Annotated in this window: 49 protein-coding genes; 19 read left to right on the forward strand and 30 right to left on the reverse strand. The window is 74.3% G+C overall.

Features of this window, described 5'->3' with window-relative positions; all coding sequences use genetic code 11:
- A partial coding sequence (locus ACIQ8B_RS19825) for a type I polyketide synthase (RefSeq protein WP_403548342.1) occupies positions 1-1,634 on the reverse strand: 1,634 nt, incomplete at its 3' end.
- Between the two features lie 78 nt (positions 1,635-1,712).
- Positions 1,713-2,930: a cytochrome P450 gene (locus ACIQ8B_RS19830; protein ID WP_403548345.1), complete on the reverse strand. Its 1,218-nt coding sequence runs from the start codon at positions 2,928-2,930 to the stop codon at positions 1,713-1,715.
- Positions 2,931-3,245: 315 nt separating this feature from the next.
- Here ACIQ8B_RS19830 and ACIQ8B_RS19835 point away from each other — a divergent pair, with 315 nt between their 5' ends.
- From ACIQ8B_RS19835 to ACIQ8B_RS19880, 10 genes are all read left to right on the forward strand, one after another.
- A complete protein-coding gene (locus ACIQ8B_RS19835) occupies positions 3,246-4,481 on the forward strand; it encodes a macrolide family glycosyltransferase (RefSeq protein WP_403548347.1) in 1,236 nt (411 codons plus the stop codon).
- 66 nt (positions 4,482-4,547) lie between these two features.
- Positions 4,548-5,795 carry a cytochrome P450 gene (locus ACIQ8B_RS19840; protein ID WP_320588668.1) on the forward strand — a complete coding sequence of 416 codons (1,248 nt, stop codon included), beginning with the start codon at positions 4,548-4,550 and terminating at the stop codon, positions 5,793-5,795.
- 27 nt (positions 5,796-5,822) lie between these two features.
- Positions 5,823-6,269 carry a sugar 3,4-ketoisomerase gene (locus tag ACIQ8B_RS19845; RefSeq protein WP_403548349.1) on the forward strand — a complete coding sequence of 149 codons (447 nt, stop codon included), beginning with the start codon at positions 5,823-5,825 and terminating at the stop codon, positions 6,267-6,269.
- Positions 6,266-7,405: a DegT/DnrJ/EryC1/StrS family aminotransferase gene (locus tag ACIQ8B_RS19850; protein ID WP_403548351.1), complete on the forward strand. Its 1,140-nt coding sequence runs from the start codon at positions 6,266-6,268 to the stop codon at positions 7,403-7,405. The genes ACIQ8B_RS19845 and ACIQ8B_RS19850 overlap by 4 nt, the downstream gene beginning before the upstream one ends.
- Before the next feature lie 76 nt (positions 7,406-7,481).
- Positions 7,482-8,393 (forward strand): glucose-1-phosphate thymidylyltransferase RfbA, encoded by a 912-nt coding sequence (gene rfbA / locus ACIQ8B_RS19855; RefSeq protein WP_190005815.1) that lies wholly within the window; start codon positions 7,482-7,484, stop codon positions 8,391-8,393.
- Positions 8,394-8,440: 47 nt separating this feature from the next.
- On the forward strand, positions 8,441-9,445 hold the full coding sequence (gene rfbB / locus ACIQ8B_RS19860; protein WP_403548544.1) for a dTDP-glucose 4,6-dehydratase: 1,005 nt from the start codon (positions 8,441-8,443) through the stop codon (positions 9,443-9,445).
- The gene (locus tag ACIQ8B_RS19865; RefSeq protein ID WP_290010965.1) at positions 9,432-10,067 is read left to right on the forward strand and encodes a dTDP-4-dehydrorhamnose 3,5-epimerase family protein; all 636 of its coding nucleotides are present in this window, start codon (positions 9,432-9,434) and stop codon (positions 10,065-10,067) included. The genes rfbB and ACIQ8B_RS19865 overlap by 14 nt, the downstream gene beginning before the upstream one ends.
- 8 nt (positions 10,068-10,075) lie before the next feature.
- Positions 10,076-10,852, forward strand: coding sequence for a thioesterase II family protein (locus tag ACIQ8B_RS19870; protein WP_290010964.1), 777 nt, complete (start codon positions 10,076-10,078; stop codon positions 10,850-10,852).
- Positions 10,842-12,296, forward strand: coding sequence for an NDP-hexose 2,3-dehydratase family protein (locus ACIQ8B_RS19875; protein WP_403548354.1), 1,455 nt, complete (start codon positions 10,842-10,844; stop codon positions 12,294-12,296). The genes ACIQ8B_RS19870 and ACIQ8B_RS19875 overlap by 11 nt, the downstream gene beginning before the upstream one ends.
- Positions 12,297-12,326: 30 nt before the next feature.
- Positions 12,327-13,319: a Gfo/Idh/MocA family protein gene (locus tag ACIQ8B_RS19880; RefSeq protein WP_403548356.1), complete on the forward strand. Its 993-nt coding sequence runs from the start codon at positions 12,327-12,329 to the stop codon at positions 13,317-13,319.
- A 57-nt stretch (positions 13,320-13,376) separates the two neighbouring features.
- Here ACIQ8B_RS19880 and abc-f read toward each other — a convergent pair whose 3' ends face one another.
- Complete coding sequence (gene abc-f, locus ACIQ8B_RS19885) at positions 13,377-15,047, reverse strand: ribosomal protection-like ABC-F family protein (RefSeq protein WP_290010960.1); 1,671 nt, start codon at positions 15,045-15,047, stop codon at positions 13,377-13,379.
- Between the two features lie 250 nt (positions 15,048-15,297).
- Between abc-f and ACIQ8B_RS19890 the strand changes: the two genes are divergently transcribed.
- A complete protein-coding gene (locus tag ACIQ8B_RS19890; protein WP_403548358.1) occupies positions 15,298-15,669 on the forward strand; it encodes an MFS transporter in 372 nt (123 codons plus the stop codon).
- A gap of 102 nt (positions 15,670-15,771) precedes the next feature.
- Here ACIQ8B_RS19890 and metK read toward each other — a convergent pair whose 3' ends face one another.
- From metK to ACIQ8B_RS19935, 9 genes are all read right to left on the reverse strand, one after another.
- Entirely contained in the window at positions 15,772-16,980 is a 1,209-nt protein-coding gene (metK, locus tag ACIQ8B_RS19895; protein ID WP_403548360.1) for a methionine adenosyltransferase, read from the reverse strand.
- Positions 16,981-17,050: 70 nt separating this feature from the next.
- Complete coding sequence (locus tag ACIQ8B_RS19900; RefSeq protein ID WP_403548362.1) at positions 17,051-19,135, reverse strand: condensation domain-containing protein; 2,085 nt, start codon at positions 19,133-19,135, stop codon at positions 17,051-17,053.
- A 212-nt stretch (positions 19,136-19,347) separates the two neighbouring features.
- Entirely contained in the window at positions 19,348-20,241 is an 894-nt protein-coding gene (locus ACIQ8B_RS19905; protein WP_403548364.1) for a 4'-phosphopantetheinyl transferase family protein, read from the reverse strand.
- 99 nt (positions 20,242-20,340) lie between these two features.
- Positions 20,341-22,113: an acyl-CoA dehydrogenase gene (locus ACIQ8B_RS19910; protein WP_403548366.1), complete on the reverse strand. Its 1,773-nt coding sequence runs from the start codon at positions 22,111-22,113 to the stop codon at positions 20,341-20,343.
- A 154-nt stretch (positions 22,114-22,267) separates the two neighbouring features.
- Entirely contained in the window at positions 22,268-22,522 is a 255-nt protein-coding gene (locus ACIQ8B_RS19915; RefSeq protein WP_290010955.1) for an acyl carrier protein, read from the reverse strand.
- A gap of 121 nt (positions 22,523-22,643) precedes the next feature.
- Positions 22,644-23,600 carry an aromatase/cyclase gene (locus tag ACIQ8B_RS19920; RefSeq protein WP_403548368.1) on the reverse strand — a complete coding sequence of 319 codons (957 nt, stop codon included), beginning with the start codon at positions 23,598-23,600 and terminating at the stop codon, positions 22,644-22,646.
- A 38-nt stretch (positions 23,601-23,638) separates the two neighbouring features.
- On the reverse strand, positions 23,639-24,451 hold the full coding sequence (fabG, locus tag ACIQ8B_RS19925) for a 3-oxoacyl-ACP reductase FabG (RefSeq protein WP_403548370.1): 813 nt from the start codon (positions 24,449-24,451) through the stop codon (positions 23,639-23,641).
- Complete coding sequence (locus ACIQ8B_RS19930; protein ID WP_403548372.1) at positions 24,448-26,166, reverse strand: FAD-dependent oxidoreductase; 1,719 nt, start codon at positions 26,164-26,166, stop codon at positions 24,448-24,450. The genes fabG and ACIQ8B_RS19930 overlap by 4 nt, the downstream gene beginning before the upstream one ends.
- Positions 26,166-28,088: an AMP-binding protein gene (locus ACIQ8B_RS19935; RefSeq protein ID WP_403548374.1), complete on the reverse strand. Its 1,923-nt coding sequence runs from the start codon at positions 28,086-28,088 to the stop codon at positions 26,166-26,168. The genes ACIQ8B_RS19930 and ACIQ8B_RS19935 overlap by 1 nt, the downstream gene beginning before the upstream one ends.
- Positions 28,089-28,217: 129 nt before the next feature.
- On the opposite strand from ACIQ8B_RS19935, the gene ACIQ8B_RS19940 reads away from it, so the two are divergent.
- Both ACIQ8B_RS19940 and ACIQ8B_RS19945 read left to right on the forward strand, forming a co-directional pair.
- Complete coding sequence (locus tag ACIQ8B_RS19940) at positions 28,218-28,679, forward strand: nuclear transport factor 2 family protein (RefSeq protein WP_403548376.1); 462 nt, start codon at positions 28,218-28,220, stop codon at positions 28,677-28,679.
- Positions 28,680-28,693: 14 nt separating this feature from the next.
- Positions 28,694-29,152 (forward strand): nuclear transport factor 2 family protein, encoded by a 459-nt coding sequence (locus ACIQ8B_RS19945; protein WP_290010948.1) that lies wholly within the window; start codon positions 28,694-28,696, stop codon positions 29,150-29,152.
- A gap of 31 nt (positions 29,153-29,183) precedes the next feature.
- On the opposite strand, the gene ACIQ8B_RS19950 is transcribed toward ACIQ8B_RS19945, so the two are convergent.
- The 7 genes from ACIQ8B_RS19950 to ACIQ8B_RS19980 all read right to left on the reverse strand — a co-directional run bounded on the left by ACIQ8B_RS19950 (position 29,184) and on the right by ACIQ8B_RS19980 (position 35,960).
- Positions 29,184-30,095, reverse strand: a complete 912-nt coding sequence (locus ACIQ8B_RS19950) for an MBL fold metallo-hydrolase (protein ID WP_403548378.1) — start codon at positions 30,093-30,095, stop codon at positions 29,184-29,186.
- Positions 30,092-31,408: an FAD-dependent monooxygenase gene (locus ACIQ8B_RS19955; protein ID WP_403548380.1), complete on the reverse strand. Its 1,317-nt coding sequence runs from the start codon at positions 31,406-31,408 to the stop codon at positions 30,092-30,094. Before ACIQ8B_RS19955 ends, ACIQ8B_RS19950 begins: the two co-directional genes overlap by 4 nt.
- A gap of 14 nt (positions 31,409-31,422) precedes the next feature.
- Positions 31,423-31,686: an acyl carrier protein gene (locus ACIQ8B_RS19960; protein WP_403548382.1), complete on the reverse strand. Its 264-nt coding sequence runs from the start codon at positions 31,684-31,686 to the stop codon at positions 31,423-31,425.
- 71 nt (positions 31,687-31,757) lie between these two features.
- Positions 31,758-33,014 (reverse strand): ketosynthase chain-length factor, encoded by a 1,257-nt coding sequence (locus ACIQ8B_RS19965; RefSeq protein ID WP_403548384.1) that lies wholly within the window; start codon positions 33,012-33,014, stop codon positions 31,758-31,760.
- Positions 33,011-34,276: a beta-ketoacyl synthase gene (locus tag ACIQ8B_RS19970; RefSeq protein WP_290010945.1), complete on the reverse strand. Its 1,266-nt coding sequence runs from the start codon at positions 34,274-34,276 to the stop codon at positions 33,011-33,013. Before ACIQ8B_RS19970 ends, ACIQ8B_RS19965 begins: the two co-directional genes overlap by 4 nt.
- Before the next feature lie 10 nt (positions 34,277-34,286).
- The gene (locus ACIQ8B_RS19975) at positions 34,287-35,051 is read right to left on the reverse strand and encodes a thioesterase II family protein (protein ID WP_403548386.1); all 765 of its coding nucleotides are present in this window, start codon (positions 35,049-35,051) and stop codon (positions 34,287-34,289) included.
- Positions 35,052-35,138: 87 nt separating this feature from the next.
- Positions 35,139-35,960, reverse strand: coding sequence for an AfsR/SARP family transcriptional regulator (locus ACIQ8B_RS19980; RefSeq protein WP_190005782.1), 822 nt, complete (start codon positions 35,958-35,960; stop codon positions 35,139-35,141).
- A gap of 347 nt (positions 35,961-36,307) precedes the next feature.
- Here ACIQ8B_RS19980 and ACIQ8B_RS19985 point away from each other — a divergent pair, with 347 nt between their 5' ends.
- From ACIQ8B_RS19985 to ACIQ8B_RS19995, 3 genes are all read left to right on the forward strand, one after another.
- On the forward strand, positions 36,308-37,351 hold the full coding sequence (locus ACIQ8B_RS19985) for a BTAD domain-containing putative transcriptional regulator (RefSeq protein WP_403548388.1): 1,044 nt from the start codon (positions 36,308-36,310) through the stop codon (positions 37,349-37,351).
- A gap of 199 nt (positions 37,352-37,550) precedes the next feature.
- On the forward strand, positions 37,551-38,906 hold the full coding sequence (gene ccrA / locus ACIQ8B_RS19990) for a crotonyl-CoA carboxylase/reductase (RefSeq protein ID WP_403548391.1): 1,356 nt from the start codon (positions 37,551-37,553) through the stop codon (positions 38,904-38,906).
- Complete coding sequence (locus tag ACIQ8B_RS19995) at positions 38,903-40,651, forward strand: 3-hydroxyacyl-CoA dehydrogenase family protein (protein WP_403548393.1); 1,749 nt, start codon at positions 38,903-38,905, stop codon at positions 40,649-40,651. Before ccrA ends, ACIQ8B_RS19995 begins: the two co-directional genes overlap by 4 nt.
- A 12-nt stretch (positions 40,652-40,663) precedes the next feature.
- Here the strand turns inward: ACIQ8B_RS19995 and ACIQ8B_RS20000 are convergent, their stop codons facing one another.
- From ACIQ8B_RS20000 to ACIQ8B_RS20035, 8 genes are all read right to left on the reverse strand, one after another.
- Positions 40,664-42,970: an AAA family ATPase gene (locus ACIQ8B_RS20000; RefSeq protein WP_403548395.1), complete on the reverse strand. Its 2,307-nt coding sequence runs from the start codon at positions 42,968-42,970 to the stop codon at positions 40,664-40,666.
- Between the two features lie 4 nt (positions 42,971-42,974).
- Positions 42,975-43,814 (reverse strand): 4'-phosphopantetheinyl transferase family protein, encoded by an 840-nt coding sequence (locus tag ACIQ8B_RS20005; protein ID WP_403548397.1) that lies wholly within the window; start codon positions 43,812-43,814, stop codon positions 42,975-42,977.
- Positions 43,811-45,829, reverse strand: a complete 2,019-nt coding sequence (locus tag ACIQ8B_RS20010) for a beta-ketoacyl synthase N-terminal-like domain-containing protein (protein WP_403548399.1) — start codon at positions 45,827-45,829, stop codon at positions 43,811-43,813. The genes ACIQ8B_RS20005 and ACIQ8B_RS20010 overlap by 4 nt, the downstream gene beginning before the upstream one ends.
- 17 nt (positions 45,830-45,846) lie before the next feature.
- Positions 45,847-46,650 (reverse strand): acyl carrier protein, encoded by an 804-nt coding sequence (locus ACIQ8B_RS20015; protein ID WP_403548401.1) that lies wholly within the window; start codon positions 46,648-46,650, stop codon positions 45,847-45,849.
- 92 nt (positions 46,651-46,742) lie between these two features.
- The gene (locus tag ACIQ8B_RS20020) at positions 46,743-47,387 is read right to left on the reverse strand and encodes a ScbR family autoregulator-binding transcription factor (protein ID WP_403548403.1); all 645 of its coding nucleotides are present in this window, start codon (positions 47,385-47,387) and stop codon (positions 46,743-46,745) included.
- Between the two features lie 16 nt (positions 47,388-47,403).
- Complete coding sequence (locus ACIQ8B_RS20025) at positions 47,404-48,234, reverse strand: BTAD domain-containing putative transcriptional regulator (protein ID WP_403548405.1); 831 nt, start codon at positions 48,232-48,234, stop codon at positions 47,404-47,406.
- A gap of 222 nt (positions 48,235-48,456) precedes the next feature.
- On the reverse strand, positions 48,457-49,083 hold the full coding sequence (locus ACIQ8B_RS20030) for a ScbR family autoregulator-binding transcription factor (protein WP_403548407.1): 627 nt from the start codon (positions 49,081-49,083) through the stop codon (positions 48,457-48,459).
- 185 nt (positions 49,084-49,268) lie between these two features.
- Entirely contained in the window at positions 49,269-49,478 is a 210-nt protein-coding gene (locus tag ACIQ8B_RS20035; protein ID WP_403548411.1) for an acyl-CoA carboxylase subunit epsilon, read from the reverse strand.
- Positions 49,479-49,766: 288 nt separating this feature from the next.
- Between ACIQ8B_RS20035 and ACIQ8B_RS20040 the strand changes: the two genes are divergently transcribed.
- Entirely contained in the window at positions 49,767-50,759 is a 993-nt protein-coding gene (locus tag ACIQ8B_RS20040) for a ScbA/BarX family gamma-butyrolactone biosynthesis protein (RefSeq protein ID WP_403548413.1), read from the forward strand.
- A gap of 110 nt (positions 50,760-50,869) precedes the next feature.
- Here the strand turns inward: ACIQ8B_RS20040 and ACIQ8B_RS20045 are convergent, their stop codons facing one another.
- A complete protein-coding gene (locus tag ACIQ8B_RS20045; RefSeq protein WP_403548415.1) occupies positions 50,870-51,772 on the reverse strand; it encodes an NAD(P)H-binding protein in 903 nt (300 codons plus the stop codon).
- 183 nt (positions 51,773-51,955) lie between these two features.
- Here ACIQ8B_RS20045 and ACIQ8B_RS20050 point away from each other — a divergent pair, with 183 nt between their 5' ends.
- A complete protein-coding gene (locus tag ACIQ8B_RS20050) occupies positions 51,956-52,621 on the forward strand; it encodes a ScbR family autoregulator-binding transcription factor (RefSeq protein WP_403548417.1) in 666 nt (221 codons plus the stop codon).
- Here ACIQ8B_RS20050 and ACIQ8B_RS20055 read toward each other — a convergent pair.
- A complete protein-coding gene (locus ACIQ8B_RS20055) occupies positions 52,614-54,146 on the reverse strand; it encodes an FAD-dependent monooxygenase (RefSeq protein ID WP_403548419.1) in 1,533 nt (510 codons plus the stop codon). The genes ACIQ8B_RS20050 and ACIQ8B_RS20055 overlap by 8 nt on opposite strands.
- Positions 54,147-54,587: 441 nt before the next feature.
- On the opposite strand from ACIQ8B_RS20055, the gene ACIQ8B_RS20060 reads away from it, so the two are divergent.
- Complete coding sequence (locus ACIQ8B_RS20060; protein ID WP_403548421.1) at positions 54,588-56,021, forward strand: phage/plasmid primase, P4 family; 1,434 nt, start codon at positions 54,588-54,590, stop codon at positions 56,019-56,021.
- Between the two features lie 12 nt (positions 56,022-56,033).
- Here the strand turns inward: ACIQ8B_RS20060 and ACIQ8B_RS20065 are convergent, their stop codons facing one another.
- Positions 56,034-56,477, reverse strand: a complete 444-nt coding sequence (locus ACIQ8B_RS20065) for a type II 3-dehydroquinate dehydratase (protein ID WP_290010927.1) — start codon at positions 56,475-56,477, stop codon at positions 56,034-56,036.
- Positions 56,478-56,717: the final 240 nt, after the last annotated feature.

Consider the following 56,717-nt stretch of genomic DNA (forward strand, 5'->3'; position numbering starts at 1 on the left):
ATACGCGCCGCGAACACCGGACAAGCGTCCAGCAACTCCCGGCCCATCCCCGCCCACTGCGTCCCCTGACCCGGGAACACCAGCACCGACCGGCCGAGGCCGGACGGGTCGGAGGCGACGCCGTGGACGGCGGAGCGTTCCAGGCGGGTGAGGAGTTGCTGCTTGTCGCCGGCGAGGACCACGGCGCGGTGGGCGAAGACGGTGCGCGCGTCGGCGAGGGTGCGGGCGGCGTCGCGCAGGGCGAGTTCCGGGGTGTGTTCGACGTGGGCGCTCAGCTGGGCGGCCTGGTCGCGCAGGGCCTCGGCGGTGCGGCCGGAGACGACGACCGGTACCACCGGCAGGCGGTGGCCGGGTTCGTCGGCCGGGGCGGTCGTGGGGGCCTGGGACAGGACCAGGTGCGCGTTGGTGCCGCCCATGCCGAAGGCGGAGACGCCGGCGAGGCGGGGGGTCGCGGTCGCGGGGTCGGCGGTCCAGGAATCCAGTTCGGTCTGGACGCTGAGGCGGAGCCCGTCGAGGTCGATGTCCGGGTGGGGCGTGGTGTGGTGCAGGCTCGGCGGCAGCTCGCCCTCCCGTACGGCGAGGACGGCCTTGAGGAGGCCGACGATGCCGGCGGCGCCTTCGAGGTGGCCGACGTTGGTCTTGGCGGAGCCGACGGCGAGCGGGGTCGCGCGGCCCGGGGCGGTTCCGAGGACGGCGCCCAGGGCAGCTGCTTCGACGGGGTCGCCGGCGCGGGTGCCGGTGCCGTGCAGTTCGACGTAGCGCACGTGTGCGGCGGGGACGCCGGCGTGGTCGTAGGCCTCGCGGAGGACGGCCTCCTGGGCTGCCCGGTCGGGTGTGGTCAGGCTGGGGCCGCCGCCGTCGTTGTTGACGGCGCCGCCCTTGATGACGCAGTGGACGCGGTCGCCGTCGGCGAGGGCGCGGCGCAGCGGCTTGAGGACGAGGACGCCGCCGCCCTCGCCGCGCACGTAGCCGTTGGCGCGGGCGTCGAAGGTGTGGCAGCGTCCGTCGGGGGAGAGGGCGCCCATCAGCTCCATGGCGGTGGTGCTGTCGTCGGCGAGGATGAGGTTGACGCCGCCGGCCAGGCACAGGTCGCTCTCGCCGCGGCGCAGGCTCTCGCAGGCGAGATGGACGGCGACGAGCGCGGAGGACTGGGCGGTGTCGACGGCCATGCTGGGTCCGCGCAGGCCGAGCAGGTGGGAGATGCGGTTGGCGGCGAGGGCGCGGTGCCGGCCGGTGGCGGTGTAGCCGTCGGCGTGGCCGGCGGCGCGGGTGAGGGTGGCGTAGTCGTCGGAGGCGAGGCCGACGTACACGCCGCCGCGGGTGGAGCCGAGGCGGGCCGGGACGATGCCTGCGTGTTCCAGTGCTTCCCAGCCGAGTTCCAGGAGCAGGCGGTGCTGGGGGTCGGTGGCGGCGGCTTCGGCGGGGGTCATGCCGAAGAATCCGGCGTCGAAGTGGCCATGTTCGGTGAGGGCCCCGCGCCAGGTGCCGTCCGGTTGGCGGGTGACGGCGTCGCGGCCGTCGCGCAGCAGGCTCCAGAATTCCCCGACGGTGGCGGCTCCGGGAAGTCGGCAGGCCATCCCCACGACGGCTATGTCGTTGTTCTCCGTGTGCTGCTCACGGGTCTTCGGGGTCATGAATTCTCCATAGCCAGGGATGAGGTGCGTAACGGCCCACGGGCAAGAATGGGGAATGCGGCCAGAGCGCCGCTGGAATCACCAGGTGACGGGCAGTTCGACCAGGCCTCGGACGAGCATTCCGCGGTGCCAGTCGAGTTCGGCGGCGGGCCGGGCGAGGCGCAGTCCGGGGAGCCGGCCGGTGAGGGCTTCGAGGGCGCACTGGAGTTCGGCGCGGGCCAAGGGGGCGCCGAGGCAGAAGTGGGGGCCCTGGCCGAAGGCGATGTGCGGGTTGGCGGTGCGGTCGAGGAGGACGTCGTCGGGGGCGTCGAAGACGGTCTCGTCGCGGTTGGCGGAGGCCAGGGAGTAGACGACGGCCTCGCCGGCGCGGATGGTGACGCCGCCGATCTCGACGTCCTCGGTGGCGACGCGGCTCGGGCCGACGCTGGCCCACAGGGGGACGTAGCGCAGGAGTTCCTCGACGGCGGCGGGGACCAGGTCGGGCCGGGCGACGAGGTGCTCGTAGCGGCGGCGGTCGTCGAGGAGGACGAGGACCTGGCCGGCGAGCTGGTTGGCGGTGGTCTCGTGGCCGCCGACGAGCATGCCGCCGGTGAGCATGAGGAGTTCGTCCTCGCTGAGCCGGCCGTCCTCGTCGCGGGCCTCGATGAGGGCGCTGAGGAGGTCGTCCTCGGGGTGGGCGCGGCGCTGGGCGACGTAGCCGCGCAGGTAGTCGGCGTACTCCTCGGCGGCCTGGGCGACCTGTTCCTCGGTGAACCGGCTGGCGGACATGAGCGCTTCGGTGAAGGCGCGGAAGATGCGCTGGTCGGTGCGGGGGATGCCGAGCATCTCGCAGATGACGGCGGTGGGCAGGGGCAGGGCGAGCCGGGTGACGAGGTCGGCGGGGCCGCCGTCGGCGACGAGGTCGTCGACGAGGTGGTGGGTGATCTCGGCTATGCGGGGGCGCAGGGCGGCGACGCGGCGGGCGGTGAAGGCGCGGGAGACCAGGCGGCGCAGCCGGGCGTGGGACTCGGGGGGCATGCCCATGAGGCCGACGGAGTCCAGGGCGCGGGGTGCGGCGCGCGGTACGTCCCGGTCGGCGGCGGCGTGCATGCTGAGCCGGGGGTCGCTGGAGGCCTTCTTGACGTCGGCGTGCCGGGTCAGGAGCCAGGCCTCGCCGCCGTAGGGCATGCGGACGCGGGTCACGGGCGTGGTGGCGCGCAGTGCGGCGTAGGCGGGGTCCAGGCGCAGGTCGGCGTGGTCGCCGAAGGGGTAGGCGGGGACGGTTCCCAGGGCCGTGGCGGCATGGGGGCAGGTCATGGCGGAATCTCCTCTGCAGACGGACCCGGGGGGGACCTTTCACCGGAACAGCACCCGACGGCGCCGCGGTGCGGATACCGCGGTCAGGTGAGGGATTGTGTCAACCGGAAGTGCGGGGAAAAGGGAATTCGAGCGGCGCTGGAGCGGAATGCGAGCGACCAGCGACGAGCATGAGAGGGCGCTGGTGCACGGTGGTCTGGCACCACCGGCCGGCGGACGACCACGCCGGGTCACTGCCGGCGGCCGTGGTGCCTCGCTCCCTGGTCGGGGGCGTGCCGGCACGCCGTATCCGATTCGCCTCGAAGGGCTGGCCCGATGGCGCACATCGCCTTTTTCATTCTTCCCGCGGCAGGTCATGTGAATCCGACGCTGTCCGTGGCGAGGGAACTCGTCGCGCGCGGGCATCGGGTCACCTACGCCCTGTCGGAGAACTACCGCGAGCGTGTTCTCGCCACCGGCGCGGAATTCCTGCCGTACGCCCTGGACCAGGACCGTTTCTGGGACACGATGGTGCCGAAGCAGGATGCGGCCGCGTACACGGACCAGCAGGAGTTCGTGAACATGATGAACTGGATGCTGGATCTGACGCGGCAGACCATCGGCGATTTCGAGCGGCACTTCGAGGAGGCGGCGGACCGGCCGGACGTGTTCGTGTGCGATCCGTCGTCGTTCTGGAGCGGGCACATCCTGGCGGCGAAGTGGGGTGTGCCGGTGATCCGGAGCACTCCGACGTACGTGGCGAACGAGCACTGGTCGCTGCATCCGCCGGTGGACACGGCCGAGGAACAGGCCGAGGACCCCGAGACGGGCGCCCTGTTCGAGGTGGTGGCCGAGCTGCTCGCCGAGCACCGGGTGCAGAAGTCCATCGGGGACTTCGCGGCCGAGGTGCACTCGGGTCCGGCGCTGGTGTACCTGCCTCGTGCGTTCCAGTACGCGGGCGACACCTTCGGCGAGGAGGTCCGGTTCGTCGGCCCGTGCACGAGCGCGAACTCCTTCCACGGCGAGTGGGAGGCGCCGGGCACCGGGCGGCCGCTGGTGCTGATCAGTCTGGGGACGCTGTACAACAAGCAGCCGGAGTTCTTCCGGGCCTGTGTGGAGGCGTTCCGCGAGACCGACTGGGACGTCGTCATCACGCACGCGGGCGGGGTGGCCGAGGGCGAACTCGGCAAGATCCCCCCGCACGTCCAGGTGTGCGACTTCGCGCCGCAGGGCGCGGTGCTGGCGCACGCCTCCCTGATGATCAATCACGGCGGTACGAGCACCGTGCTGCAGGCCGTTTCCGAGGGTGTGCCGGTGATCGCGGTGCCGCAGATGGCGGAGCTGCACGCGACCGCCACCCGGGCCGAGCAGCTCGGTGTGGGGGCGAAGATCCTGCGCAAGGACGTCACGCCCGAGCGGCTGCGCGAGACGGCGCTGGCCCTGACCGGCAGTGCCGAGGTGCGGGCCGCGGTGGGGAGGCTGCGCGGTGAGATCGAGGCCGCGGGCGGTCCCGCCGCCGCCGCCGACGCCGTCGAGGCGCTGCTCGTTCCCGTCGGGGCCGCCGCGGCCTGAGCGCCGCGCGCCGTCACCCCCGTCACTCTCCGACTTCTCACGACCTTCAGGAAGCGACACAGCGACATGACGACACAGACCGCAGAGGTCACCGACGCAGAAGTCACCGACGCCGAGGCACCCCACCCGCTGGCGCAGCCGGTGGACGCCGACGCCGCCCAGTTGCTCGACTGGTTCGCGCGCGCCCGCCGTGAGGCGCCGGTGTTCTGGGACGCGACCCGGTTCGCGTGGCAGGTCTTCTCGTACGAGGACTACAACACCGTCTCCACCAACCCGCAGCTCTTCTCGTCGGACTTCTCGCCGGTGTTCCCGGTGCCCGAGGAGCTGGCCCTGCTGATGGGCCCGGGTACCTTCGGCGGCATCGACCCGCCCCGGCACGGCCCGCTGCGCAAGCTGGTCAGCCAGGCGTTCACGCCGCGCCGGATGGCGGCGCTGGAGCCGCGGATCGAGGAGATCACCCGGCGGCTGCTGGCCGGCCTGGACGGGCGTACCGAGATCGACGTGGTGACGGACCTGGCGTATCCGCTGCCGGTGACGGTGATCGCGGAGCTGCTGGGGGTGCCGGCCGAGGACCAGGACCTGTTCCGGGAGTGGGTCGACGTCATCCTCAACAACGAGGGGATGGAGTACCCGAACCTGCCGGACGACTTCGCCGAGACGATGGGCCCGGCGATCAAGGAGTGGGCGGCCTACCTGTACGCGAAGATCGCGGAGAAGCGGGAGCGGCCGGCCGACGACCTGATGAGCGGTCTGATCGAGTCGGAGGTCGACGGGCGCAGGCTCACCGACGAGGAGATCGTCAACATCGTCGCGCTGCTGCTGACGGCGGGTCACATCTCCAGCGCCACGCTGCTGAGCAACCTGTTCATCGTGCTGGACCGGCACCCCGGGGCGCAGGCCGAACTGCGGGCGGACCGGTCGCTGATCCCGGCGGCGGTGGAGGAGACGCTGCGTTTCCGCAGCCCGTTCAACAACATCTTCCGGCTGCTGAAGGAGGACACCGACATCCTCGGTGTGCCGATGAAGGCGGGCCAGATGGTGGTGGCGTGGAGCCAGTCCGCCAACCGTGACCCGCGCCAGTTCCCGGACCCGGACACCTTCGACGTGCACCGTTCGGCGAACAAGCACATGGCCTTCGGTCACGGCATCCACCACTGCCTGGGCGCGTTCCTGGCCCGGATGGAGGCGAAGGTGTTCCTCAACCTGGTCTTCGACGCGTTCGGGTCGTTCACCGTCCACCACGACCGGGCGGAGTTCTACGAGAGCGACCAGCTCACCGCCCGTCACCTGCCGGTCTCCGTCGCCCGCGGCTGAGCGGGCCCTTATCCAGGGAGCTCGATCGTGGCGGTGGGGATCAGTACGGAAGTGGCGGTGGGCGGGGCCAGGCCCTGCACCGTCATCGACTTGGAGCAGCACGTCGACGAGCGGGGCAGCCTTTCGGTCGTGGAGTCCGAGTGGACGGCCGGATTCCCGATCCGGCGGGTGTACTACCTGCACGACCCGGGTGTCGGTTCCTCCCGCGGCGGTCACGCGCACCGGGCGCTGGAGCAGCTCGTCATCGCCGTCCACGGCGGTTTCACGATCACGGTGGACGACGGGGCGAACGAGGCCGAGTTCCGGCTGGACGACCCGGGGCAGGGGCTGTACATCGGCCCGGGGGTCTGGCGGAACCTGAAGGACTTCACGCCGGGTGCGGTGGCCCTGGTGCTGGCCTCTCTGCACTACGACGAGGCGGACTACTACCGCGACTACGCCGAGTTCCTGGCCGCCGCGAGGAGGTCGCGGTGACCGCCGCGGCGCCGGCGCGGGCGCGGCGGGTGGCCTTCCACGACCTGCGGGACCTGCACGCGCTGGACGGGGTGCAGGAGCACATCGACGCCGCCGTGCTGCGGGTGGCGCGCTCGGGCCGCTATCTGCTGGGTCCGGAACTGGCGGCGTTCGAGGAGGAGTTCGCGCGGTACTGCGAGAACGACCACTGTGTGGGCGTCGGCAGCGGGCTGGACGCGCTGGAGCTGACGCTGCGGGCGCTGGACGTGGGTCCCGGGGACGAGGTGATCGTGCCGGGGCACACCTACATCGCCAGCTGGCTGGCGGTGTCGGCGGTCGGGGCGCGGCCGGTTCCGGTGGAGCCGGAGGCCGACTCGTACCTGATGGATCCGGAGCTGGTGGCTGCCGCGATCACGTCGCGGACGCGCGCGGTGATGCCGGTGCACCCCTACGGGCATCCGGCGGACCTCGACGCGATCGACGCCGTGGCCGCCGCCCGGGGCATCCCGGTGGTGGAGGACGCGGCGCAGGCGCACGGGGCGCGCTACCGGGGGCGGCGGGCCGGTTCCCGGTACGCGGCGGCGTTCAGTTTCTACCCGGGCAAGAACCTGGGGGCGCTGGGCGACGCGGGCGCGGTGGTGACGTCGGACGCGCGGCTCGCCGAGCGGGTCCGGCTGCTGCGCAACTACGGGTCGCGGGTGAAGTACCGGCACGAGGTGCCCGGCACGAACTCGCGGCTGGACGAGATGCAGGCGGCGGCGCTGCGGGTGAAGCTGCCGTACCTGGACCGGTGGAACGCCCGCCGGGCCCGGGTCGCGGCCCGCTACACGCAGGGTCTGGCCGGGCTGCCGGGGCTTCAGGTTCCCGAGGTGCGGCCGTGGGCCGAGCCGGTGTGGCACCAGTACGTGGTGCGTGCCGCGCGGCGTGCCCCGCTGGTGTCGGCGCTGGCGGCGGCCGGGGTGGAGACGCTGGTCCACTATCCGGTGGCCGTGCACCGCTCGCAGGCCTACGCGGGGGCGGTCACCGGGCCGCTGCCCCGCTGCGAGCGCCTGGCCGACGAGGTGCTGAGCCTGCCCATGGGGCCGCAACTGACCGCGCAGGACGTCACGGCCGTCATCGCGGCGGTCCGCGAGGCGACGGAGAACAGTCATGATTGACGTGGTACGGAACACCCCGCTGCCCCCGGCGGGGCCGCCGTGGCAGGCGGCCGGCGGCGGGCCGGGCAGGCAGCCGATGAAGGGGATCGTCCTGGCCGGCGGCAGCGGCACGCGGCTGCGCCCGCTGACGGGCACGATCTCGAAGCAACTGCTCCCGGTGTACGACAAGCCGATGATCTACTACCCGTTGTCGGTGCTGATGCTGGCCGGCGTCCGGGACATCCTGATCATCTCGGCCCGGGACCACGTCGGCATGTTCCGCTCGATGCTCGGCGACGGCTCGCGGCTCGGCCTGGAGCTGAGCTACGCCGCCCAGGACGAGCCGCGGGGCATCGCGGAGGCCTTCCTCATCGGGCAGGAGCACATCGGGGACAGCCCGGTCGCGCTGATCCTGGGGGACAACGTCTTCCACGGCCCGGGCTTCTCGTCCCTGATCCACCAGGCCGCGGGCCGCCTGGACGGCTGCGAGCTGTTCGGCTACCCGGTCAACGACCCGAAGCGCTACGGCGTCGGCGAGGTCGACGCCGAGGGGCGTCTGGTGTCGCTGGTGGAGAAGCCGGTCAAGCCGCGCTCCAACCTGGCGGTCACCGGCCTGTACCTGTACGACAACGACGTGGTGGACATCGCCCGGGGCCTCACGCCGTCCGCGCGCGGCGAACTGGAGATCACGGACGTCAACCGCGCCTACCTGGCCGCCGGCCGGGCCCGCCTGACCGCCCTGGGCCGCGGTTTCGCCTGGCTGGACATGGGCACCCACGACTCCCTGCTCCAGGCCGGCCAGTACGTGCAGCTCCTGGAGCAGCGCCAGGGCGAGCGGATCGCGTGCGTGGAGGAGATCGCCCTGCGGATGGGATTCATCGGTCCCGAGCAGTGCCACGCGCTCGGCCGGGAACTGGGCGACTCCGGCTACGGCCGCTACGTGCAGGAGACCGCCCGCCGGGCCGCGGCCCGGGCCCCGGAGCCCGCCGTCGGCTTCTCCGCCGCCTGAGTGCCGCGCCCACCCCACCCACCCCCCTTCCGGAAAGGCCCTTGCCGATGCGTGTCCTGGTGACCGGAGGTGCGGGCTTCATCGGCTCGCACTTCGTCAGAGAACTGCTGTCCGACGCCTACCCGGACCTCGCGGCGACCCGGGTGGTGGTCCTGGACGCGCTGACCTACGCCGGCAACCGGGCCAACCTCGGCCCGGTGCGCACCGACGGCCGGCTGGAGTTCGTGCACGGTGACATCTGCGACGCGCCGCTGGTCGGCCGGCTGATGCGGGGCGTCGACCTGGTGGTGCACTTCGCCGCCGAGTCGCACGTGGACCGCTCCATCCAGGACGCCTCCGCCTTCGTGCGCACCAACGTGCAGGGCACCCAGACGCTGCTGGACGCCGCCGTACGCGCGGGGGCGGGGCGGTTCGTGCACGTCTCCACGGACGAGGTGTACGGGTCGATCGAGACCGGCTCCTGGCCGGAGGACCACCCGCTGGCGCCCAACTCGCCGTACGCGGCCTCCAAGGCGGCCTCGGACCTGATGGCGCTCGCCTTCCACCGCACCCACGGACTCGAGCTGTGCGTGACCCGCTGCTCCAACAACTACGGGCCGTACCAGTTCCCGGAGAAGCTCGTCCCGCTGTTCACCACCAACCTGGTCGACGGCCTGACCGTGCCCCTGTACGGGGACGGCGGCAACAGCCGGGACTGGCTGCACGTGGACGACCACTGCCGGGGCATCGCGCTGGTCGCCGCCAAGGGCCGGCCGGGCGAGGTCTACAACATCGGCGGCGGTACGGAACTGGCCAACCGCGACCTGACCGGCAGGCTGCTGGCGCTGTGCGGGCGGGACGCCTCGGCGGTGCGCCCGGTGGCGGACCGCGCCGGACACGACCGCCGGTACTCCGTGGACATCACGAAGATCTCCACCGAGCTGGGGTACGCGCCCCGGACCGGCCTGGACCGGGGTCTTGCGGACACGGTGGCCTGGTACCGGGACAACCGCGACTGGTGGGAGCCGCTGAAGGCGGACGCCCGGCAGGGGGGTGGCCGTGCGCGTCGATGAGACCGGCATCCCCGGCACCTACCGGGTGCGGCCCGAGCGCCTGTCCGACGAACGCGGCGACTTCTACGAGGCCGCCCGGTACAGCGTGCTGACCGGGCGGACCGGGATGCCCTTCGAGGTCCGCCAGGTCAACAACTCCGTCTCCCGCAAGGGCGTACTGCGCGGCGTGCACTGCAACGACGTGCCCGACGGCGCGAGCAAGCTGGTGTCCTGCGTACGCGGGTCGATGCTGGACGTGATGGTCGACCTGCGGGTGGGTTCGCCCGCCTTCGGCCGGCACGAGGTCACCCGGATGTCGGCCGACGACGGTGTCGCCCTGTACCTGCCGGGCGGCGTCGGCCACGCCTTCCTCGCCCTGGAGGACGGCACCTGCGTCAACTACCTGCTCTCCACCGAGTACGTGCCGGGCGCGATGGTCGACGTGGACGCCCTGGACGGGGAGCTGGGGCTGCCCTGGGACCTGACCGGGCCGCCCGTGCGCTCGGCCAAGGACGCCGCGGCCCCCGGCCTCGCCGAGGTCCTGGCCTCCGGCAGGCTGCCGCGCTACTCGCCGTCCCCCGTCCCTCCGTCCCCTCCCCCGCTTCCCTCGCCTCCTTCCCGTCCCCCTCGCCCGAGGAGCTGACAACCACCGTGACTGCCCCCACCACCGCACGCGGGCCGGCCGCCACCCCCGGAGGATGGCTGCGCCGCTACCACCCCGCCGACGACGCGACCGTCCGACTGGTGTGCTTCCCGCACGCGGGCGGCTCGGCCTCCGCCTACCTGCGCTTCGCGGCCGCCCTGGCCCCGGCGGGCGTGGAGGTGCTGGCCGTGCAGTACCCGGGCCGCCAGGACCGGCGCGGCGAGCCGTTCCTGGAGAGCGTCGAGGAGCTCGTCGAGGCGGTCCTGCCGGAACTGCGGCAGTGGACGCACGGCCCGCTCGCGCTGTTCGGGCACAGCCTGGGCGCGACGCTGGCCTTCGAGACGGCCCGGCGGCTCACCGCCGTCGGCCGTACGCCGGCGCACCTGTTCCTGTCCGGGCGCCGGGCGCCGGTCGTGCCGCGCACCGACACGGCCTACCTGCTGGACGACCGGTCCCTCATCGAGCGGGTGACCCGCCTTCAGGGCACCGACCCGGCGCTGCTCCAGGACGAGGAGCTGCTGCGCATGGTGCTGCCGGCGATCCGCAACGACTACGCGATGGCCGGCGCCTACCGCTACCGGCCGGGCCCGCCGCTGACCGTGCCGACCACCGTCCTGACCGGCGACGCCGACCCGAACGTGACGCCCGACGACGCCGGGCGCTGGGCGGAGGTGGTCGGCGGGAAGTTCACCCTGCACGTCCTGCCCGGGGGCCACTTCTTCCTCAACGACCACACGGCGGGGATCTCCTCGCTGATCGAGGAGGAACTGGCCGATGCTCACTGACCTCCCGGCGCCGGCCGGACCGCTGTCCTTCGCCGCGGACCGGGCCGGTACGGCCCGCAGGGTCCTGCTGTCGGCCCGGACGCCCGAGAGCACACCGATGCCCGTCGACCGGGTGCCGGCGTGGCTGGCCGAGCAGGCCCGCCGGGGCGAGTACCGGGTGACACCGGTGCCGTTCGCGCTGCTGCGGGGCTGGCACTTCGAGGAGGACAGCGGCGACCTGCGGCACGAGTCGGGCCGGTTCTTCAGCGTGGAGGGCCTGCACGTGCTCGCCGACGGGCTGCCCGCGCGGGGCCGGCGCCAGCCGATCATCGTGCAGCCCGAGGTGGGTCTGCTGGGCATCGTGGCCCGGGAGATCGACGGGGTGCTGCACTTCCTGATGCAGGCCAAGATGGAGCCGGGCAACGTCAACTCCTTCCAGCTCTCCCCCACCGTGCAGGCCACCCGCAGCAACTTCACCGGGGTGCACCGGGGCCGGGGCATCCCGTTCCTGGACCTGTTCCTGGAGCGGGGGCGCTCCCGGGTGCTGGTGGACGTGCTCCAGTCCGAGCAGGCCGACTGGTTCCTCGCCAAGCGCAACCGCAACATGATCGTCGAGATCGACGAGGACGTGGAGACCGGCGAGGGGTTCCGCTGGCTGACGCTCGGCCAGTTGCTGCGGCTGCTGCGCCTGGACAACGTGGTCAACATGGACAGCCGCTCCGTGCTGGCCTGCCTGCCGACCGCCGGCGCCGGCCCGGCCGCCGCCGACGATCCGGCCGACGCCGCGGTGCTGCGCTCCTTCCACGATCCGGGCGCCCCCTCGGTGCACGGCACGACGGAGATCCACAGTTGGCTGACCGGCGTTCGGGCGCTGCGCGAACTGGTCCAGCGGCGGGTGCCGCTGCGCGAGGTCGCCGAGGACGGCTGGCGGTTCTCCGGCACCGAGATCGGGCACGCGAGCGGCCGGCGCTTCCGGGTGATGGGCGCGGACGTCGCGGCCAGCAACCGCGAGGTGGGCTCCTGGACGCAGCCGATGATCCAGCCACAGGTCCCCGGGCTGATGGCGCTGATCGTCAAACGCATCCACGGCACCCTGCACGCCCTGGTGCAGGCCCGGGTGGACGTGGGGCACCTGAACGTGGCGGAGCTGGCGCCGACCGTGCACTGCCGGCCCGCCGACCACACCGGGCCGGGCTCCGAGCCGTTCCCGCCGTTCCTCATGGACGTGCTCACCGCGCCCGCGGAGCGGTTCCGCTACGACACCGTGCAGTCCGAGGAAGGCGGCCGCTTCTACCACGCGGAGAACCGCTACGCCGTGGTCGAGGCCCCCGACGACTTCCCCGAGGACCTTCCCGAGGACTACGCCTGGCTGACGTTCGCCCAGCTCACCGAGTTGCTGGCGCACGGCAACTACCTCAACGTCGAGCTGCGGACCCTGGTGGTCTGCGCCCACACCCTCTACTGACGGCCGACGGCCCCTCACCCACGGACGGTCATGCCCCCTCCCCTGCGCCTCGGCCTGCTCGGCTGCTCGGACATCGCCGCCCGCCGCACCCTTCCCGCACTGCCGCGCACCCCCGAGCTGCGGCTGACGGCCGTGGCCGCCCGGGACACGGACCGGGCGGCCGGCTACGCGGAACGTTTCGGCGGCACGCCCGCCGCCTCCTACGACGCCCTGCTCGACCGGGACGACGTCGACGCCGTCTACCTGTCCCTGCCGACCCTGCTGCACGCGCGGTGGGCCGAGCGGGCGCTGCGCGCGGGCAAGCACGTACTGGTGGAGAAGCCGCTGGCGGCCACGGGGGCGGACGCGACGCGGCTGTTCGCGCTGGCCGGGGAGCGCGACCTGGTGCTGCTGGAGAACTTCATGTTCCTCCACCACGGCACCCACCGGAAGGTGACGGAGATCCTCGCCTCCGGAGCCCTGGGTGCCGTGCGCGCCGTGTCGGCGGCCTTCACCATCCCGCCCCGTCCCGAGGACGACCTGCGCCTGGACCCGGAGCTGGGCGGCGGGGCGCTGCTGGACAACGGCGTCTACCCGCTGCGCGCGGCCCTGCGCTTCCTGGGGTGCGACCTCACGGTGGCCGGGGCGAGTCTGCGGCACAGCTCGCGCTTCGGGGTCGACCTGTCGGGTGCCGTCCTGTTGACCGCGCCCGACGGCGCGAGCGCGCAGGTGCGCTTCGGCATGGAGCACCACTACCGCTCCTGGTACGAGGTGCAGGGCGCCGCGGGCACGCTGGCGGTGGAGCACGTGTACACCACGGCCGCCGGCCACGCGCCGGTGATCCGCCTCGCCACGGGCCGCGACGTGGCTCGGATCCCGGTGCCGGCCGAGGACCACTTCGAGGCGATGCTGCGGTTCTTCGCGACCGCCGTGCGGGACCGTGCGGCGGTGTCGTCCGGCCTGCGCCTGCTGAGCGCGGAGTCACGGCGGCAGGCCGCCCTGCTGGACGAGACACGGGCGCGGGCGGTCGTCGTCCGCGTGTGACACGGGGTGGGCGGGCGGTCCGCGTCCGGGTGGGGAACGGACCGCCCGCAGAGGCCGTCAGGCGGTGACCCGGCGGCCTGCGGCCAGTTCCAGGTGGGTGCCGGTGAAGGCGCGGCGCATCCGGCGGTCGTGGGTGACGACGACGACCGTGCCCTTGTAGTCGGCGAGCGCGGCCTCCAGTTCCTCCACCAGCAGCGGCGAGAGGTGGTTGGTGGGCTCGTCCAGCAGCAGCAGGTCGACCGGGCGGGTGACCAGGCGGGCCAGGTCGATACGGCGGCGCTGGCCGACCGACAGGGAACCGACCGGCAGGGCGAGTTCGGAGCGCCGGAACAGACCGAGGGACAGCAGTTCGTCCGTGTACTCGTCGGGGTGCCCCGGGCGGCCCTCGGCGAACTCGGCGAGGACCGAACGGCGGGGCTGCTTGGGCAACTCGTCCTGGCGCAGCCACCCGGTGTGCCCGGCACGGCGGACGGTGCCCCGGTCGGGTTCCAGGTCGCCGGCCAGGACCCGCAGCAGGGTGGACTTCCCGGCGCCGTTCGGTCCGGTGATGAGCAGCCGTTCGCCGGGGGCGACCGCCAGGTGGTCGAGCCGCAGCCGTCCGTCGACCTCCAGACCGCTCACCTCGGCCAGCGGCGCCGAGGGGTCGGCGGCGGGATCGCCCGCGGGGGTGAGGGAGACCGTGAACCGCAGCGGGTCAGGCGGACGCGGCACGGGGTTGTCCCGCAGCCGCTTGAGCCGCTCGTTGGCGTTACGGGCCTTGCTGGAGGTGGCGGAGCTGGAGGACCGGGCGCGGTGGTGCTCGGAGCCGCTGAACGCCCAGGGGCCCTTCTTGGCGATGGAGGCGAGCATCCGCCCGGCGTTGGCAGCCAGGGTCTCCTGCCGCTCGATCTCGGCGAGATGGTCCTGGTACTCGCGCTCCCAGCGGGCGCGGGCGGCGGCCTTGGCGGTGAGGTAACCCTGGTAGCCGTCGCCGTAGCGGTTGACGGTGCGCCGGTCGGGGTCGACCTCCAGGATGGCGGTGGTCACCGCCTCCAGGAAGGCCCGGTCGTGGGTGATGACGACGACCGTGCCGCGGTGTTCGCGCAGCCGCTTCTCCAGCCAGTCCACGGCCTGGTCGTCCAGGTCGTTGGTGGGCTCGTCCAGGAGCAGCAGTTCGGGGGCGGCGGCCAGGGTGGCGGCCAGGGCGAGCCGGGAGCGCTCACCGCCGGAGAGGGTGTCCACGGCCCGGTCCCGGTCCAGTCCGGGCAGGCCCAGTCCGTGCAGGGCGGCATCCGCCCGGGCGTCCGCCTCGTAGCCGCCGCGGTACTCGAACTCGGCCTGGAGGTCGCCCAGTTCGGACATCCGGCGAGGGCCGTCGTCGCTCGCGAGGGCCGCCTCCGCCTCGTGCAGCCGCCGCTCCAGGTCCCTGAGGTCGGCGAACGCCCGGTCCAGGACGTCCCGCACTGTGGCCCCGGCCGGAAGGTCCAGGCGCTGCGGGAGATACCCGACGCCCCCGGGGGCGGCTACGGTCACCTCGCCGTTGTCGGCGCTCTCCGCTCCGGCGATCAGCCGCAGCAGGGTCGACTTGCCCGACCCGTTGTCACCGATGACGCCGGCCTTCTCACCGGGTCCGACGGTGAGCGAGACCCGGTCCAGCACGACGTGGTCGTCATACCGCTTGGTGACCTCCTCGAGGGTGAGCTGGGAATGCGCCCGGGACGCGGTGGGTGAGGACAGTCGCACAGGCATCTCCAGGTGGTGGGGGGGGCGGTCGGCGGGCGGTGCCGTCGTCCATCATCCCGGCCGGACCGCGCGCGTGGTACCGACGGTGGCCGGGACCGCTCGAGATCCGCTCGAGATCCGCTCGGGAAGCGTGCCGGGAGGGGGCGCGCGGCGTGCGGGTGCGGCCGTTCTCGAGCGGTGCCTGAGCGGTTCTCCGGGGTTCGTCGGCAGGGTGGCCGGCGTCCGTGCGCCGTCGTACCCCCGGCAGGAGGCCGCCATGACCACGCAAGTTTCGGAGCACCCCGCCACGCGGGTGCGGGCGCGGGAGGCACCCGCACCCCGCCCGCGCATCCGGGGCCGGTCGGCCGCCGCGCTCGGGGTGATCACCGGGTGCAACGCGATGATCCAGCTCGACGACCCGATCGTGAACATCGCGCTGCCCGGCATGCGCGAGGGGCTCGGGCTGTCCGCCGTCGGCGCGTCGTGGGTGATCAACGCCTATCTGCTGGCCTTCGGCGGGCTGCTGCTGCTCGGTGGCCGGGCCGGTGACCTGCTGGGCCGCCGCCGGGTGTTCATGGCGGGTGTCGCCCTGGCGGTTCGGTCGGCCTCGCGGCCCTGGTCACGGTGTCCTCGCGGACCGGCGGGATGACGGGCGGCTTCGCCACGTCGGCGGCCTTCGCCTGCCTGGTGCTGCCGGCCGCGACCCTGGTACGGGGCCGCGGCCGGGGAAGACGGTGAGCCCGGCCTTCGCTCAGAGACCGGCCGCGTCCCGCAACTGCTGGACGCGGTCGGTGCGCTCCCACGTGAAGTCGGGCAGCTCGCGGCCGAAGTGGCCGTACGCGGCGGTCTGGGCGTAGATCGGGCGCAGCAGGTCGAGGTCGCGGACGATGGCGCCGGGGCGCAGGTCGAAGACCTCGCTGACGGCGTCCTCGATGCGCCGCTGGCCGACCCGCCCGGTGCCGAAGGTCTCCACGAAGAGGCCGACCGGCTCGGCCTTGCCGATGGCGTACGCCACCTGGACCTCGCAGCGCTCGGCGAGGCCGGCGGCGACGACGTTCTTGGCGACCCAGCGCATCGCGTACGCCGCCGAACGGTCCACCTTGGAGGGGTCCTTGCCGGAGAAGGCGCCGCCGCCGTGGCGGGCCATGCCGCCGTAGGTGTCGATGATGATCTTGCGGCCGGTCAGGCCGGCGTCGCCCATCGGGCCGCCGATCTCGAAGCGGCCGGTCGGGTTGACCAGCAGGCGGTGGTCGTCGGTCTCCAGCTTGATGCCGTCCCCGGCCAGCTCGGCGAGGACGTGCTCGACGACGTACCGGCGGATGTCCGGGGTGAGCAGCCCGTCGAGGTCGATGTCGGAGGCGTGCTGGGAGGAGACCACGACCGTGTCCAGACGGACCGGGCGGCTGCCCTCGTACTCGATGGTGACCTGGGTCTTGCCGTCGGGACGCAGGTAGGGCACGGTCCCGTCCTTGCGGACCTCGGTCAGGCGGCGGGACAGCCGGTGGGCCAGTTCGATGGGCAGCGGCATCAGGGAGGGCGTCTCGGTGGTGGCGTAGCCGAACATCAGGCCCTGGTCGCCGGCGCCCTGCCGGTCCAGTTCGTCGTCCTCGCCCTCCACGCGGGCCTCGTACGCGGTGTCGACGCCCTGCGCGATGTCCGGGGACTGCGCGCCGATCGACACCGACACGCCGCAGGAGGCGCCGTCGAAGCCCTTGCGGGAGGAGTCGTAGCCGATGGCCAGGATGGTGTCCCGGACGAGCTGGGCGATCGGGGCGTACGCCGTGGTGGTGACCTCCCCGGCGATGTGCACCTGGCCGGTGGTGATGAGCGTCTCGACGGCGACGCGGGCGCCGGGGTCCTCGCGGAGGAGGGCGTCGAGGACGGCGTCACTGATCTGGTCGGCGATCTTGTCGGGATGGCCCTCGGTCACGGACTCCGAGGTGAACAGGCGACGGGACATGGCTCTCCAGTGGTGTGGCGTCCGACGGCGGCCGGCGGCCCCGGCCGTCGCTGCGCCGCCGGTATGCCGGTCACCTGGGGCGTCCGGCTCGTGCGGCGACGGATTCGAGCGTCCTGGCGAAGGCGGCGTCGTCGGTCGTGGTACCGGTGAGCACCACGAGCGGGGGCCGTCCTCCGTCCGCGGCGACGCGCCGGGCGGCCTCGCAGGCGGCGGTGCCGCCGCCGGAGAAGGCGGCGAGGACGAGCGGCGGGTCGGTGTCCCGCGCGGGGTGCGGTGCGGCGGACCGGCCGCTTCCCGTGGTGCGCAGCAGGACGACCGCCTCGGGGCCCCGGTAGGTCTCGGCGAGCCGGGCGTAGCGCGCGCGGGGCAGGCCGTGCGTCTGGACGAGACAGACGGTGCCCGCGCCGGGGCCGGCGGCCGGCCGCAGCGGGACGAGCGCGGGTTCGGTGTCCGCCCCGGGCCCGGCGGCGGGGGGCGGACCGGCGGGGGCGGCGGGGGCCGTGGACAGCAGGCGCAGCAGGTCGGCGACAGTGGTGGAGTCGGCGGCCAGGTAGGGCACCTCGGTCAGCAGCGACGCGCTGTCGGCGAGCACCGCGGTGGCGTCGGCGTAGGGGGAGCTGTCGTGGGACGCGGTCAGGACGAGTCCACCGTCGGCGTCGTGCCGGGTGACGAGGGTGACGGGGAAGGCGGTCCGGGCGCCCAGTGGTTCGGGCCGTCCCACCCGGACGCCCAGCACGGCGAGTTCGGCCGACAGGTCGTCGAGGGGGCGGGGGCCGCCTTCGAAGACCAGGAGGCTGCCGTCCGGGAACGCGGAGGCGGGCGCCTGCGGTACGGGCGTCGGGGAGGTGGACCAGTCGCGGATCTGGCCGGGCGAGACCCATTCGTAGGCCGCCATGTCCAGCATCCGGTCGCGCACCTCGGCGAGCAGGGTCGCCACCGTGGACCGGGGGTCGACCTCGACGCTCAGGGGCAGCGGGGTGCGCAGGGGGCCGGGGAGGCGTTCGGCGCCCTCCAGCAGGATGCCGCGACCGGAGGCGGCGACGCCGAAGCGGACCTGCGCCGGGCCCTTCGCCCCGCTGGCCCGGTACAGCAGGACGGCCCACAGGGTCTGCAGGACGCCGCTCTCGGTACTGCCCCAGTGGGCGGCCCAGGCGGTGAGCCGCTCGGTGAGGGCCGCGTCGAGCCGCACCTCGGTGCGCCCGGCAGGAACGGGGGACGCGGCGGCCGGCCCCGGGGGCGCGGTGAGCGGGACGGGGGAGACGGCGTCGGCGCGGGGCGCGGACCGCGACCAGTAGTCACGGGCCGGTGCGGTGTCCTGCCGGTGCAGCCAGCGGACGTAGTCCCGGATGTCGGGGCGCCGTTCGCCGCCGGGCAGCCGGCCGCCGGCCAGGTAGGCGCGGTGGAACTCGCGCACGAGCAGGCGGGCGCTGAAGTCGTCGAGCAGCGCGTGGTGGTAGGTGAGCAGCACCCGGGAGGGCGTGTCACCGTCGCGCCCGGCGGATCCGCCGCCCAGGACGGTGACCCGCAGGGCGGGGGGCAGGCGCGGGTCGAGTCCGCGCCGGACGTCGTGCGCGACCAGGTCGGGCCAGCCGACCGTGCCCTCGGGCAGCCACAGGACCTCTGCGGTCACGTCGTCGTGGAGCAGGAGCAGCGGTTCGGGGCCGTCGCCGAAGGCGGCGCGCAGGACGCTCTCCCGGTCGACGACGGACTGCCAGGAGGCGCGGAACCGCTCCGGGTCGAGCCGGCCGTGCCAGGCCCAGGTCAGGCGCTCCACGTGCCGGCCGGGGTGGGCGTCGGCGTCGGCGAGCAGTTCGCGCTGAAGTGCGGTGGGCGGCACGGACCGGGCGGTGCGGGCGCCGTGCGCCGGGTGGGTGAGCAGGTCGGCGAGCAGGCCCCAGGGGAAGGCGGCGCCGGGCTTCCCGGGGGACAGCCGCAGGGTGTGGCGCGCGGGCCCGTGACCCTCGACCCGGTGCGGCCGGGCGGGCGCGTCGGGGTGGTGGACGGCGACCTGGTCGAGGGCGGCCTCCAGCCGGTCCCCGTCCAGCGGGCCGAGCACTTCCAGTGCCGGGTCGTCGTGGGGGGCCGGCCCGAGGTCGAGGACGACGGTCGTGTCCCGGCCGGGCGGTGGCGTCGGTGCGGTGTGGTGTGCGGTCATCGACGGTGTGGGGCGGGCACCTTCCGTGGTCGCGTACGGTGTACGTCCACGCGTACGGCGGTGTGCACGGCGGCTGTGTGCACGACCTCGGCGTGCGGCTCGAAGGCCCCCTCCCTCCCCTCTGTGCGAACGCCCGACGAGTATGCGCGGCGGCGCCGACACGGGCCCGACACGGCGCTGACACGGCGCTGGACAGGGCCGGCGCCCGCGGCTCAGGTGCCCGGACCGGGCGCGGGGCCGTCCGGCGGTCCGGGGTCGAGCAGGCCGGCGACGGCGCCCATGAAGCCCTCGTCGAGCATGCTGCCGGCGGCGGTGTCGCGGGAGGTGTCCAGGCCGGCGTCGTGGCAGGCGACGCTGAGGAGGTAGCGGCCGAGCACCCGGTGCGTGCCGAAGGCCCATTCGCCGCGGGAGGCGGACCGGCCGGCGGGGGTCAGCAGGCCCGTTTCGTCGCCGCCGCCGAACCCGAACTCGGTGAAGCCGAGGCGCAGTCCCTGGCCGATGGCCTTGGTGTACGCCTCCTTCAGGGTCCACAGCCGCAGCAGGGCCGCCGACCGCTGCTCGGGGGGCATCCGCTCCAGCTCGGCGCGTTCGGCGGGGCTGCACATGTGGCCGTGCAGCAGGTCGAACGACATGGGGCGGTCGGCGGGTTCGGCGTCCACGCCGATCCGGCCGTTGCGGCTGACGCCCACGGCGATCAGGTCGTCGGTGTGGGTGAGGCTGATGTCGACCTGGTCGAGACCGCGCAGGTAGGGCCGCCCGCCGATCTTGTACGCCAGGTTCAGGTCGGTGGCGCGCGTGTCCAGCGCGGCGGCGGCCGTGAACTTGGTGACCAGGCGCGAGGTGACGAACCGGTAGCGGATGAGCGGGTCGGCGGTGCGCCGGTAGCGCTGCCAGTCCCGGCCCAGCAGGGGGCGCAGGCCCGGGTCGGTGACGGCGGTGCCGAGCCACTCGCCCCACGTGGTGAACACCGTGGCGTTGCCGCGTGCCCGCATGCCCTCGCGGACCCGCTGCCAGGGGCCGTCGGGGCCGCCGACGTGGACGGGTTCGCTGATGCGGTCGGTGTCGACGGTGCCGGTGTCCGTCAGGGTGTCTGTCAGGCGGTTCACTTCGGTCCACCCTTTCCGTGGGTCGGGCAGGCGGGGGTGCGGGGCGGTGCCGTCCGCGTGCGGTCTCCGCCGCCGGGCCGGCCGCGGTGCCGGGGGGTGTCACTGGGCCAGGACGGTGGCGTCCAGGTCGCAGCCGAGGCCGGACCGGTAGCGGCGGATCAGTTCGTCGAGCACCTGCCGTACGCAGCCGTCGGGCAGGTCGGGCACGGGGATGCCGAGCCGGGCGCCGAGCCGGGACAGGGCCAGCACGGCCCAGGCCGGGTCGGCGAGGAACGGGTCGGTGCCGTCCTGGCCCTCCCAGACGCCGAGGACCGCGGCGGCGCCGGCGAGCAGGCTGTAGCGGTCGCTGAGGACGCACACCGCCGGGTCGGCGAGGCCCCGGCTGCCATAGGGGGGCAGGGTCCGGCAGGTCTCGCGCAGGGCGCGCAGTTCGGCGACGAACGCCTCGGCCAGTTCGGCGAGCGCGCCGATCTGGCCGCCGACCGCGCGGCCCGCGGCGAGGCGGGCGGCCGAGCCGGCCAGGGACGCTGCCATGAAGTCGCCGCCGCCCGCGATGCCCAGCGTCCGGTAGTCCAGCGCGGGCAGTTCGGCGCCCGGGCGGAACAGTTCGGGCGGCGGCTCCTCCTCGGCGAACCAGGCGGTCTCGGCCAGCGTCCGGAGCTGCGGGACGATCACGGCCTGGCAGGAGGCGGTGCCGGCGTGGCCGAGGCCGGCCACCGGCAGGTCCCGGACCAGCTTGTCGAGGGCGCCGTACTCGGGGCTGTCGAGGTCGTAGCCCCGGCCGCCCAGTACGGCGGCCAGCTCCTCCAGGTCCTCCCGCAGCAGGTCGGGGACGACGTACTTGACGGCCGCGGCGAACACGTGGGCCCGGCCGGGCAGCAGGCCGAGCGCGCGCAGCGCGACGGTGGCCATCGCGTCGCAGGCCAGCAGGTCGGCGAAGACGCCGGTGAGGGGCTTGTGCCAGCGGCGGGCGACGGTGCCGCCGCGTCCGGTGGTGGCGGCGCGGACCGCGGAGTGCAGGACGGTGTCGGCGGCGGCGGTGACGACGCCGCAGATCACGCTGCGGTTGACCTGGAAGGTGCGCAGGGCCAGGGCGACGCCGTCGCCGAGGCCGCCGACGAGCGTGTCCCTCGGCACGGCGCGGCCCTCGAACTCCAGGCCGCTGAAGAGCGCTCCGCGCATGCCGGAGGTCTCCACCCGCGGCAGGTGGCGCATCGTGCCGGGCGCGGCCCGCGCGGGGTCCAGGAGGAACACCGAGTGGCTGCGCGGTCCCCGGGCGGCGTCGGTGCGGGCGTAGACGACGTGGGCGTCGGCGCGCGAGGCGTTGATGACGACGTCCTTGCGGCCGTACAGGCGGTGGCCGCCGCCGGGGGCCGGGCGGGCGGTGAACTCGTCCCGCAGGATGGCGTTGGCGTGGGCGAGTTCGTGGTGCAGGATCGTGGCGCGTCCGCCGCCCAGCAGCAGGGCGGCCACCTCGTGACGCTGGCGTTCGTCGCCGGCCGCCCAGACGGCGCCGGCCGCGAACATCGAGGTGATGCCGTGGCCGAAGCCCAGGGCGACGTCCCGCCGGAAGACCGGGCGCAGGGCCCGGGCGAGCAGGTCGGCGCGGGTGAGCCGGCCGCCGTACGCGGCGGGCACGAACTCGGCGGCCCAGCCCGCCTCGTCGAGCAGGGCCTCGGTCTCGGGCGGTGGGGTGCGCCGGCCGTCGGCGTCGAACAGGGCGCGCAGTCCGTGCGGGTTGGCCGGCTCGTACGGGTCGCCGAGCAGGGCTTCGAGCCGTGCCGCACGCGCGCGTGCGTCCGCCTCCCAGCGGCCCGGCGGGCCGCCGGGCGCCGATGCGACTGCGGCTGCGGTCTGCGCGGTGCCGGCCATGGCGCGGTGATCAGCTCCTTCGTCCCCCGACGGGGTCTCTCGCACGCCTGGGGACCACCTTGGCGGTACCGCCTCGTGAGCGGCCGCAGCGGTGGTGGAGCGGTGCCGGAGCCGGGCCTGGACCACCGCGCGGACGCGGCCCGGGGGTGTGCCGTCAGACGCCCGCCCGCGCGGACTGCTTGCGCGTGACGAAGGCGTCGAGCGCGCGGAGGGTGCGGAAGTGCTCGAGTTCCATGTCCGCCTCCTCGACGGTGACGTCGAACTCGCGCTCGACGAAGGCCACCAGTTGGAGCGCGAACAGTGAGCTGACGTAGCCCTGCTCGAAGATGTCGTCGTCGTCCCCGAGGTCGTGGACCGGGAAGAACCTGGAGAGGTACGCCGCCGTCCTCGCCTTGGCCTCCGTGCTCATCGCCTCACCCTCCTGTCGTCGTGCGGCCCGCCGGGATCCGTGGAATGACTCCACCGTCGACTGTCCCGGGCGGCGCTGGAGGGCGCCCGGAGCCGCGACGGACCCCGGGCGCACGGGCGGTTCAGCCGGAGCGGACCGCGGACTCGGCGTGTTCCCGGGCCAGTTCGAGGGTGGCCGTGGAGTTGCGGCCGAGGGCCTCGCGGACGTGGCGGCGGGCCTGCGCGAGGTCCGCGCCGGGGCCGAGGACGCGTTCGACCGCGTCCTCGCGCAGCACCACGCTGTGCTGGGAGACGGCGGTCGTCCCGCTGCCGTCGGACACCACGGACCACTCGCCGGTGTGCGCCTCCATCAGCGCGGGGGTGGCCGTCTGCTTGTAGATGATGCGGCCGGCGTGCGGGAAGCAGATCCGCACGGACTCGGTGGTGTGCGAGGCGCCGTCCGCGGTGAGCGTGTCCATCGCCATGACCTGGACGCCGGGCGCGTCCTCCGTGAGCTCCAGCCGGGACACGTGGGGGATCAGCCGGGGCCAGTCGCCGGCCCGGTAGAGGAAGTCGTAGACCAGCTCGGCGGGGGCTTCCACGCGGACCGAGTCCTCGAAGGACAGCACCAGTGCGTCGAAGCGCCGCCAGCGCTCGGCGAGCTGCCTCAGGCCGGCCAGTTCGGCGCGGGAGTTGGTGTCGACGGCGCGCTGCACCCAGTCCACGTCCTGCGGCCGGTCGCCGTGGACGGTGAAGTCGTGCAGCAGGGTCAGCAGGGTGGTGCCGCCCGGCAGCTCCTCGACCGCCCAGGTGCCGTGCATGGTCTCCACCGGCGCCTGAGGGTGCGACTGGCGGAACTCCACCCGCCGGGTCGCCGGGTCCTGCACCCGCCGTGAGATCCAGGACCGCACCTGGCCGTTGGCCGTCGCCCACATGCGCAGGCGCTCGTTGGTCCCGTCCGTCTCCAGTTTCTCGACGTGGACGTTGGGGGGGAAGAACAGCGGCCACCGCACCGCGTCCGCGATCAGTCCGTAGACGATCCCGGCCGGTGCGTCCACCTCGGTCGAGTGCGACGTCCTGTGCACGCGCTCACCCGTCACCACACACCTCTTCTCTGACGTCGTGGTCCGACGTCGTCTCAGAAATTGCCCAGTCCGCCGCAGACGTTGATCGCCTGCGCGGTGATGGACGCGGCCGGTCCGGAGGCCAGATAGGCCACGAGCGCGGCGACCTCCTGCGGCGTGGAGTAGCGGCCGAGGGGGATCTTCGCCTCGAACTGCTCCCGCACCGCGTCCTCGGTGGTGTCCCAGGCGGCGGCGTACCCCTGCCGTACGCGGGAGGCCATCGGCGTCTCGACGTAGCCCGGGCAGACCGCGTTGACGGTGACACCCGTGGGGGCGAGTTCGCGGCCCAGGGCCTTGGTGAAGCCGACGACGCCGTGCTTGGAGGCGCTGTAGGGGGCGCCGAGCAGCACGCCCTGCTTGCCGGCGGTGGACGCGATGTTGATGATCCGTCCGTGTGCGGCGCCGGACAGGCCGCCGTTCTTCAGTACCTCGCGGGTCACCAGGAACACGCTGTTGAGGTTGGTGTCGATGACGTCGTACCAGAGGTCGTCGGTGAGGTCGGCGGTGACGCCGCCGCCGCTGCGTCCGGCGTTGTTGACCAGGACCGTGACCGGCCCGTACGTGTCCACCGCGGCGCGCACCAGGTCGGCCACCGCGGTGCGGGAGCGCACGTCGGCGGCCTGGCCGTCCGCCTGGAGGCCCTCGGCGCGCAGGTCCTCGACGGTCTGCTTGACGTCGGCGTCGGTGCGGGCGCACAGGAAGACGCGGTGGCCCGCGCGGCCCAGTTCGCGGGCCACGGCCAGTCCGATGCCGCTGGTGGCGCCGGTGACCAGGGCGACGGGGGCGGTGGGGCCGCCGGGGGTGACGGCGGGTCGGGCGGCGGTCACGGTCGGTCCTCCTTCGAGCGGGGTGCGGGGACGGGGCGTGCGACGGCCGGTTCGCGCGGGGGCTCACCGGCGAGGCGCGTGGCCGGCCGCAGCGGGGCCAGCGGCTGCTCCAGCGCCGTGCGGGTCAGGGTGCGGCCGCGTGCGGCGACGTAGCCGTCCGGGCGGACCAGCAGCCAGCAGCCGGGCGCCAGGCCGAGCGCCCGGCGCAGCGCGGAGTCCGGGTCGGTGAGGGGGGCGGGGCCCTCGGTGTGGCCGCCCCCCACGGTGCGGACGGACAGCCACTCGCCGTACTGCACGGCGGCGGTGACGGCGACGCCGGCGGGTCCGTCGCCCGGTCCGGTGCCGCCGCCGGCCAGCAGCAGCGACCAGCGGGGGTCGCGCAGTTCCTCGTGCAGGGCGCGGAAGCCGGGCACGTCGGGGTCGTGGACCGGGGCCGCGGTGGCCCGCTCGCCGGGCGCGGGTCCGGCGACGATGAGGTGCGGGTGCTGATCGGGGGTGGTCAGCGGGGACCCGGGGTAGCCGAGGCGCAGTCCGGACATGCCGCCGAGCACCTTGCGCTGGATGGCGCGCCGCAGTCTCGGCACGTTGCGCACGACGGTGAAGACGACGGGCAGCGCCACCGACGCCAGGAAGTTCTTGAGCTGGACGAGGGAGGTGGCGGTGCGGGTGGAGCCGAGCAGGGCCTCGCCGATGGGCACCCGCTCCTCGCTGTAGGTCTCCAGCAGTTCCGGTCCCGCGTGCCCCTGATCGACCTGGGCCAGTTTCCAGGCCAGGTTGTAGGCCTCCTGGATGCCGGTGTTCATGCCCTGGCCGGAGGCGGGGCTGTGCACGTGCGCGGCGTCTCCGGCGACGAAGACCCGGCCCCGCTGCATGCGCCGGACCATGCGCTGCTGGAAGGTGAAGACGGAGGTCCACTCCGGTGGGCCGACCCGGGCGGTGCGTCCGAGGCCGGCCGTCAGCTTGGCGCCGAACCGGGCGGCGGTGCCGGCGGCGTCCGCGGCGGCCCGGGACGCGGCGTCGGGGCCGGGCGCGGTGTCGAGGAGCCTCCAGTACCCGTCCCGGGCGTAGGGCACCATCATCATCGTCTGGCTGCCGGTGTGCGCCCAGTAGATGGTGTCGGGCGGCAGGTCGATGTCGACGGGCGCGTCGGCGAGCATCCAGGTCTCGCTGGTCTCCCCGAGCAGTTCCAGCCCGAGCAGCTTGCGCACGGTGCTGTGCCCGCCGTCGCAGCCCACCAGCCACGACGTCTCGACGTCCTCCTCCCGGCCGTCGCGGGCCAGTCGCAGCACCACGCGGTCGTCGTCCTGCTCGAACGCGGTCAGGCGGGTCCCCCACTCGACCTCGACGCCGTGCCGGGCCACGGCCCGGCGCAGTTCGGCCTCGGTGTCGGTCTGGGCGACGATCAGCGAGTACGGGTGGGAGGTCGGCATGGTGGAGTAGTCGGCCTCCAGGCGCACCAGGCGGCGCCCGCGGGCGTACATGGTGAAGGCCCGGTTCCGGCGGCCCCGCGCGATCACGGCGTCGGCGATGCCCATCTGCGCGAACGTCTCCAGGGTGCGCGGGTGCGCGGCCACCGCCCTGCTGGTGCGCGCGGGTCCGTCGGCGGCGTCGATCAGGCGCACCGCGACGCCCCTGCGGGCGAGTTCGTGTGCGGCGGTCAGTCCGACGGGGCCGGCGCCCACGACGACGGCCCGGGGCCGCCCGGGGCCGGTCATCAGGCGCTCACCTCCACCGTCTCGAACAGTCCGGGCTCGGGGGTGGCGAGCGGGCCGAGCTGCTTGACCAGGGACTGGAACTCGTCGCTGCGCACGGCCTTCTGGTGCGCTTCGGCGTCCTCCCAGACGGCCAGCTCCAGGTAGACGTTGGGGTGCCAGGCGTGGCGCATGACCTGGTGGCTGACGTAGCCGGGCTGGGCGGCCATGTAGGCGGTGAGCTGGTTCTTGACGCTGAGGAAGGTGTCGAGGTCGCCGTGCACGGTCAGTTTGTTGACGAAGGTCACCATGGTCTGCTCCTGGAGGTGGTCGAGGGAACGGGGCGCGGACCGGGTGCGGAACGCGGCCCGCTCGGCGAGCGCCTGCCGCACGCGGCTGCGCGCGGGTTTGCCGGTGGGGGTGCGTGGTACGGCTGACAGGACTTCGGCGGCCCGGATGTGCTCGAAGGAGGCGAGGCGTTCGTTGGCGCGCGCGACGACGGAGCGCAGGACGGCGTCCGCCCTCCGCTCGCCCGGGTCCTCGCGCAGGACGACGCCGGCCCAGGCCGTCCGGCCGTGCTCGGCGTCGCGCAGGCCCGCGACGACGCAGTCGGCGACCCGCGGGTCCCGGGCGAGGGCCCGTTCGACGCGGGCGGGCGAGACGATCTCGTTGTCGTACTTGAAGATGTCGTCGACGCGGTCCACCAGCCGCAGCACCCCGTCGTCGTCGGCCGTTCCGATGTCCCCGGTGCTGAACCAGCCGTCCGCGTCGACGCGGGAGCGGGTCTCCTCACCGAGGTACCCGGCCATCAGCTGCGGTCCCCTGACCTGCACCTCGCCCAGGGAGCCGGCGTCGACCGGGCGGCGGGTGACGAGGTCCACGAGCCGGCAGTCGGTCCCGGGCACGGGGGTGCCGACGGTGCCGGGCCGTGGCGGGCCGCCAGGGCGCAGGCAGTGGGTGAGCGGGGACAGTTCGGCCATGCCGTAGCCCTGAACGACGGGGACGCCGAGCAGGTCGCCGAGGATGTGCGCGGTCTCGGGCAGCAGCGCCGAGCCGCCGGACAGGACGGCGGTGAGGCGGGTGCCGCCGCGGGCGGCGCGGGGGGTGCGGGGCAGCCGCTCGTCGGCGGCGAGCCGGTGCAGGCGGGCGGGCAGCCCGTAGTAGTGGGTGGCGCCGGTGCCGGCGGCGACGGCCAGTGAGGTCACCGGGTCGGGGTCGGCGCACAGGACCTGGGAGGCGCCCGCGTCCAGCGCGCTGTTGAGGTGCATGACGTGGTAGAGCGGCAGGTGGTTGAGGGTGACCGAGCCGGGGCCGAGACCGTGCGCGAGGGCGGTCTGGCGGGCGTTGGCGACGAGGTTGCGGTGGGTGAGCAGGACGCCCTTGGGCATTCCGGTGGTCCCGGTGGTGAACTGCACGCAGGCGACCGCGCCGGGGTCCGTGCCGCCGGGGCGTCCCAGGGCGGCCTCGGTCAGGCCTTCGAGGGCCGCGCTCAGGGGCAGGCAGCCGGAAGGCACCGCGCCGGAGGCGTCGGCGTCGGTCACGACGATCGTGTGCAGGGCGGGCAGGGCGCCGCGCAGTCCGGCCAGGTGCCCGGCGACGGCCGGGGGCACCAGGGCCAGTTCGACGTCCGCGGCGGTGAGGACGTGCCGCAGTCCGTGCGCGCCGATCAGCGGATTGACCAGCACGACCGTGGCGCCGCCGCGCGCGACGCCGTGGTAGGCGGCGGCGAACACCGGGTCGAGGACGCAGGCGACACCCACGCGCGCGCCCGGCCGTCCCCCGGTCGCGCGCCGTACGAACGCGGCGATCCGGTCGGCCAGCGCGTCCAGCTCGCCGAAGGTCCAGGCGCGGCGCCCGGTGCGTACGGCGAGCCCCTCGGGATCACGGACGGCGGCCGTGCGCAGCAGGCCGTCCACCGTCATGTCGGGGTACGCGAGGTTCGCCACGGGCTCGTCCTCCAGCGGGTCTCGGGGGCGCTACCCACGTTCTGCCGCACCGCTTGAGGAAGGTTCGAAGAGCACTCGATCCGGGCGGCGGACAGTGGGCGCTACCGACGGAACGAAAGGCTGGTCCGCATGACCACCGAGACGCTCGAACGCTCCGTAGACCTCGCCGGGCAGACGGGGTTCGGCGACCTGTACGCACGGGTGCAGCGGTTCTACGCGCACCAGATGCAGCTTTTCGACCTGCACGACGCCGACCGCTGGGCCGCGACGTTCACCGAGGACGCCGTGTTCAGCGTGCCGACCCTGGACGCGCCGGTGCGCGGCCGGGCGGGCCTGGTCGCCAACGTGCTGCGCAACCGGCGCCGCCAGGAGGAGAGCGGCGAACAGCACCGGCACTGGATCGGCATGCTCGACGTGCGCCCCGGCCCGGACGGGACGCTGCGCACCCGCTGCTACGCCCTGGTGCACGTCACGCCCCGGGGCGGCGGTTCGCGACTGCTGCGGGTCTGCGTCATGGAGGACGAGCTGGTCCCCGCGGGCGGCGACTGGCAGACCCGGCGACGTGTGGTCACCCGGGACGACCTGGCCTGAAGGAGGCTGACGACATGACGGTGCAGACGATCGGGGAAGGGTCCGCCACCGACGGGGCCGCCCTGTACGCGCGCGTCCAGCAGTTCTACGCGGACCAGGTCGCGCTGCTGGACGAGCTGCGGGCTCAGGAGTTCGCGGAGACGTTCACCGAGGACGGCGTCTTCTCGCCCTCGCCCTCGGTGCCGGCCGTCCACGGGCGCGCGGCCATCGCGGCGGCGCTGCTGGCCGCCCACGAACGGCGGTTCCGCTCGGAAGAGGTGCGCAGGCGGCACTGGTACAACATGCTGCGGGTGTCGGTCCGTCCGGACGGGGCGCTGCACACGCGGTACTACACGCTGGTGGCCGTCACCCGGCCCTGGAACCCGGTGCCGGACATCGGGCCGAGCAGCGTGGTGGAGGACCTGCTGGTGGTCCAGGACGGCGCGTTGCTCACCCGCGAGCGGCGCGTCGTCCCGGACCACCTGTCCTTCTGAGGGCCTCCTGCGGGGCGCTCCCGGGCCGCGCTCAGGCGCGGCAGACCGGGAGCCCACCGTGGTAGCGCGCCATCTCCGCGAAGAGCGCGGGGATGTCCAGCGGGTCGCCGGGCCGGCCGCCGAGCGCCTCGTGGAAGGCGCGGTGCAGGTTGGGCACCAGCCGTTCCGCGTCGAGCAGTTCGGCGTAGGGACCGGGGCCGGCCTCGCGGGCGGTCTCCAGGGGTCCCAGTCCGGCGGCCAGGCCGTCGGCGGCCAGGCGCTGGAGGCGGCGCAGGTAGGCCTCGTTGGCGTCGAACAGCTCCGGTCCGCCCACCGGGCCGTGGCCGGGGACGACGGTGCGGGCGCCGAGGGCGCGCAGGGTGTCCAGTGCCTCGATCGACCCGGCGACCGACCCCATCGGGCAGAACGGCGTCACCCCCGACATGACGAGGTCGCCGGTGAAGAGCACCCCCTGCCCGGGCAGCCAGACGACGGTGTCGCCGGTGGTGTGCGCGGGTCCCGGGTGCAGCAGTTCGGCGCGCAGCGGGCCCGTGTGCACGGTCATCCGGTCGCGGTAGGTGAGCTGCGGCGCCACCACCTCCGGGTCGCCCCAGCCCACGTCGGGCCACAGGCCGGTCAGGTGCAGGCCGGCCGCCGTGACGTCCTCGCGGGCCCGTTCGTGGGCGACGACCAGGGCCTCGGGGAAGAGGTGGTTGCCGAAGGTGTGGTCCCCGTGGAAGTGGGTGCTGACCAGCAGGCGCGGCGGGCGCGGCACGGTCCGCAGCACCGCCTCGCGCAGCCGCAGGGTCCGCGCGCGGGTCGCCGCGGTGTCCACGAGGAGGGCGTCGTTCCCGTCGGTGACCAGTCCGGCGTTGCTGAGGCACCATCCGCCGTCCCTCTGCACGTACGCGTACACGCCGTCGGCGACCTCGACCAGCTCCCCCGCCGTGCCGGCCGCGCTCACGCCCCGCTCCGGGCACCCGACGAGACGTCGGCCTCGTGCCCCGTCGGGGGCGCGGGGGTGGTGAACAGGTCCGTGCGTACGGTGGCCGGGTCGGGTCCGTAGGCGATGCGGTGGGTGATGCGCTCGCCGATCCCGGAGCGGGTGACCACCGACGCGGCCCGGGAGCGCAGCCTGGTGGCGACCGGGCCGCTGCGGCCCAGCAGCGCCTTGGCCTGGATCCGCTGGATGCGGTGCACGGTGGCCGCCGCCGGCCTGCGCCGCCGTTCGTAGGGCAGCAGCCGCTCCCGGCTCGCGTCGCCCGTGCGGACGGCGTCGAGCAGGACGGGGTGCGCGGCGGCGGCGTCCTGGAGGGCGAGGTTGATGCCCTGGGCGCCGATCGGTCCGTGGGTGTGGGCGCTGTCGCCGATCAGCAGCAGCCCGTCGTCCACCCACCGGGCGGCCTGTGCGGCGAACACGTCGAGCAGGGTGAGGTCGGACAGCGAGCGCAGGTGCTCATGGAGGAGGTCCGCGAGGTGCGGCAGGGCGTCGGCCAGTTCGCGGCGGACGTCCTCGATGCCGCGGACCGCGACCCGGCTCCAGGTGCGGTGCGGCAGGGTCCAGCCGACGCGCAGCCGGTCCGGGTGGGTGTCGTGCACGAGCAGCGCGCCCGTCCCCGTGCGGTGGATGCGTACCGCGCCGGTGGCGTGCCCCGGCGCGGGCAGCGCGAACCAGGCGACGTCCTGGTCGAAGGCCTCCCGGCGGCCGGCGTCGACGCCGGCCAGCATCCGGGTGCGGGAGTGGCGGCCGTCGGCGCCGACCACGACCCGGGCCCGCACGCCGGTGCTGCCGCCGTCGTGCCGGTGCGCCACCACGCCCGCGATCCGCTCGCCCTCGCGCAGCAGCCCGGAGACGCGGTGCCCTTCCAGGAACGTGAACCCGGGCAGCGCCCGGCAGGCGGCGAGCAGTTCGTCCAGCAGGTGGCGCTGGGGCAGCGCGAGCAGACGGTCGTAGGGTGCGGCGAGCCGCCGGTAGTCGATGTCGAGCAGCACCCGCCCGTCCTGGAGGACCTGGAAGGCGTCCAGGTCGCGGGCGCCGCGGGCGCGGGCGGCGGACAGCACGCCGAGTTCGTCGAGGACGCGTTGTCCGCCGGGCTGGAGTATCTCGCCGTGGAAGTCGCGGCGCAGGCCGGTGGAGCGCTCCACCAGGGCGACCTCGACGCCGGAGCGCAGCAGCATCAGGGTGAGGGCCAGTCCGGCGGGCCCTGCGCCGACCACACAGACGTCGACGCGCGGCGCGTCGACGCGGCTCGTCCCGGGTACGCCCAGCGAGGCCATGTCGGTTTCCCCCTTCAGGCGGTGGCGCGCGCGGACAGGGCCCCGTTGACGAGGTCGAGGTACTGGCGCGGCGTCTCGGCCTCGTCCAGTGCCTCCTCGTCGAGCGTGACGTCGTGGTCGCGTTCGATGATGCCGGTGACCTGGAGCAGGGCGAGCGAGTCGTAGCCCAGGTCGAGGAAGGGGGTGTCCAGGACGTCGCCGTTCAGGTCGATGCCCTCGCCCTCGCCGGCGCACGCGCGCAGCAGGGCGGTGAGTTCGGTCAGCTCCAGCCGGTCCACGATGTGCCTCGTCTTCCTTGGGTCCGTGGGTGGTCCGGGCCGGGCGTGGCCGCCCGGCCCGGGGGTCGTCGTCAGCCGGCGGCCCGCAGGACCGTCGCGGCGTTGAAGCCGCCCCGGCCGCGGGCCAGGACCAGCGCGGTGCGCAGCCGGGCGGGCCGGGCCGCGCCGGTCACCAGGTCCACCGGGCAGTCGTCGGCGACGCGCCGTGTGCCGACGGTCGGGGGGATCACCTGGTCGCGCAGGGCGAGCAGGGCCGCCGCCAGGTCCACCGCCGAGCCGCCCGACAGCAGCCGCCCGGTCATCGTCTTGGGCGCGGTGACGGGCACACCGAACGGCCCGAACAGGGTGGTCAGCGCCTGTGCCTCGGCCCGGTCGGCGGCCCGTTCGCCCGCGGCGTCGGCGAAGACGACGTCCACGTCGGCCGGGGTGGCCCCGGCGTCGGCCAGGGCGAGTTCGGCGGCGGCCAGCAGCCGAGGCCGGCCGGTGCCGGGTGCGGGGTCGAAGGTGGCCGCGCAGCCGGCGACGACGCCGAGGGCGTCGGCGCCCCGGGCGCGCGCCGTGTCGCCGTCCTCGACGACGAACAGGGCACCGCCCTCCCCGACGACGTGTCCGCGTGCGGCGGCGTCGAAGGGCAGGTAGGCCCGGTCGGGGTCCTCGGCGGTGCTCAGGCCGCCCGCGGCCAGGTGGGCGGTCCAGCCCCAGGGGCACAGGGTGGAATCGGCGCCGCCGGTCACCACGGCGCCCGTGCCCCGGCGCAGCAGGCGGCGTGCCTGGGCGACGGCGTCGAGGCCGCCGGCCTGTTCGGAGACGACCACGCCGCTGGGGCCGCGCAGCCCGTGCCGGATGGAGATCTGGCCGGAGTTGGCGGCGTAGAACCAGGCGAAGGACTGGTAGGCGCCGACGTGCCGGCTGCCCCGGCTCCACAGGGCCTGGAGTTCACGCTGCCCGAACTCGAACCCGCCGGCGGCGTTGGCGGTGACGACGCCGCCGGCGTAGTCGGGCAGTCGGGCGGGATCCAGCGCGGCCGTCTCCAGGGCCTGGGCGGCGGCGGCGAGCGCGAGCCGGGTGACGCGGTCGGTCTGCGGCAGCAGCCGCCCGGACACGTGCTCCTCGTCGGTGAACCCGCTGACCTCGCCGGCGAGCCGGACGGGGTACCCGGACGCGTCGAAGCGGGTGACGGGGCCGATGGCGTTGTGGCCGCGCAGCACGGAGGCCCACCAGGCCTCGGTGCCGACCCCGCCGGGCGCCACGACGCCGAGGCCGGTGACGACGGCCGTGACGTCGCGGGCGCCGATCAGTCCGCGTTCCTGTCCGGCCAGGGCGGTCATGCCGCCACCTCCGGTCGCCCGCCGGTGAGGACCATCGCGCTCTGGAAGCCGCCGAAGCCGCTGCCGACGCTGAGCACGGTGTCGGTGCGCTGTTCGCGGGCGGTCAGCGGCGTGTAGTCGAGGTCGCAGTCGGGGTCGGGGTCGTGCAGGTTGGCGGTGGGCGGCACGGTGTCGTGCTTGATGGCCAGGGCGCAGGCGGCGATCTCCAGGGAGCCGATCGCGCCGAGTGAGTGCCCGATCATCGACTTGATGGAACTGACCGGGATGCGACGGGCGTGCTCGCCCAGGGCGCGTTTGAAGGCGGCCGTCTCGTGCTTGTCGTTCTGCTTGGTGCCGGAGCCGTGGGCGTTGACGTAGTCGACGTCCTCGGGGTTCAGCCGTGCCTCCAGCAGCGCGACGCGGATGGCTTCCGCCATCTCCGCGCCGTCCAGGCGCAGTCCGGTCATGTGGTAGGCGTTGGAGCGGCCGGCAAACCCGGCGATCTCGGCGTACACGGGCGCGCCACGCCGCAGCGCGTGTCCGTACTCCTCCAGGACGAGCACGGCGCAGCCCTCGCCGAGGACGAAGCCGTTGCGGGTGCGGTCGAAGGGGCGCGAGGCGGTCCCCGGTTCGTCGTTGCGGGCGGAGGTGGCGCGGATGGCGTCGAAGGAGGCCAGGGTGATCGGGGTGATCGGCGCCTCGGAGGCGCCCGCGACCATCACGTCGGCGCTGCCCTCGCGGATGAGTTCGACGGCGTGGCCGAGGGCGTCCAGGCCGGAGGTGCAGCCGGTGGAGACGACGGCGACGGGTCCCAGTGCCCCGGCGTCCCGGGCGACCTCGGCGGCCAGGGAGCTGGGTACCAGGTAGTCGCCGAGCCGTGCCTCGGCACGGGTGTGGTCCAGTTGCCAGCCGGCGCCGCGCTCGCTGACGTGCGCGTAGATCTCGTCGAGGCCGGTGCTGCACCCGACGGCGCTGCCCAGCACCACGCCGGTGCGTTCCGCCGTCGCGGCGGTGTCCAGTCCGCTGTCGGCGACCGCCTCGCGGGCGGCGACCAGCCCGAACTGGGCGGCCCGGTCCAGGCGCCGGGTCTCCTCGGCGGTGAAGCCGTGCCGGGCGGGGTCGAAGTCGGCCTCGGCCGCGATGCGCGACCGGAACGCCGAGGCGTCGAAGAGGGTGATCGGCCGGGTGGCGGTGCGTCCCTCGGTGAGCAGCGACCAGAAGGCGGCGGTGCCCACGCCCCCGGGCGCGACCACCCCGATCCCGGTGATGGCGACTCGTCTCATCGGCTGTCCCTCACGTTCGTCCTCCGGTGGTCGACAGTGCGGGCGGTGCCGCCAGTCTGCGTACGACGCGGCAGGCCCGCCCGAGCAGGTGGGGCAGGGGCTGCTCCCGGACGAAGAAGTGGTTACCGGGCAGGGTGCGGGTGACCGCCCGTCCCGCCGTCCAGCGCTGCCAGCCCGCCACCGCCGCGGGCGGCGCCAGCGGGTCGTGCGCGCCGGAGACGGCCAGCACCGGCACCCGGAACGGGCCGCCGGTCACCGGCCGGCGGGCGGCGGCGCGCAGGGCGTCGGCGAGGGCGAGGTCGTCGCGCAGCACCGGCAGCACCATGCGCTGCCACAGGTCGCGGGGGACCGCGTCCCCCGGGCCGGCGCCGACGGCGTCGAGCAGGTCCCGCAGCTTCCCCGGGGACTCGCGGGAGGCGTCGGAGAGCACGGAGCCGGCGTCGGGCGGCGGGCAGGCGCCCACGGCCAGCAGCGCGGGGGTGGGCAGCCCGGCCTCGTGCAGCGCCCGGGCGAGGGTGTAGGCGACCAGCGCGCCGAGGCTGTGGCCGTAGAGCGCGTACGGGCCGGCCGGCGCGCGGAAGCCGTCGAGCAGGTCGGCGAGGAGCGCCTCGCGTCCGGTCGCCCGGGCCTCGCGGCGGCGGCGTTCGCGGCCCGGCAGCAGATGGGGCACGGGCACGGCGCCGTCGCCCAGGGCGGCGGACCAGCCGTGGAAGGCGGAGATCCCGGCCCCGGCGTGCGCGAAGCAGTGCAGGGGCAGCGGCGGTGCGTCGGACATGAACCGTCCCTCCCTCGCGGTCGCCCCGGACGTCCGGGCCCGGTGTGACGCGGGCGTCCGGGCCCCGTCGTCGGACTCGGGTACGCCTCAGGCGGCGTACAGGTTGAAGGTGGAGGTGCGGCGCGGTCCGCACACGACGTCCAGGGCCGGGTCGACGGTGAGCATCGCCTGGTGCAGCCGCTGCAACTGCGGCGACGGCTCCACGCCCAGCTCCTCAATCAGGCGGCCGCGCAGCCGCCGGTAGACGTCGAGCGCGGTGGCCTGCCGGCCGGAGCGGTACAGCGCGACCATCGCCTGCGAGTGCAGTCCCTCGTGCTGCGGGTGACGGGCTATCAGATCAGTGAGTTCGGCGATGAGTTCGGCGTGCCGGCCGAGCCTGAGGTCGACGTCGATGCGCCGTTCCACGGTGCCCAGGCGGCTCTCCTCCAACCGCATGACCTCGATCTCCAGGATCGGTCCGACGCGGACGTCGACCAGGGCCGGGCCCTGCCACAGGGCCAGCGCGTCGCGGAACAGGTCGGCGGCCTGCTCGTCCCTGGCCTCCTCGAAGGCGGCCTGACCGGCCGTCACCAGTTGCTCGTAGCGGTGCACGTCGACGCTCTCCGGCGGGACCTGGAGCAGGTATCCGCCGTGCCGGGTGGCGAGCACCTCCTTGGCCCGGCCGGGTGCGTCGGGCCCCATCGCGGTGCCGAGGCGGCGGCGGAGCTGCAGTATGTACGTCTGCATGGTCGTCATGGCGCTCTGCGGCATGTTGGTGCCCCAGATCTCCTCCATGAGCGTGGGCACGGGCATGACCCGGCCCGGATAGAACGAGAGCAGGGCGAGGATCTGCCTCGGCTTGCCCGCTGTCGGAACGATCGAGACCCCGTTGACGTCGGCGCGCAACGGACCCAGAACCTGAATCTCCATGGTTTCCTCCCCGTACCGGTCCAAGTGGTCGAGGCCCCTCGGTGGCTCAAAGCCGTCGGCCGTTAGGCAAGCTAGCCCCGTTCGGGCCGTACCCCCCGGGATCTCCAGTGGCGTTCGAGCGACTCTCCACGTACGGGCTTCCGCCTTGTCGACGCCCTGCTCAAGAACGCTTGTACGACAGCTGGAGGCGGGCTCGTGGCTCCGTCGCCGGGCCCTCGCGGCGGTTACCGTCCGGAGCGTCCATCCCTCTGCCCTCCGACCGCCCCTGGACCGGATTACCGCCCTCCGCTTCCCGGGTCGCCCCGCCGACGACCACCCGCCGACCGCACCACGCCGAGGGAGCCCTCATGGAACACCCACCGGACGGTGCCCCGCCGATCGCCCGGGGCGGCACCGCCACCGGTCACCGCCCGCCGTCACCCGGAGCCGCCGGGGAGACCGAGTTCCGGCTGCTGGGACCGGTCGGGCTGCACGACGGCACGACCGGCGCGGGCATCGTGCCCTCGGGTTCCAAGCAGCGGGCCCTGCTGTCGGCGCTGGTCCTGCACGCCGACCAGCTGCTGTCCGTCGACCGGCTCACCGAGGAACTCTGGGGCGACCGGCCGCCGGCCAACTCCCAGAACGCCCTCCAGGCCCACGTGGCCCGGCTGCGCAGGCTGCTGCCCGAACCGGGCGAGCGCTCCGCCGGCCACGAGTGGATCAGCACCCTGCCGACCGGCTACCAGCTGAGCCTCGGCCCCGCCACCACCGACGTCGAGCGCTTCCAGCGGCTGTCCGCCCTCGGCCGGGCGGCGGTCTCGACCGACCCCGGGTACGCCGTCCGGCTGCTGCGGCACGCCCTGTCCCTGTGGCGCGGCCCCGCCCTCCAGGACAGCCGCCTCGGCCCGCTGTGCACGAGCGAGGCGGACCGGCTGGAGGAACACCGGCTGACGGCACTGGAGTCGCTGTACGAGGCGAGCCTGCGCTGCGCCCAGCACGGCCAGATCACCGGGGAACTGGAGAAGCTGACCATCGACCACCCGCTGCGTGAACGGTTCTACGACCTGCTGATGGTCGCCCTGTACCGCGGTGGCCGCCAGGCCGAGGCCCTCGGCGTCTACGAACGCGCCCGCCGGCGCCTGGTGGAGGTCCTCGGCATCGAGCCGGGCCCGGCGCTGCGCGCCCGGATGGAAGCCGTCCTCAACCACGCCCCCGACCTGTCCGTCCCGCCCCACCTGCTCCCCCGCGGCGGGCCCGCGACCCTCTCCGAGGCCCTGGAACTCGGCGGCGAGATCGCCCGCCTGCAACGGCGCATCGACGAACTGAGCCGCTCCCAGGACGCCCTCGTACGCCGCTACGACAGCATGGTCGCCCACCTCGCCCACACCGCCGCCGAGCCGGCCGTCCCCTGACAGCGCCCTGACGGGACCTCTGACGACGCCCCTTGACGGCACCCGGCGGGCGCGCACCCCCTGGGGCCCCCTGCCCTCCCCCTGGACCGGGGCGGGCGGAAACCGGGGGTTGTCTGGGGTGCCGCGGACCCGCCCCGGTGTTCCACGCTGCTGTCCGACGTGCCATTGCGCAGCCGTGTCGAGAGGACCGGGAACTCACGTGGACGAGATCATCCAAGCCGTTGCCTGCGGCGGTGACGCCTCGTCGGAGGACTTCGCGGGGCTTCGGCTGCCGGAGTCGTACCGGGGAGCCGTGGTGCGCCGCGAGGACGTGGCCATGTTCGAGGGCATGGCCTCCAGGGACAAGGACCCCCGCAAGTCGTTGCAGGTCCAGCGGGTTCCGGTGCCGCTGCCGGGGCCCGGCGAGGCACTGGTGGCGGTGATGGCGTCCTCGGTGAACTACAACACCGTCTGGTCGTCGATCTTCGAGCCGCTGTCGACGTTCGGGTTCCTCGAGCGCTACGCGAAGCTGTCGCCGCACACCGCCCGCCACGACCTGCCGTACCACGTGCTCGGCTCCGACCTGGCCGGGGTGGTGCTGCGCACCGGTCCGGGAGTGAGCCGGTGGAAGCCCGGCGACCGGGTGGTGGCGCACTGCCTGTCGGTGGAGCTGGAGTCGGCCGACGGCCACGACGACACGATGCTCGACCCCGAGCAGCGGATCTGGGGGTTCGAGACGAACTTCGGCGGCCTCGCGGAACTCGCCCTCGTCAAGTCCAACCAGCTCATGCCCAAACCCGCCCACCTCACGTGGGAGGAGGCCGCCGCCCCCGGCCTGGTCAACTCCACCGCCTACCGGCAGCTGGTCTCCCGCAACGGCGCCCAGATGAAGCAGGGCGACAACGTGCTCATCTGGGGTGCGAGCGGCGGACTCGGCTCGTACGCCACCCAGTTGGCGCTGGCCGGCGGCGCCCACCCGGTCTGTGTCGTCTCCAGCGAGCAGAAGGCCGCGATCTGCCGGTCGATGGGCGCGGAGGCGGTCATCGACCGGGACGCCGAGGGCTACCGGTTCTGGAAGGACGAGCACACCCAGGACCCGAAGGAGTGGAAGCGCTTCGGCAGGCGCATCCGTGAACTGACCGGCGGCGAGGACGTCGACATCGTCTTCGAGCACCCCGGCCGCGAGACCTTCGGCGCCTCGGTCTACGTCACCCGCAAGGGCGGCACCATCGTCACCTGCGCCTCCACCTCCGGCTACCGGCACGAGTACGACAACCGCTACCTGTGGATGTCGCTGAAGCGCATCGTCGGCTCGCACTTCGCCAACTACCGCGAGGCGTGGGAGGCCAACCGGCTGGTCGTCAAGGGGAGGATCCACCCGACGCTCTCCAAGGTGTACGCGCTCCAGGACACCGGCCAGGCGGCCTACGACGTCCACCGCAACCTCCACCAGGGCAAGGTCGGCGTGCTGTGCCTGGCTCCCGAGGAGGGCCTCGGCGTCACCGACCCCGATCTGCGCGCCCGGCACATCGGCGCCATCAACCGCTTCCGCGAAGGGCAGGCTCCGACCCCATGACCCAGCAGACCCCGCGCACCCCCGCCGCGCCGATCGGCGTCGTCGGCCTCGGCTCCGTCGGCGAGGCACTGACGCTCCTGCTGCACGCGGCCGGCCATCCGGTCGTCGGTGTGGACACCGACCTCGACGCACTGGCCCGCGCCGGCACCCGGGTGAAGGCGTCGCCCGCCCCCGAGGGCACACCCGACCCCGTCCTCACCGACGACCCGGCGGCTCTGCGCGGTGCCCGCCTGGTCGTCGAGGCCGTACCCGAGGACCGGGCCGTCAAGACGGAGGTGCTGCGCCGGATCTCCGGGGTCTGCCCGCCCGGCACACCGCTCGTCACCACCACGGCGGCCCTGTCCGTCGCCCGGCTGGCCATCGCCTGCGGGCGCCCCGCCGACCTCGCCGGACTGCGCCTGTTCACCCCGCCCGCCCCGGGCGGACCTGCCGAGCCGGTGCCCACGGGTCTCACCAGCACGCGGACCGCGGACGCGGTGCGCGAGCTGGTGGCCGCCGCGGGACTCACCGAGGTCGAGGTCGGCGCGGGACCCGCCGCCGACGCGAACGCCCTGGTGCTCGGGCTGCTGAACCGCGCGGTCGTCCTGTGCTCGGAGGGCTACGCCCCGCACGAGGACGTCGACACCGCGATGCGGCTGGGCTGCGGGCTGCCGGCGGGACCGCTGGAGACCATGGACCGCATCGGGCTCGACACCGCCCACGCCGCCCTGACGGACCTGTGGCGGCGTACCGGCGACACCGCCTTCGAACCGGCACCGCTGCTCAGCCGGATGGTCGCGGCCGGACGCCTGGGCCGCAAGAGCGGCGGCGGCTTCTACTCCTACGACGAGACCGGCGCCGAGGTCCGGGAGCGGGGCGCCGCGCCGGACGAGACCGGCGCCCGGCCGGTACGCCGGGTCGGTGTCCTCGGCTCGGGCGCGATGGCCCGGGGCATCGCCGAGGTCACCGCCCTCGCCGGCCACCCCACCGTGCTGGTCGCCCGTACCGCGGCGAAGGCGGACGCCGCCCTGGAGTCGGTCGCAGACTCGCTCACCCGCGGGGTGCGCCGCGGCAGGGTGACGCCGGCCGGCCGGGAGGCGACGCTGGACCGGCTGAGCGCCGCCACCGGCCTCGACGCGTTCGCCGACTGCGACCTCGTGATCGAGGCGGTCGCCGAGGACCCGGACGTCAAGCGGACGGTGTTCGCGGCCCTCGGCGAGGCGTGCGCCCCCGGCACGGTGCTGACGACCACGACCTCCAGCCTGTCCGTGGCCGCCTGCGCCGAGGCGTCCGGCCGGCCCGCCGACGTCGTCGGCCTGCACTTCTTCAACCCGGCCCCGGTGATGCGGCTGGTGGAGCTGGCGCACGCCCCCGGCACGGACCCCGGGGTGCTCGCCACCGCCCGTGCCTTCTGCCGGGGGCTGGACAAGACCGTGGTGGAGTGCCCCGACCGCACCGGTTTCATCGTCAACAGCCTGCTGTTCCCCTATCTCGGGGCGGCGCTGGCGCTGCTCGACCGGCCCGGGGCGGACGACCGTGTCGTCGAGCGCACCGACGCCGCCGTGGAGCGCGGATTCGGCTACCCCATGGGCCCGTTCGCGCTGCTGGACACCATCGGCCTGGACGTCTCCCTGGCCATCCAGCACCGCCTGTTCGACCACTTCGAGACGCCGGAGCACGAGCCCTCCGACGCCCTCGCGGAACTGGTGTCGGCCGGGCTGCTCGGCCGCAAGAACCGCCGGGGCCTGCGCACCGGCAGCCGCTGACCCGCCGCCCGGCTACCCCGCGCCGTCGGCGGACCCGGCGGCGCGGACGGCGGCCAGCTTCGCCAGGTCGCCGCGCGATCTCACGCGCAGCTTGCGGTAGACGTGGGTGAGGTGCTGCTCGACGGTGCTGGGCGTGACGTACAGCTTGGCGGCGATGGCGCGGTTGGTGCAGCCGGCCGCGGCGAGCAGCGCGACGCGCCGCTCGGCCCGGGTGAGCACGGCGACGGGGTCGCCGTCCGGGGTGTCGCCCAGGCGGCGCAGCGCCCGCTCGGCGGGCGTCCGCCAGTCCAGTCCGTCCCGGCTCCGCTCGCCCCAGTAGGCCAGCAGGTCGCGGCAGGCGTGGAAGTCGGCGAGCGCGGTCCGCGCCCGTCCGGCGGCCAGCAGATGACCGCCCCTGGCCAGCAGGTAGTGCAGCCCGGCCCGGGTGCGGAACATGGCGTCCGGCACCGGGACCCGCAGCAGCCGCGCCGCCTCCTCGTGCGCCTGCCGTGCGGTCGCCGCGCGCACGGCGGCCGCCAGCGGCATGCCCACGGCCACGCCCCAGGCCGCGGGCGACAGCAGGGCCAGCGCCCGCGCCGCGTGCCCGGCGCCGGCGTCGTACGAGCCGGTGCGGACGTGCAGTACGGCGGTGGTGGCGGCGACGACGGCCTGCCGGGCCGGTGTGGTCCCGGCCGGTTCCGCCGCGCCGGTCAGCTCGCGCCACCGCGCGGCCCGGTCGGTCTCTCCGGCGTACAGCAGGGCGACGAGCAGGGCGGGGACGGAGGGCGGTGGGGCGAGGGTGTGGACGAGCGACTCCAGGACCCGCTCCACCGCGTCGGGTCCTGGTGCCGGACCCTGCCGGCCCGGGCCCGGGTACAGGTGGGCGAGCGCGGTCCGCACCTCACGGGCCCGCGTGCCGTCGCCGGCGCCGGCGGCGCCACGGGCCACCGTGTCGTGCCGGCCGTGCCACAGCAGCAGGGCCGCCGCCTCCGCCCACCGCCCGTCGTCGGGCCGCAGTGCGGCCAGATCGCGTTCCAGGGCGGGCAGATGGCGGATGACGGACGCCGGATCGCTCTCCCACTCGGCGCGGGCGAGCGTGGTCAGCATGCCGTCCGGGCGCTGCCCGCCGTCGTGCAGGCGGTGGGCGGTGCGCAGGAACTCGGCGGCGCGGCGCGCCTGCCCGGCCGGCATCGCGTGCCGGGCCGCCTCCGCCAGTACGGGGACGGCCCACGACGGGGCGTCGCCGGTGCCGCCGTCGGCGGTCCGGGCCGCCTGGGCGGCGACGAGGTGGCCGGCCACGACGGGCGGTTCGGCTCCGGTGTCGTAGAGCACCCGGGCGGCGTGGGCGTGCAGGCGGGCGCTCTCCTCGGCGGTCAGCGACTCCAGTACGGCGGCGCTCACCCCCTGGTGGCGCAGCCGGCCCGCGTCGAGCAGTCCGGTCGCCTCCAGCGCGGCGAGGCTGGGGACCACGGCCCGTTCGGGCATGCCCAGGAACCGGGCGAGCAGCGTCAGCGTCACCTGGTCGGCGAGGACGGCCAGCGCCTTCGCGGTACGCGTCACCGCGGGCTCCGCACCGCGCAGGCAGCCGACGACGGCCCGCCGGAAGGCGGTACCGGCGACCGGCCGGGCGGGACGGACCGGCCCGCAGTCCCGGTGGTCGGCCAGCACGCCGTGCAGCAGCCGCGGGTTGCCGCCGGTGAAGCGGTGCCAGTCGGGGGCCAGCCGCCGGGCCGTCGCCGCGTCCATCGCGCCCGCCGGGCGTGCGCCGAGGAACTCGGCGACCCCGTCCTCGGACAGGGTGCGCAGGGGCACGGGGACGCAGCGCGGGTGCCGCAGCACCTCGGCCAGCGGCAGCGACGGCGTCGTCGGCGGCCGTCCGGCGAGCACCAGCAGGACGCCGGTGGCGGCCAGGCGCCCGCACAGGTAGAGCAGGCAGCGCGCGGACGGTTCGTCGGTGTGGTGGACGTCGTCCACGGTCACGACCAGGGGCCGGTGGGCACCGAGCGCGCGCAGCGCCTCGTACAGCGTCTCGGGCCGGTTCGCGTCCCGGCCGTCCCGTGCGCCGGACGGGGGGCCCGTGCCGCCGGCGGTGCCGCTGAGGAGCTGGCCCACCACGCCGTACGGCAGGCTCCGCTCGGCCTCGGTCGCGCACGCACCGAGCACCGTGGCCCCGGCCTCGGCGGCGCGTGCGGACAGGGCGCGCAGCACGGCGCTCTTGCCGGTACCGGGGCTGCCGGTGAGCGCGGCGGCACTCCCCCTGCCCTGCCCGGCGTCCGTCAGCAGCCCCTCCAGCAGTCGCAGCGGGTCCTCCCGCCGGATCAGGTCCCCCACCGTCCCCACGCGCTCACCCCGTCGTCGGCGCCGGTTCGGGCAGGGTCACCAGCCGGGGGGCGGACCGGCCCCACGGGAAGCCGTGGTGGAGCTGGAGGGCGGGCGGCGCGTCGGAGTCGGCCAGGACGGCCACCGCGACCAGCACGTCGGGCACCGGCTCCAGTTCGACGAACCGCCACCGCCGCTCGGCGTCGTTCCCGGGCGGCTGGAACCCGAGGACGCCGCGGTCCTCGGCCAGCCTGAAGGAGAACGCGTCGAAGGGCAGGCCGAGCCCCAGCCCGCGTGCCTTGGAGTACGCCTCCTTCAGCGTCCACAGCCGCAGCAGCCGCCGGTCCCGGGGGCGGCCGGGCGCGGCGCGCGCCACCCAGGCCTGTTCCGAGGCGGCGAACGTCTCCAGGACCGCGTCGAAGCCCTGGTCGCCGCGGTCGAGCCGTTCCACGTCCACGCCGATGCGGTGCCGTCTGACCACGCCGAGCAAGTTGTGCCCGCCCGCGTGCGAGAGGTTGAAGTCCAGCTCCCGGCCACCGCGCGGCAGCCCGTCCGGCGGTTTCTGCAGGAACGGCCGTCCGCGCGAGGAGCGCCAGATGACGGCCTCCGCCTCCGGCAGGCCGCACTCCAGGGCGAGTACGCGCCGAACGAGGGCGTGCGCGACGAGGTACTGGCGCCGGTCACGTTCGAAGAGGAAGCGGCCGGCGATCTCCTGCTCGTGTTCGTCCAGCCAGTGCCGGGCCAGGACGGCCGCGATGCCCGGGGCCAGTTCGTCGTTGGGACAGAACCACAGCTTCACGGGTTCGGTGCCGTCGGTACGCTCCAGGACGGCCGGGCCGCCGGCCGCGTGTGCCTCGTCGTTCATCCCGTCGGCTCCGGTTCCCGCGGGGCGCCGGCGCCGTCGGTGCTCAGCCACAGCGGCCTGCGCAGGTGGACGGAGGGCGGCGGTTCCGCGGGTGCCGTGCCCGGCGAGGCGGCCTCCAGCGCGGTCCAGTCGACGTCGACGCCGTTCAGCCAGAGCCGGGTCACCTGCGCCCGGTGTCCGGCGCGCCACAGGGCGGTGAGGTAGTCGCGGGTCTGCGGCAGGCCGCCCAGGTCCATCGGGTCGGCTCCGCCGCGCAGGTCGGCCGTACGGGCCTCCTCGCCGGCGCTTCCGGTGTCCGCGAAGCGCCGCAGCGCGGCGATGACGCCGGGCGCGTCCGAGGCGGGCAGCGCGAGCCGGCACGGCAGGGCGGCGCGTCCGGCGCGCAGGGCGCGCGCGAGGCCCGCGGGCAGCGCGCCGGCCGGGTGGCCTGCGTCGGCGGCCCCGGCCAGCCAGTCGGCGAACCGGCGGGCGGTGGCGGCCAGATGGGCGGGCGTCGGGGCCGACAGCAGGAACGGCCCGTCGTCGCCGCCGGGTTCCTCCCCGGCCGGCGCCTCGGCTGCCGGGTGCTCCTCGACCACGGCCCGTGCCGCACACCCGCCGTCGGCCGCGATCTCGACCGTGGCGGTACGCGGCAGTTCCCGTCCCGTGTCGTCGCACGTCCGCGGCCAGGGGGCCGCCGCGCCCCGGCCGTCGCGGGGTGCGAGGACCCCGTGCCGCACCTGGAGCACGGCTGCGGTCAGCGCCGCGATCCCGGTGGCCGCGCCGGCCGAGCCGATCCGCCGGGCGGTGCTCTCGCGGGTCTCGTGCGCCCCGTCCGTCCGCTGGTGGGTGCGGGTGTCGGCGGGGCGGTCGCGGTGCCGGGCGGTGCGGCCGTCGGCGGTGTCGCGGATGACGGCGTGCACCCGGTCCCCGTCGTCGAGCGCCCGGCGCAGCGGTTTGAGCACCACGGCGCCCACGCCCTCACCGGCGCCCTCCCTGATCCGGGAGGGGTGCAGCAGGAGTTCGACGCCTCCGACGACGGCTGCCGCGCACTCCTCGCGGCGCAGCGCGCCGACGGCGAGGTGGAGGGCGGTCAGGGCGGAGCACTCCGCGGTGTCGACGGCCCGCGCGGGCCCGGTCAGCTCCAGTGCCGAGGCCAGCCTGCCGGGCAGGCCCCCGTGGCCGGCCGCGGGGGCCGGGCGTCCGTCGGTCCAGGAGGCGGCGGCCAGGAGGGCGTAGTCGTGGCTGCTCGCGCCGACGAACACGCCCAGGGCGCGCGGCGGTCCGCCCGGGGTGGTCAGGGCGTCCAGCCGTGAGCCGGTGCACCCCGCGTTCTCCAGCGCTTCCCAGGCGACCTCCAGGAAGAGCCGTTCCTGCGGGTCCGTCAGGGCGCCCTCGGCGGGCGTGATGCCGAAGAACTCGGGGTCGAACTCGGCCACGTCGTCCAGGAAGTGGCCGCGCCGGCCGGGCGGCGCCGGGGCGAGGCCGGGCCGGGTGACGGGCACGGCGCGGGACGTGTCGCGGCCGGTCCGCAGGTTCTCCCAGTGGGCGTGCAGGTCGGGGGCGAGCGGATAGCGGCCGGCGATGCCCACGACGGCGTAGCGGTCCTCCACCGCCGGACGCCCAGGGGGCGGCACGGCACCCGGCTCGGCGTACCACGGGCCGGGAGGCGGCGCGTACGGCCCGGCGGACGGCCGCGCGTACGGCTCGGCGGACGGCTCCGCGTCCAGGGGGACGGGCGGGTCGGCGTCGGGCCGCACGGACGGTTGCGCGTACGGCTCGGCGGGGGTCGCGGCGGGCGGCTGTACGGGCGGCTGCGTGTACGGGTCGCCGGGTGGTGCGGCGGGGGGCCGCGCGTACGGGTCGGTGGGCCGGGGCGCCGTCTCCGGCCGGGTCCTCGTGAGCGGGGGGTCCGCGCGGGGCCGCGGGGGCGCGGTGTCCGCGCGGGCCTGCCGTGCCCCGGTCAGCAGGCGGGCGGCGTCGTCCCGGCCGAGGGTCCCGGCCTTGAACCGGGTGAGGATCTCGCGTTCGTCCATCGGGCACACCGGTCCGTTCAGGCCTGCCGGGGCAGCAGGGCGAGGGCGTCGTCCACGGAGATCCGGTCCTCGCGCACGGCGTCGAGGAGGTCCGCGAGGTCCGGGGAGCCGCCCGGGGCGGGTGCGTGGCGGGCGGTGAGGGAGGCGATGTGCGCGGCCATCGCCGCCAGGTTCGGGTGGTCGTACAGCGTGACGGCGCGCTCCCGCACGCCGTAGATCTCATTGACCGTCGCCACGAACTCCGCGCCGAGGATGGAGTCGATGCCCAGGACGTTGAAGGCGGCGGTGGTGCTGATCTCCCAGGGGTCGCAGCACAGGATGCGGGCGAGTTCCTCGCTCAGCACGTCCAGTACCGCCTCCTGCGCCGAGGTGTCGGTCCGGGTCTGCCCGGACGGCGCGCCGGTGTGCCCGCGGCCGGGGCCGGCCGCCGGGGAGGCGGCGGGCGCCTCCGGGACCGGCCGGTGAGCGGGTGCCGGGGCACCCACGGGCCGCATGCCGGAGTGGTCCGGTGCGTCGGCCCGGGTGGTGGTGCCCGGACCCGCCCCCTCGCGGGCCACGTGCCGGGCGAAGGCCTGTGGGGTGGGGTGGTCGAACAGCGCGTCGGGTTTGACGGCGAGGCCGTGGCGCGCGTTGACGGTGGCGACGAACTCGACGATCAGCAGCGAGTCGAGGCCCAGCGACCGGAACGTCCGGGCCGGGTCGATCTTCTCGGGCTTGAGGTGCAGGACGGCGGCGAGTATCCCGACGAGGTCGGTCAGCAGGCCCTCGGGGGCCGGTGCGAGGCTCGTGGGCGGGCGGGTCCGGCTGCTGTCATAGGACATGGTCTGACTCCTGGGGTTCCGTTCCGGAGGGCCGGTGACGGACGGGGCGAAGGTGCGCACGGTCCGCCGGGTGGATGGGCGGGAGGCCACGTTCAGGCCACCTCGGCGGGCCGTGCGCACAGGTTCGTGGAGTGGACGTCGTAGCGCCCCACGTGCGCGGCGGGGACGAGGGCGGGCAGCAGGAACTCCCACAACGCCGCGACCCGCCGTCCGGGTTCACCGGGACCGGTGCCGGTGCGGGACAGTGCCGCCAGTCCGTACACGGCCGCGGACAGCACGGTCTCCGGCCCTTCGGCACCGAGGTGCTCGCGCAGTTCCCCCGCCGTCCGGGCGCGGGAGACCAGCCGCAGCACTTCGGTGATCCATGCCTGCCGGACGTCGGCGACCGGGGGCTGCCGCCCGCTGCACTCGTCGGTGATGCGCAGACCCGCCCGGACCACCGGGTCCTCGCGCAGCACCCGCGTCAGCCAGTGCGAGGTGTCGATGAGGCTCTGCACGGCCGGCACGCCGGCCTCGCGCTGCCGGTGCGCGAAGTCGCGCAGCACGGCGTGCGCCTGTTCCTGCACGGCGTCGACGAGACCGTCCTTGGAGGCGAAGTGGAAGTACAGGGCGCCCTTGGTCATGCCCGCGGCGTCCGCGATCTGTTCGAGGGAGGCGCTGGCGTAGCCGTGCTGGTCGAACATCCGCGCCCCGGCGCGGACCAGCCTGCGTCGCGTCCTCTCCGACCTGGCCTGCATACCCGTCCCTCCCCGCCTACCCGACGCGGCTGAGCCGCTCACCACCGACGGCCGCGCCGACCGGCACGGACTCGGGGCCGGACATGAGGATCGAACGCTGCATCCGGCGCAGGCCCGCGGAGGGTTCCAGGCCGAGTTCCCGGACCAGGGCGTTGCGCAGCCGCTGGTAGACCTCCAGGGCCTCGCTGCGCCGGCCGGAACGGTGCAGGGCGAGCATGAGCTGGCCGTGCAGGTTCTCGTGGGTGCGGTGGCGGCTGACGAGCACGGTGAGCTCGCCCAGCAGTTCGCGGTGGCGGCCCAGCCGCAGGTCGGCCTCGATGCGCTGGTCCAGCGCGCACAGCCGGGTCTCCTCCAGCCGCCTGGTCTCGATCTCCAGTTGGGCCCCGGTCTGCACGTCGGCCAGCGCGCCGCCGGTCCACAGCCCGAGGGCGTCGCGCAGATAGCGGGCCGCGCCCGCGAAGTCGTCGGCGTCCATGGCCCGGTAGCCCAGGCCGGCCAGCCGCTCGAACTCGTGGACGTCACTGGTGCCGTCCGACGTGTTGAGCAGGTATCCGCCGGGCAGGGTGACGAGCACGTCCTTGGCGGTGCGCCCGGCGGTGTTCTCCGGGTCGCGCCGCAGGGCGGCCGAGATCAGCTCCCGGAGCTGGAGCACGTACGTCTGGAGCGTGGTGCGTGCGCTGCGGGGCGGCCGTTCGCCCCACAGTTCGTCTATGAGCGTCCGGACGGGCACCACCTGGTCCGCCTGGAGGGCGAGCAGCGCGAGCACCTGACGCGGCTTCGGTGCTGTCGGGGTGACCGAGATACCGTTTTCCCTGACGCTGAGCGCCCCCAGAACGTCGATGTCCATGCCGTCTCCCCTATCCCTGCATGAGTCGTCCTGACACAGCCGCTTCCTGGCATGCCCCCAACTAAAAAACAGGACAGTTGGTTTGTCAATACCAAACCAACCATGCTGTTTTATTTCCACGGACGCACTTGAGTGCCGCTGGAGCTGAAGATAAAGCCAACAAAACCGACATTTTTACCGACTGTACGGTCTTTTCATTGAAGGGTGAAACAGCGTCGGTCGTCAGCCTGTCGGCCACTTCCCCCGGCCGCCGACCGCCCGGACCGGCGTGGGCCGCTCCGTCAGGCGGGGCAGCAGCAGCCTCCAGAGACCCGCGACCCGCTCCTGCGACAGCCACGCCGCTTCCTCGCCGCCGAGCACCTCGAAGCCCACCGTCGCGGCCACGACGACGGTCGCGGCGTCGTCGGCCGAGACCCCCCGGGCCAGCCAGCCGTCCCGCTCAGCGCGCCGCACCGTCTCCTCGACCCAGTGCTGCCATTCCCGCCTGAGCGAGGCGCTCTCGCCGCGGCCGGGGTCGTCGCCCAGCTCGAAGCCGGCCCGGACCACGACGTCCTCGGCGATCCGGTCCACCAGTCCGTAGGTCGCGTCCACCAGGGCCGGCAGGGCGCGGCCGTCCCGCCCCAGCGACTCCTCGATGACCAGGCGCAGCCTCACCAGGGCCTCGTCCTCGACGGCCCGCGCCAGGGCCCGCTTGTTCGCGAAGTGGAAGTGCAGGGCCCCGTTGCTGACCCCCGCCTCACCGCTGATCGTGGACAGCGAGGCGGCCACGAATCCCTCCCTGGCGAAGAGTTCGGCCCCGGCGCGGATCAGCGCCTGGCGCGTACGGAGCGCCCGCTCCTGCTTGACCATCAGTCGCCTCCTGGCTGGGACCTGGGCTCATGGCACACGGGGCGGCCTGTGCCGTCTCTGCCACCTGCGGTTCGTCAGCCCCAGACTAACAAACCGCCTGTGCGGTTTTGCAGAGGGGTAGGTGCGATGCACATGAATCTGCCCGGGACGGTGCGCACGACCCTCCACCCGTGGCGCGACGGGCTTCATCGCCAACTGCGAGGAGAGCGATAGGTCACGGGGGGCCACTGCGGGCGACGCCGCGACGGGGCACCGGACGGCACCCTCCCGGCGTCCGTCCCGCCGCGCCCGGCCAGCACCGAGCACAGCACGAGGACCACGGCCGCCAGCTCGTCCTCGTCGGCGCGCCCGCGTTCTATGCGCAACGCGAGCTCAAGGGAACCAGGTTCGCCCATCTCCGCCCCTCCCCATCCCCGCCACGGTGCGGCGCCGCGCCACAGACACGCTCCAGTCCCGCTGGAGAGCGCGGCGCCGGCCGGCCCGGACGGCAGGGCGCCCGCGGTGCAGATGAGCTGGAGGAACGGTCGAGAAAAGACCAGAAATGAGAGATGTCATTCCGCTCCCGGTCCACGACGGCTCTGATCGATCGTTGGCGGAGGCTTCGATTCCTCTAGAAATCAAACCGGCTGGTCTCTATCTTTTGAACTCCGCAGTACACACTCCGATCACGTCCAGGGGGAGCGATGACCGCGAGCACCTTTCAGACAGAAGGCCCGTCGATCGAACAGAGTGCGGCACCGGCCGCCCTGTCGTCCTTCCGGGCGGCAGTCGCATACGACAGAAAGCTGACGACCACGGTCCCCAGGGAACTGGTGCACCGCGCGGCCGTCGCCGAGGTCATGCTGACCGACTGGAAGCGGCTGGACGACACCCACTTCGACGTGACCGCCCAGTGGCCGCGGGGCCACAGCTTCTTCACCGCCGTGGAAGGGGTCCACCACGACCCGCTGATCGCCGCCGAAACGATTCGACAGATCGGCTCCCTGCTCGCCCACGCCGAGTTCGGCGTCCCCTTCGGCCACCAGTTCCTGATGGAGGAACTCAGCCTCACCGTGCACCCCGAGCAGCTCGAGGTCGCCCGGACGCCCGCCGCACTGGACCTGGAGGTCCTGTGCAAGGAGGTCAAGAAGCGCGGCAACCGGCTGACCGCCCTGTGCTACGAGACGACGGTCCTGCGCGAGGGACGGCTCGCCGCGTCGGGGCGGTTCTCCTTCGGCTGCATCGCTCCGGCCGTGTACCGCCGGCTGCGCCCGGAGCGCGTGTTCGACGCCGAGTACGGCCCGATCCCGCTGACCGCTCCGGTGGCGCCGCAGAGCGTGGGGCGCACGTCGCCGGCCGACGTGGTCCTCTCCCCCACCGGGGAGCCGAACCACTGGCAGCTCCGGGTGGACACCCGGCACCCCGTGCTCTTCGACCACCAGGTCGACCATGTCCCGGGCATGGTGCTGCTGGAGGCGGCCCGCCAGGGGGCGACCGTGGCCCTGGGCGGCTCCCCCATCCTGCCGCTCGGCCTGGAGTGCGAGTTCAAGAAGTACGCGGAGCTGGACCGGCCCTGCCTGATCGACGCCCTGCGCCTGCCCAAGGCCCCCTCCGACCCGGAGACGGTCCTGGTCACGGGCCACCAGGACGGCAACATCGTGTTCACCGCGACGGTGACCGCCGCGCCCGCCGCCTGACGTCACGAGAGCCAGGGGGTCGGCCGGTGGGCCTCCCCCCTCGCTCTCACCCGGCACGACGCCCCCGGACCTGCCGGCTCACCCAGTACGAAGCCCCCGGACCTGCCGGCTCACCCGGCACGAAGGCCCCCGGACCGGCCGGGCAGCCCGCCCCCCGCGTCGTCCGCCCCGCCGCCGAACGCCGCGATGTGGTCCCGCGCCCAGGCCGAGAAGGGCCGCGCCGGACGTCCGGTCAGCCGCACAACCGTGTCCTCGGCATGGGCCTTGGCCCCCGCCCGCTGCCGCTCCGCGCCGGCCAGCAACGCCTCGGCGACGGCCTCGGGGTGACGCTGCCGCAGGGCCGCGCGCGCCTGGGCGAGGGAGAGTTCCTCGAAACGCAGGGGAACGCCCAGCAGCTCCCCGAGCCGCGCCGTCTGCTCCGCGGCGCTGATCGGTTCCGGCCCGGTCAGGGTGTAGGCGCGCCCCTCGTGCCCGTCCTCGGTCAGCGCGCACACGGCCGCCTCGGCGACGTCCCGCGGGTCGACGCAGACGTTGGCCGAGTCCCCGTACAGCGCGCGCACGACCCGCTCGGACCTGATGGACGCCGCCCAGGACAGCGTGTTGGACATGAAGGCGCGGGGGCGCAGCACCGTCCATCCCATCCCGGAATCGCGCAGCAGGTCCTCGTTGGCGCGGTGCCAGCGGGCGATCAGGTCGTCCGCCCCGCTGTCCGCGACGGCGGCCGCGGACAGCCTGACCAGATGCCGGACACCCGCCGTGCGCGCGGCCCGGACGAAACGCGCGTCGTCGTCACCGCCGATCCGGCTGGTGAGGAGGAAGGCGCGGCGCACGCCCCGCAGGGCGCGTTCCAGTGAGAGCTGGTCCGCGTAGTCGCCGGCCACCACCTCGGTCCCGTCGGGCGCTCCCACCACCTTCGACGGGTCCCTGGCCATGACGCGTACCGCGACACCGGCGGGGAGCCGCCGCAGCACTTCCCCTCCGATGGTTCCGGTGGTCCCGGTCACGAGAATCACCCGTACGTCCTCCCTCGGGACGGGCAGGCGCGGAGTGCGCCGCACGATTTTTCGGCTACCTCACGGCTACGCGAAGCTCAACAGGCTATAAGATACGTACTGGGCGGTTTTTTTGGGAGCTGGTCCGAGGCTCCCAGGCCGCCGGGCGAACTTCGTTTTCGACGAGAAGGGGAGGGCGGCAGCGTGGTGAAGCAGGACCGTGCCATCCGTACCCGCAGGAACATCCTTGAGGCGGCGGCGAAGGTCTTCGAGGAACGCGGGTACCAGGCCGCGACCATCGCCGAGATCCTCGGCACCGCCGGCGTGACCAAGGGGGCGCTGTACTTCCACTTCAGTTCGAAGGAACAGCTCGCCCTCGGGGTGCTGCACGAGCAGGACCAGCGTTTCGTGATCCCCGAACGCTCCTGCAAGTTGCAGGAGCTGGCGGACGAGGTGCTGTTGCATGCCTACCGCCTCCAGTCCGACCCCATGGTGCGCGCGGGCGTGCGCCTGAGCATGGACCAGCACGCGGAGGGACTCGACCGCAGCGGTCCCTTCATACGCTGGAGCGATGTCTGCCGGGAGCTGCTGGAGCGGGGGCAGGCCCAGGGCGAGCTGCTGCCCCACGTGGTCCCGTCGGTGACCGCCGACATCGTGGTCGGCACGTTCGCCGGCATCCAGTCCATGTCCCAGGCGGTCAGCGACTACCAGGATCTGCTCCACCGGTCCTCCGAGCTGCTGCGTCATCTGTTCCCCAGCATCGCCGTGCCCTCCGTGCTGGCCTCGCTGAACCTCTCCGAGCGGCGGGGCGAAGAGGTCTACCTGGAGATCCGGCACGGACTGCGGGAGCCGGTGGCCGCCGCTAGCTGAGCGCCCCCGCACCCGCCATGGCCGGCCGGTCGGCGACGGTGGCCGGCCGGCCACCGAAGTACAGTGCGAGCGCGTCGCCCAGGCCGTCACCCAGGCCGTCGTCCTGCCCGGAGGCCGACGCCCAGGCGACGTAGCCGTCGGGCCGTACCAGCAGGGCGTCGCAGGGGACTTCGGGGGTCGGTTCGGCGTGGACCAGCCGCAGTACTCCCGCCCATCCGCGCGGTCCGCGCGCGCACCGGAGCCCTTCCTCACCGAAGGCCAGCAGCAGGGGCCGGCCCGCCCGGAGCAGTTCGATCACGTCGGTCCGGCCCGCGCTCGTGTTCAGGGCCACGTTGCGCAGGAATCTTCCTTCCCACGCGGAGGGCCGCTTGGTGCGGCCCGGCAGGACGGTGTCCTGTCCGCTGATCATGTCGCTGAGGTACCGGCTCTCCCGGCCCGCCGTCACGAGTTCGGCGAACACACCGCGCAGCGCGTCGGCGTCGGGGCCCGGCCGCATCAGGGCGAGCTGGGCCCGCGTGTTGTCGATGACCCGCTGGGCCTCCGGACGGCGTTCCGCGTCGTAGGTGTCCAGCAGGTCGCCCCCGGCGCGGCCCAGCACGGTGAGCGCGAGCTTCCAGCCGAGGTTGAGGGCGTCCTGGACGCCGGCGCTCAGGCCCTGGGCGCCGACCGGGAAGTGCATGTGTGCCGCGTCTCCGGCCAGGAGGACGCGGCCGAAGCGGTAGGAGCGGACGAGCTGGGCGAAGTCGCTGAACCTGCTGAGCCAGCGCGGCTCCCGGATCCCGATGTCCTTCCCCGCGATCCGGGCGAGCTCGCCGCGCAACTCCTGCGGGGTCGGCGGCAGATGGCGTTCGGGGTGGGCGCCGGCGCAGTCGAGGGTCTTGACGTGGGTTCCGGCGCCGGGGAGGTCGTGCGCGACGATCCAGCCGCGCGGGGTGCGGTGCCAGCCCGGCGGCAGCGACCGCGCGTCCTCCAGCGTGACCAGCCCGGAGAGCCCCGAGGTCGTCGCCCGGTACGTCCGGGCGGGTATGCCCGCCAGTGCGCGGACGGTGCTGCGTCCCCCGTCCGCCCCCACCAGGTACCGAGCGGTGCAGAGCAGGGGGCCGTGCGGCCCCTTGGCCATGACCCGGACGCCGTTCCGGTCCTGGGCGACCTCGGTCACGTGGTGCGCCCGCAGGATCCGGACCCCGACGGCCCGCGCCCGCTTCTCGAACAGGCGCTCGAGGTCAGCCTGGGGCCGTTGCAGCACGGGACCGGGCTCCGAGGCGGGGGCGGTGATGGACAGGCCGGGTATCCCGGCGTAGCGGAACGGGGCCCGGGCCTCGGGCGCGGTGGCATCCGCCTGCGCCACGAGTTCGGGGAAGTACCCCCGCCTGGCGAGCCCTTGCAGGGCCCTGGCGTGCAGCACTCTCGCCTTGGGCCGCTCCGACACAGTGGCCTGCGCCTCCAGCAGGAGCGTACGAACCCCGTGGGCGCCCAGCTCGGCCGCCACCAGCAGGCCGACCGGCCCGCCCCCCACGATCACCACCTGCGCATGCTCACGACGCCTCACCCCAGGACCTCCCCTTGACCTCGAAGGCGCCGCGGCACGGGACCCGGACGGGAAACCACCATGTGACAACCGCACGATGCACGCCCCTTCCCCCTGCCGTGGCGTACGGAATGCCGACCTCCGGCCCCCTGTGGTGCCGGACGGCTTCGACGTCGAGAAATATACCGGATGGACGGTTCTTTTCAAGAGGGGATTCCTCTCACGTCACCGTCACAGCTTGTACCGAAGAACGTCAAGAACAAGAGGAATCCATGCTCCCGACCGAACGCCACCGGCAGGGCGGGCCGGGGACCCGGAGGTCGCAGGGTTGAAAACAAAACCGGGTGGTACGTATCTTACTCAGGGCCGGGCTCCTGTGGGGGGTTACACAGGATCAGAGTCGCTTGAGTCGCTCGGGTCGCCGTCGGGGGGAAGCACATGGGTTCTGAGCTGCTCGAAGTCACCAGCGAATCACGACACCGGAGGACACCGCCGCCAGGACCGCTCCCGGGGAGCCTGACCGACCGCGGCCTGGCCGAGCTCTTCGCCCAACGGTACGCCGACAGGTACCGTCACGTCCCGGGCCTGGGCTGGTACCGCTGGACGGGCGCCCGCTGGCAGCCCGACGGGGACGGCACGGTGCTCTGGGCGGCCGGCGACCTCGTGGAGTCCCTCGCCTCCTCCGATCCCCTCGGCCGGTACTCCGACACCGCGCTGCGGCGCCACCGTTGCCGGAGCCTGTCCACCGCGGGCATCAACGCGATGCTGGCCCAGGCGAGGTCGGCGCCCGGCATGGTGCTCAACGCGGCCCGTCTGGACGCCGACCCGTACGCGCTGTGCACCCCGGACGGCATCGTCGGCCTGCGCACCGGACTGCTCGAACCACCCGGCCCGGGCAACGGCCTGCACTCCCGCTGCACCGCCCTGACGCCGCGGCCGGCGAAGACGCCGCTCTGGGAGCGGTTCCTGACCGACACCTTCGGCGACGACGCCGAGGGCCGGGAAATGATCGACTACCTGCAGCTCCTCCTCGGCTACTCGGTCACCGGGGACGTGGGCGCCCAGGTGCTGCCGTTCCTGTTCGGTTCCGGCAAGAACGGCAAGTCCGTCCTCCTGGACGTGCTCATGAGGCTCCTCGGGGACTACGCCGACGCCGCTCCGCCGGGCTTCCTGATGACGCGTCCCCATGAGGGCCATCCGACGGACCTGGCGGAACTGCACGGGCGCCGGGTGATCGTGTGCAGCGAGGTCAGGCCCGGCGACCGGTTCGACGAGGCACGCCTGAAGCTGCTGACCGGCGGTGACCGCATCAAGGCGCGCCGGATGCGGCAGGACTTCTTCAGCTTCACGCCGACGCACAAGCTGTGGCTGCTGGGCAACCACCGTCCCGAGGTCGGCACCGGCGGCTTCGCCTTCTGGCGCCGGATGCGCCTGATCCCCTTCGAACGCGTCGTCCCCGACGACCGGCGGATCGACAACCTCGCCGACGTCCTGGTGCGCGAGGAAGGGCCGGGGATCCTCCACTGGCTGGTCCTGGGGGCCCGCCGCTACCTGGCCGGTGCGAGGGACCTCGCCGGGCCGGAGCGCGTACGGGTCGCGACCGCCGCGTACGCGCAGACCGAGGACCACATGGGGCGCTTCGTGTCGGAGGTGTGCGCCCTCGGACCCGCGCTGCGGGCCGAGCAGACCCAACTGCACGCGGCGTACCGGGAGTGGTGCCGGGCGGAGGGTGTGCACCCGGTCTCCTCGCGCGCGCTGGCGGCGAGGATCCGCGAGACCGTGGGACTGGCGTCGCCGAAGGCGATGGTCCTCTCCCGGCAGCGCAAGTACTACCCGGGCATCGGGCTGCCGGCCGCCGGGGAGGCGGCATGAACCGGGCAGGGGTCAGAGCGGGGCCGGCGCCAGATGCGTGAGCGCCCGGGCGGCCAGACGGTAGCCGTAGGCTCCGAGGCCGACGACGACACCGCTGGCCAGCGGGGCGATGACCGACTCGTGCCGGAACTGCTCCCGGGCCCACACGTTGCTGAGGTGCACCTCGATCCAGGGCGGCGCGTAGCTGGCGAGGGCGTCGCGAAGACTCCAGCCGGCGATCATCAGGGCGCCGGGGTTGACGATGGCTCCCACGGTGCTGTCGCTGTGCCGGTGCACGGCGCCGACGAGGTCGCCCTCCGAGTCGTGCTGGACGGAGAGCACCTTCCAGCCCCTGTCGCTCAGTTCGTCGGCGACCGCCGCCTCGATGTCGGCGAGCGTGTCCGTGCCGTAGATCTCCGGTTCCCGGCGGCCGAGAATTCCCAGATTCGGGCCGTTCAGGAGAAGCACGGTACTCAAGAGGCCCACCTCTGTATTCGCCGCGGCCCGCTCGTCTCGGCCGCGGAGCCGGCGGAGTCGGGATTTCCTCCATGCTGTCGCCGCACTTCGCCGCGCGCCACCCTCAGAGCTGATAGTCCCGCTCCCGGAGCCGTCCGCCGCCCAGGCCGGCCTGTGCGTGGTCCCCCGCGCGCCCGGCCGCGCCGCTCAAGGACCGCTCGTACACACGTCGAGGCCCTCTACACGCCGCGTCGGCCCGCG

The sequence above is a fragment of the Streptomyces sp. NPDC096105 genome (assembly GCF_044763335.1).
Lineage (GTDB): Bacteria > Actinomycetota > Actinomycetes > Streptomycetales > Streptomycetaceae > Streptomyces.

Coding starts and splice junctions, on each gene's coding strand:
- ACIQ8B_RS20030 (WP_403548407.1), bottom strand. CDS start 49,083: ATGGTCAAGCAGGAGCGGGCGCTCCGTACGCGCCAGGCGCTGATCCGC.
- ACIQ8B_RS19840 (WP_320588668.1), top strand. CDS start 4,548: ATGACGACACAGACCGCAGAGGTCACCGACGCAGAAGTCACCGACGCC.
- ACIQ8B_RS19915 (WP_290010955.1), bottom strand. CDS start 22,522: ATGAGCACGGAGGCCAAGGCGAGGACGGCGGCGTACCTCTCCAGGTTC.
- ACIQ8B_RS20035 (WP_403548411.1), bottom strand. CDS start 49,478: ATGGGCGAACCTGGTTCCCTTGAGCTCGCGTTGCGCATAGAACGCGGG.
- ACIQ8B_RS20025 (WP_403548405.1), bottom strand. CDS start 48,234: ATGGACATCGACGTTCTGGGGGCGCTCAGCGTCAGGGAAAACGGTATC.
- rfbA (WP_190005815.1), top strand. CDS start 7,482: ATGAAGGGGATCGTCCTGGCCGGCGGCAGCGGCACGCGGCTGCGCCCG.
- ACIQ8B_RS19975 (WP_403548386.1), bottom strand. CDS start 35,051: ATGTCCGACGCACCGCCGCTGCCCCTGCACTGCTTCGCGCACGCCGGG.
- ACIQ8B_RS19890 (WP_403548358.1), top strand. CDS start 15,298: ATGACCACGCAAGTTTCGGAGCACCCCGCCACGCGGGTGCGGGCGCGG.
- ACIQ8B_RS19910 (WP_403548366.1), bottom strand. CDS start 22,113: ATGGCCGGCACCGCGCAGACCGCAGCCGCAGTCGCATCGGCGCCCGGC.
- ACIQ8B_RS20020 (WP_403548403.1), bottom strand. CDS start 47,387: ATGCAGGCCAGGTCGGAGAGGACGCGACGCAGGCTGGTCCGCGCCGGG.
- ACIQ8B_RS20005 (WP_403548397.1), bottom strand. CDS start 43,814: ATGAACGACGAGGCACACGCGGCCGGCGGCCCGGCCGTCCTGGAGCGT.
- ACIQ8B_RS19945 (WP_290010948.1), top strand. CDS start 28,694: ATGACGGTGCAGACGATCGGGGAAGGGTCCGCCACCGACGGGGCCGCC.
- ACIQ8B_RS19970 (WP_290010945.1), bottom strand. CDS start 34,276: ATGAGACGAGTCGCCATCACCGGGATCGGGGTGGTCGCGCCCGGGGGC.
- ACIQ8B_RS19980 (WP_190005782.1), bottom strand. CDS start 35,960: ATGGAGATTCAGGTTCTGGGTCCGTTGCGCGCCGACGTCAACGGGGTC.
- ACIQ8B_RS19940 (WP_403548376.1), top strand. CDS start 28,218: ATGACCACCGAGACGCTCGAACGCTCCGTAGACCTCGCCGGGCAGACG.
- ACIQ8B_RS20060 (WP_403548421.1), top strand. CDS start 54,588: ATGGGTTCTGAGCTGCTCGAAGTCACCAGCGAATCACGACACCGGAGG.
- ACIQ8B_RS20040 (WP_403548413.1), top strand. CDS start 49,767: ATGACCGCGAGCACCTTTCAGACAGAAGGCCCGTCGATCGAACAGAGT.
- ACIQ8B_RS19965 (WP_403548384.1), bottom strand. CDS start 33,014: ATGACCGCCCTGGCCGGACAGGAACGCGGACTGATCGGCGCCCGCGAC.
- ACIQ8B_RS19995 (WP_403548393.1), top strand. CDS start 38,903: ATGACCCAGCAGACCCCGCGCACCCCCGCCGCGCCGATCGGCGTCGTC.
- ACIQ8B_RS19830 (WP_403548345.1), bottom strand. CDS start 2,930: ATGACCTGCCCCCATGCCGCCACGGCCCTGGGAACCGTCCCCGCCTAC.
- ACIQ8B_RS19880 (WP_403548356.1), top strand. CDS start 12,327: ATGCCCCCTCCCCTGCGCCTCGGCCTGCTCGGCTGCTCGGACATCGCC.
- ACIQ8B_RS19835 (WP_403548347.1), top strand. CDS start 3,246: ATGGCGCACATCGCCTTTTTCATTCTTCCCGCGGCAGGTCATGTGAAT.
- ACIQ8B_RS19985 (WP_403548388.1), top strand. CDS start 36,308: ATGGAACACCCACCGGACGGTGCCCCGCCGATCGCCCGGGGCGGCACC.
- metK (WP_403548360.1), bottom strand. CDS start 16,980: ATGTCCCGTCGCCTGTTCACCTCGGAGTCCGTGACCGAGGGCCATCCC.
- ACIQ8B_RS19900 (WP_403548362.1), bottom strand. CDS start 19,135: ATGACCGCACACCACACCGCACCGACGCCACCGCCCGGCCGGGACACG.
- ACIQ8B_RS19955 (WP_403548380.1), bottom strand. CDS start 31,408: ATGGCCTCGCTGGGCGTACCCGGGACGAGCCGCGTCGACGCGCCGCGC.
- ACIQ8B_RS20015 (WP_403548401.1), bottom strand. CDS start 46,650: ATGTCCTATGACAGCAGCCGGACCCGCCCGCCCACGAGCCTCGCACCG.
- abc-f (WP_290010960.1), bottom strand. CDS start 15,047: ATGCCTGTGCGACTGTCCTCACCCACCGCGTCCCGGGCGCATTCCCAG.
- ACIQ8B_RS19875 (WP_403548354.1), top strand. CDS start 10,842: ATGCTCACTGACCTCCCGGCGCCGGCCGGACCGCTGTCCTTCGCCGCG.
- rfbB (WP_403548544.1), top strand. CDS start 8,441: ATGCGTGTCCTGGTGACCGGAGGTGCGGGCTTCATCGGCTCGCACTTC.
- ACIQ8B_RS20010 (WP_403548399.1), bottom strand. CDS start 45,829: ATGGACGAACGCGAGATCCTCACCCGGTTCAAGGCCGGGACCCTCGGC.
- ACIQ8B_RS19930 (WP_403548372.1), bottom strand. CDS start 26,166: ATGACCGGCCCCGGGCGGCCCCGGGCCGTCGTCGTGGGCGCCGGCCCC.